This is a genomic window from Ureibacillus manganicus DSM 26584 (assembly GCF_000772945.1).
Lineage (GTDB): Bacteria > Bacillota > Bacilli > Bacillales_A > Planococcaceae > Ureibacillus > Ureibacillus manganicus.
Genome location: NZ_JPVN01000011.1, coordinates 1 through 57671 on the forward strand (window position 1 = coordinate 1; position 57671 = coordinate 57671).

General features: G+C 33.5%; 62 protein-coding genes, 1 riboswitch and 1 other annotated feature (1 of these 64 running past the window's edge). Of the genes, 17 read left to right on the top strand and 45 right to left on the bottom strand.

Annotated elements, in window-relative coordinates; translation table 11 throughout:
- Positions 1–90 precede the first annotated feature (90 nt).
- The 4 genes from efp to CD29_RS09995 form a co-directional block, all read right to left on the bottom strand.
- Positions 91–648: an elongation factor P gene (efp, locus tag CD29_RS09980; protein ID WP_036186116.1), complete on the bottom strand. Its 558-nt coding sequence runs from the start codon at positions 646–648 to the stop codon at positions 91–93.
- Positions 649–661: 13 nt separating this feature from the next.
- A complete protein-coding gene (locus CD29_RS09985; protein WP_036186118.1) occupies positions 662–1723 on the bottom strand; it encodes a M24 family metallopeptidase in 1062 nt (353 codons plus the stop codon).
- A 16-nt stretch (positions 1724–1739) separates the two neighbouring features.
- The gene (gene aroQ, locus CD29_RS09990) at positions 1740–2168 is read right to left on the bottom strand and encodes a type II 3-dehydroquinate dehydratase (RefSeq protein ID WP_036186120.1); all 429 of its coding nucleotides are present in this window, start codon (positions 2166–2168) and stop codon (positions 1740–1742) included.
- A 129-nt stretch (positions 2169–2297) separates the two neighbouring features.
- Positions 2298–2756: a hypothetical protein gene (locus tag CD29_RS09995; protein ID WP_036186123.1), complete on the bottom strand. Its 459-nt coding sequence runs from the start codon at positions 2754–2756 to the stop codon at positions 2298–2300.
- Between the two features lie 134 nt (positions 2757–2890).
- Between CD29_RS09995 and CD29_RS10000 the strand changes: the two genes are divergently transcribed.
- Together CD29_RS10000 and CD29_RS10005 are read left to right on the top strand one after the other, a co-directional pair.
- Entirely contained in the window at positions 2891–3826 is a 936-nt protein-coding gene (locus CD29_RS10000; RefSeq protein ID WP_036186125.1) for a DUF1385 domain-containing protein, read from the top strand.
- A gap of 119 nt (positions 3827–3945) precedes the next feature.
- Positions 3946–4710: a TSUP family transporter gene (locus CD29_RS10005; RefSeq protein WP_036186126.1), complete on the top strand. Its 765-nt coding sequence runs from the start codon at positions 3946–3948 to the stop codon at positions 4708–4710.
- A gap of 54 nt (positions 4711–4764) precedes the next feature.
- Here CD29_RS10005 and CD29_RS10010 read toward each other — a convergent pair whose 3' ends face one another.
- The gene (locus tag CD29_RS10010) at positions 4765–7338 is read right to left on the bottom strand and encodes a vitamin B12-dependent ribonucleotide reductase (RefSeq protein ID WP_036186128.1); all 2574 of its coding nucleotides are present in this window, start codon (positions 7336–7338) and stop codon (positions 4765–4767) included.
- A gap of 250 nt (positions 7339–7588) precedes the next feature.
- Positions 7589–8422 carry a lipoate--protein ligase family protein gene (locus CD29_RS10015; protein WP_036186130.1) on the bottom strand — a complete coding sequence of 278 codons (834 nt, stop codon included), beginning with the start codon at positions 8420–8422 and terminating at the stop codon, positions 7589–7591.
- A gap of 100 nt (positions 8423–8522) precedes the next feature.
- Between CD29_RS10015 and CD29_RS10020 the strand changes: the two genes are divergently transcribed.
- On the top strand, positions 8523–8906 hold the full coding sequence (locus CD29_RS10020) for a rhodanese-like domain-containing protein (protein WP_036186132.1): 384 nt from the start codon (positions 8523–8525) through the stop codon (positions 8904–8906).
- A 243-nt stretch (positions 8907–9149) separates the two neighbouring features.
- Here CD29_RS10020 and gcvPB read toward each other — a convergent pair whose 3' ends face one another.
- From gcvPB to comGA, 10 genes are all read right to left on the bottom strand, one after another.
- Positions 9150–10613 (bottom strand): aminomethyl-transferring glycine dehydrogenase subunit GcvPB, encoded by a 1464-nt coding sequence (gene gcvPB, locus CD29_RS10025; RefSeq protein ID WP_036186134.1) that lies wholly within the window; start codon positions 10611–10613, stop codon positions 9150–9152.
- Positions 10606–11952, bottom strand: a complete 1347-nt coding sequence (gcvPA, locus tag CD29_RS10030) for an aminomethyl-transferring glycine dehydrogenase subunit GcvPA (RefSeq protein WP_036186136.1) — start codon at positions 11950–11952, stop codon at positions 10606–10608. Before gcvPA ends, gcvPB begins: the two co-directional genes overlap by 8 nt.
- A gap of 22 nt (positions 11953–11974) precedes the next feature.
- Positions 11975–13078 carry a glycine cleavage system aminomethyltransferase GcvT gene (gene gcvT / locus CD29_RS10035; protein ID WP_036186138.1) on the bottom strand — a complete coding sequence of 368 codons (1104 nt, stop codon included), beginning with the start codon at positions 13076–13078 and terminating at the stop codon, positions 11975–11977.
- A gap of 231 nt (positions 13079–13309) precedes the next feature.
- Positions 13310–13396, bottom strand: a riboswitch (glycine riboswitch).
- Positions 13397–13626: 230 nt separating this feature from the next.
- Positions 13627–14139: a shikimate kinase gene (locus tag CD29_RS10040; protein ID WP_036186140.1), complete on the bottom strand. Its 513-nt coding sequence runs from the start codon at positions 14137–14139 to the stop codon at positions 13627–13629.
- 193 nt (positions 14140–14332) lie between these two features.
- A complete protein-coding gene (gene comGF / locus CD29_RS10050) occupies positions 14333–14788 on the bottom strand; it encodes a competence type IV pilus minor pilin ComGF (protein WP_036186146.1) in 456 nt (151 codons plus the stop codon).
- Entirely contained in the window at positions 14761–15072 is a 312-nt protein-coding gene (locus tag CD29_RS10055; protein WP_052124111.1) for a hypothetical protein, read from the bottom strand. The genes comGF and CD29_RS10055 overlap by 28 nt, the downstream gene beginning before the upstream one ends.
- Positions 15062–15508 carry a competence type IV pilus minor pilin ComGD gene (gene comGD / locus CD29_RS10060; RefSeq protein ID WP_036186148.1) on the bottom strand — a complete coding sequence of 149 codons (447 nt, stop codon included), beginning with the start codon at positions 15506–15508 and terminating at the stop codon, positions 15062–15064. Before comGD ends, CD29_RS10055 begins: the two co-directional genes overlap by 11 nt.
- Positions 15509–15556: 48 nt before the next feature.
- A complete protein-coding gene (gene comGC / locus CD29_RS10065) occupies positions 15557–15883 on the bottom strand; it encodes a competence type IV pilus major pilin ComGC (RefSeq protein WP_197061754.1) in 327 nt (108 codons plus the stop codon).
- 16 nt (positions 15884–15899) lie between these two features.
- Entirely contained in the window at positions 15900–16916 is a 1017-nt protein-coding gene (gene comGB / locus CD29_RS10070; protein ID WP_268870984.1) for a competence type IV pilus assembly protein ComGB, read from the bottom strand.
- A gap of 25 nt (positions 16917–16941) precedes the next feature.
- Entirely contained in the window at positions 16942–17955 is a 1014-nt protein-coding gene (gene comGA, locus CD29_RS10075; protein ID WP_036186150.1) for a competence type IV pilus ATPase ComGA, read from the bottom strand.
- A gap of 292 nt (positions 17956–18247) precedes the next feature.
- On the opposite strand from comGA, the gene CD29_RS10080 reads away from it, so the two are divergent.
- Together CD29_RS10080 and CD29_RS10085 are read left to right on the top strand one after the other, a co-directional pair.
- Positions 18248–18955 (top strand): helix-turn-helix transcriptional regulator, encoded by a 708-nt coding sequence (locus CD29_RS10080; protein WP_036186152.1) that lies wholly within the window; start codon positions 18248–18250, stop codon positions 18953–18955.
- Positions 18956–19071: 116 nt separating this feature from the next.
- A complete protein-coding gene (locus tag CD29_RS10085; RefSeq protein ID WP_036186155.1) occupies positions 19072–19314 on the top strand; it encodes a DUF2626 family protein in 243 nt (80 codons plus the stop codon).
- Between the two features lie 55 nt (positions 19315–19369).
- Here CD29_RS10085 and CD29_RS10090 read toward each other — a convergent pair whose 3' ends face one another.
- On the bottom strand, positions 19370–20014 hold the full coding sequence (locus tag CD29_RS10090; RefSeq protein WP_036186158.1) for an MBL fold metallo-hydrolase: 645 nt from the start codon (positions 20012–20014) through the stop codon (positions 19370–19372).
- 167 nt (positions 20015–20181) lie between these two features.
- Between CD29_RS10090 and CD29_RS10095 the strand changes: the two genes are divergently transcribed.
- Entirely contained in the window at positions 20182–20361 is a 180-nt protein-coding gene (locus CD29_RS10095; protein WP_036186160.1) for a DUF2759 domain-containing protein, read from the top strand.
- Positions 20362–20468: 107 nt separating this feature from the next.
- Here CD29_RS10095 and CD29_RS10100 read toward each other — a convergent pair whose 3' ends face one another.
- The 4 genes from CD29_RS10100 to rpmG all read right to left on the bottom strand — a co-directional run bounded on the left by CD29_RS10100 (position 20469) and on the right by rpmG (position 23779).
- Positions 20469–22364 (bottom strand): LTA synthase family protein, encoded by a 1896-nt coding sequence (locus CD29_RS10100; protein WP_036186389.1) that lies wholly within the window; start codon positions 22362–22364, stop codon positions 20469–20471.
- 399 nt (positions 22365–22763) lie between these two features.
- Positions 22764–22970 carry a YqgQ family protein gene (locus CD29_RS10105; RefSeq protein ID WP_036186162.1) on the bottom strand — a complete coding sequence of 69 codons (207 nt, stop codon included), beginning with the start codon at positions 22968–22970 and terminating at the stop codon, positions 22764–22766.
- On the bottom strand, positions 22954–23553 hold the full coding sequence (locus tag CD29_RS10110) for a 5-formyltetrahydrofolate cyclo-ligase (protein ID WP_036186164.1): 600 nt from the start codon (positions 23551–23553) through the stop codon (positions 22954–22956). The genes CD29_RS10105 and CD29_RS10110 overlap by 17 nt, the downstream gene beginning before the upstream one ends.
- A gap of 76 nt (positions 23554–23629) precedes the next feature.
- Positions 23630–23779 (bottom strand): 50S ribosomal protein L33, encoded by a 150-nt coding sequence (rpmG, locus tag CD29_RS10115; RefSeq protein WP_036173524.1) that lies wholly within the window; start codon positions 23777–23779, stop codon positions 23630–23632.
- A gap of 161 nt (positions 23780–23940) precedes the next feature.
- Here rpmG and CD29_RS10120 point away from each other — a divergent pair, with 161 nt between their 5' ends.
- Positions 23941–24384 (top strand): hypothetical protein, encoded by a 444-nt coding sequence (locus CD29_RS10120; RefSeq protein ID WP_036186166.1) that lies wholly within the window; start codon positions 23941–23943, stop codon positions 24382–24384.
- On the top strand, positions 24381–24881 hold the full coding sequence (locus tag CD29_RS10125; RefSeq protein ID WP_036186167.1) for an MltG/YceG/YrrL family protein: 501 nt from the start codon (positions 24381–24383) through the stop codon (positions 24879–24881). The genes CD29_RS10120 and CD29_RS10125 overlap by 4 nt, the downstream gene beginning before the upstream one ends.
- A gap of 22 nt (positions 24882–24903) precedes the next feature.
- Here the strand turns inward: CD29_RS10125 and CD29_RS10130 are convergent, their stop codons facing one another.
- Positions 24904–25791 (bottom strand): LysR family transcriptional regulator, encoded by an 888-nt coding sequence (locus CD29_RS10130; protein ID WP_036186168.1) that lies wholly within the window; start codon positions 25789–25791, stop codon positions 24904–24906.
- A 141-nt stretch (positions 25792–25932) separates the two neighbouring features.
- On the opposite strand from CD29_RS10130, the gene CD29_RS10135 reads away from it, so the two are divergent.
- Together CD29_RS10135 and CD29_RS10140 are read left to right on the top strand one after the other, a co-directional pair.
- On the top strand, positions 25933–27150 hold the full coding sequence (locus CD29_RS10135; protein WP_036186170.1) for an MFS transporter: 1218 nt from the start codon (positions 25933–25935) through the stop codon (positions 27148–27150).
- Between the two features lie 17 nt (positions 27151–27167).
- Complete coding sequence (locus tag CD29_RS10140; protein ID WP_036186171.1) at positions 27168–27638, top strand: glutathione peroxidase; 471 nt, start codon at positions 27168–27170, stop codon at positions 27636–27638.
- A gap of 285 nt (positions 27639–27923) precedes the next feature.
- On the opposite strand, the gene CD29_RS10145 is transcribed toward CD29_RS10140, so the two are convergent.
- The 21 genes from CD29_RS10145 to CD29_RS10245 all read right to left on the bottom strand — a co-directional run bounded on the left by CD29_RS10145 (position 27924) and on the right by CD29_RS10245 (position 50193).
- A complete protein-coding gene (locus CD29_RS10145; protein ID WP_036186172.1) occupies positions 27924–28505 on the bottom strand; it encodes an anthranilate synthase component II in 582 nt (193 codons plus the stop codon).
- Positions 28502–29890, bottom strand: a complete 1389-nt coding sequence (gene trpE, locus CD29_RS10150; protein WP_036186173.1) for an anthranilate synthase component I — start codon at positions 29888–29890, stop codon at positions 28502–28504. The genes CD29_RS10145 and trpE overlap by 4 nt, the downstream gene beginning before the upstream one ends.
- A gap of 132 nt (positions 29891–30022) precedes the next feature.
- Positions 30023–30254: a binding site (T-box leader), on the bottom strand.
- 114 nt (positions 30255–30368) lie between these two features.
- Positions 30369–31025, bottom strand: a complete 657-nt coding sequence (gene phoU / locus CD29_RS10155; protein ID WP_036186175.1) for a phosphate signaling complex protein PhoU — start codon at positions 31023–31025, stop codon at positions 30369–30371.
- A gap of 19 nt (positions 31026–31044) precedes the next feature.
- A complete protein-coding gene (pstB, locus tag CD29_RS10160) occupies positions 31045–31881 on the bottom strand; it encodes a phosphate ABC transporter ATP-binding protein PstB (RefSeq protein ID WP_036186392.1) in 837 nt (278 codons plus the stop codon).
- 24 nt (positions 31882–31905) lie between these two features.
- Positions 31906–32784, bottom strand: a complete 879-nt coding sequence (pstA, locus tag CD29_RS10165) for a phosphate ABC transporter permease PstA (protein ID WP_036186177.1) — start codon at positions 32782–32784, stop codon at positions 31906–31908.
- 1 nt (position 32785) lies between these two features.
- Entirely contained in the window at positions 32786–33733 is a 948-nt protein-coding gene (pstC, locus tag CD29_RS10170; protein WP_036186179.1) for a phosphate ABC transporter permease subunit PstC, read from the bottom strand.
- A gap of 93 nt (positions 33734–33826) precedes the next feature.
- The gene (locus CD29_RS10175) at positions 33827–34813 is read right to left on the bottom strand and encodes a PstS family phosphate ABC transporter substrate-binding protein (RefSeq protein ID WP_036186181.1); all 987 of its coding nucleotides are present in this window, start codon (positions 34811–34813) and stop codon (positions 33827–33829) included.
- A 244-nt stretch (positions 34814–35057) separates the two neighbouring features.
- Complete coding sequence (locus tag CD29_RS10180; RefSeq protein WP_036186184.1) at positions 35058–37271, bottom strand: peptidoglycan D,D-transpeptidase FtsI family protein; 2214 nt, start codon at positions 37269–37271, stop codon at positions 35058–35060.
- A gap of 198 nt (positions 37272–37469) precedes the next feature.
- Positions 37470–38576, bottom strand: coding sequence for an ABC transporter permease (locus tag CD29_RS10185; RefSeq protein WP_036186186.1), 1107 nt, complete (start codon positions 38574–38576; stop codon positions 37470–37472).
- Positions 38573–39835 carry an ABC transporter permease gene (locus tag CD29_RS10190; protein ID WP_036186188.1) on the bottom strand — a complete coding sequence of 421 codons (1263 nt, stop codon included), beginning with the start codon at positions 39833–39835 and terminating at the stop codon, positions 38573–38575. The genes CD29_RS10185 and CD29_RS10190 overlap by 4 nt, the downstream gene beginning before the upstream one ends.
- 11 nt (positions 39836–39846) lie before the next feature.
- A complete protein-coding gene (locus CD29_RS10195) occupies positions 39847–40779 on the bottom strand; it encodes an ABC transporter ATP-binding protein (RefSeq protein ID WP_036186395.1) in 933 nt (310 codons plus the stop codon).
- Between the two features lie 210 nt (positions 40780–40989).
- The gene (locus tag CD29_RS10200; RefSeq protein ID WP_036186190.1) at positions 40990–41634 is read right to left on the bottom strand and encodes a response regulator transcription factor; all 645 of its coding nucleotides are present in this window, start codon (positions 41632–41634) and stop codon (positions 40990–40992) included.
- Positions 41634–42728 carry a sensor histidine kinase gene (locus CD29_RS10205; RefSeq protein ID WP_052124113.1) on the bottom strand — a complete coding sequence of 365 codons (1095 nt, stop codon included), beginning with the start codon at positions 42726–42728 and terminating at the stop codon, positions 41634–41636. Before CD29_RS10205 ends, CD29_RS10200 begins: the two co-directional genes overlap by 1 nt.
- Before the next feature lie 90 nt (positions 42729–42818).
- The gene (locus CD29_RS10210; protein ID WP_036186192.1) at positions 42819–44078 is read right to left on the bottom strand and encodes a M48 family metallopeptidase; all 1260 of its coding nucleotides are present in this window, start codon (positions 44076–44078) and stop codon (positions 42819–42821) included.
- A 146-nt stretch (positions 44079–44224) separates the two neighbouring features.
- Entirely contained in the window at positions 44225–45571 is a 1347-nt protein-coding gene (locus CD29_RS10215; RefSeq protein WP_036186194.1) for a (Fe-S)-binding protein, read from the bottom strand.
- A complete protein-coding gene (locus tag CD29_RS10220; RefSeq protein WP_036186197.1) occupies positions 45564–46976 on the bottom strand; it encodes an FAD-binding oxidoreductase in 1413 nt (470 codons plus the stop codon). Before CD29_RS10220 ends, CD29_RS10215 begins: the two co-directional genes overlap by 8 nt.
- Positions 46977–47139: 163 nt before the next feature.
- On the bottom strand, positions 47140–47361 hold the full coding sequence (locus CD29_RS10225; RefSeq protein ID WP_036186200.1) for a hypothetical protein: 222 nt from the start codon (positions 47359–47361) through the stop codon (positions 47140–47142).
- A gap of 312 nt (positions 47362–47673) precedes the next feature.
- A complete protein-coding gene (locus CD29_RS10230; protein WP_036186202.1) occupies positions 47674–48093 on the bottom strand; it encodes a pyridoxamine 5'-phosphate oxidase family protein in 420 nt (139 codons plus the stop codon).
- Positions 48094–48144: 51 nt separating this feature from the next.
- Positions 48145–49050 (bottom strand): patatin-like phospholipase family protein, encoded by a 906-nt coding sequence (locus CD29_RS10235; protein WP_036186204.1) that lies wholly within the window; start codon positions 49048–49050, stop codon positions 48145–48147.
- A gap of 180 nt (positions 49051–49230) precedes the next feature.
- Entirely contained in the window at positions 49231–49419 is a 189-nt protein-coding gene (locus tag CD29_RS10240; protein ID WP_328286485.1) for a hypothetical protein, read from the bottom strand.
- Positions 49420–49587: 168 nt separating this feature from the next.
- Positions 49588–50193 carry a superoxide dismutase gene (locus tag CD29_RS10245; RefSeq protein ID WP_036186210.1) on the bottom strand — a complete coding sequence of 202 codons (606 nt, stop codon included), beginning with the start codon at positions 50191–50193 and terminating at the stop codon, positions 49588–49590.
- Between the two features lie 318 nt (positions 50194–50511).
- On the opposite strand from CD29_RS10245, the gene CD29_RS10250 reads away from it, so the two are divergent.
- The 4 genes from CD29_RS10250 to CD29_RS10265 all read left to right on the top strand — a co-directional run bounded on the left by CD29_RS10250 (position 50512) and on the right by CD29_RS10265 (position 53226).
- Positions 50512–51024, top strand: coding sequence for a DUF1189 family protein (locus CD29_RS10250; protein ID WP_036186212.1), 513 nt, complete (start codon positions 50512–50514; stop codon positions 51022–51024).
- Positions 51025–51076: 52 nt separating this feature from the next.
- Positions 51077–51421 carry a hypothetical protein gene (locus tag CD29_RS10255; protein ID WP_036186214.1) on the top strand — a complete coding sequence of 115 codons (345 nt, stop codon included), beginning with the start codon at positions 51077–51079 and terminating at the stop codon, positions 51419–51421.
- A 107-nt stretch (positions 51422–51528) separates the two neighbouring features.
- The gene (ispG, locus tag CD29_RS10260; RefSeq protein ID WP_036186217.1) at positions 51529–52638 is read left to right on the top strand and encodes a flavodoxin-dependent (E)-4-hydroxy-3-methylbut-2-enyl-diphosphate synthase; all 1110 of its coding nucleotides are present in this window, start codon (positions 51529–51531) and stop codon (positions 52636–52638) included.
- 21 nt (positions 52639–52659) lie between these two features.
- The gene (locus CD29_RS10265) at positions 52660–53226 is read left to right on the top strand and encodes a nucleotidase (protein WP_036186401.1); all 567 of its coding nucleotides are present in this window, start codon (positions 52660–52662) and stop codon (positions 53224–53226) included.
- 64 nt (positions 53227–53290) lie between these two features.
- On the opposite strand, the gene CD29_RS20795 is transcribed toward CD29_RS10265, so the two are convergent.
- Complete coding sequence (locus CD29_RS20795; protein WP_268870983.1) at positions 53291–53419, bottom strand: hypothetical protein; 129 nt, start codon at positions 53417–53419, stop codon at positions 53291–53293.
- 196 nt (positions 53420–53615) lie between these two features.
- Here CD29_RS20795 and CD29_RS10270 point away from each other — a divergent pair, with 196 nt between their 5' ends.
- Complete coding sequence (locus tag CD29_RS10270; RefSeq protein WP_036186220.1) at positions 53616–54104, top strand: hypothetical protein; 489 nt, start codon at positions 53616–53618, stop codon at positions 54102–54104.
- A gap of 126 nt (positions 54105–54230) precedes the next feature.
- The gene (locus CD29_RS10275; protein ID WP_036186222.1) at positions 54231–56405 is read left to right on the top strand and encodes a sensor domain-containing phosphodiesterase; all 2175 of its coding nucleotides are present in this window, start codon (positions 54231–54233) and stop codon (positions 56403–56405) included.
- A 47-nt stretch (positions 56406–56452) separates the two neighbouring features.
- Here CD29_RS10275 and CD29_RS10280 read toward each other — a convergent pair whose 3' ends face one another.
- Positions 56453–57094, bottom strand: coding sequence for an alpha/beta hydrolase (locus CD29_RS10280; RefSeq protein WP_036186224.1), 642 nt, complete (start codon positions 57092–57094; stop codon positions 56453–56455).
- Between the two features lie 219 nt (positions 57095–57313).
- On the opposite strand from CD29_RS10280, the gene CD29_RS10285 reads away from it, so the two are divergent.
- Positions 57314–57671, top strand: the 5' portion of a protein-coding gene (locus tag CD29_RS10285) for a hypothetical protein (protein ID WP_036186226.1). The gene runs 227 nt beyond the window's last position; the window shows 358 of its 585 coding nt (coding positions 1–358); it begins with the start codon at positions 57314–57316; the stop codon falls past the right edge of the window.

Here is a 57671-nt window from a genome sequence, read left to right on the forward strand (position 1 = left end):
AAAAAGACTGTAGGCAAACTCGAAATTTTCGAGTTTGTCTACAGTCTGACCAGAAGAAATGAATTTCTTCTGGTTTTTTCTTATTTATTATTAAGCACGTGATACGTAGGAACCGTCAGTTGTGTTGATGATTAGTTTATCGCCTTCATTCACAAAGAATGGTACGTTAACAACTAAACCTGTTTGTAATGTAGCAGGTTTAGATCCGCCTGTTGCAGTATCACCTTTAATACCAGGTTCAGTTGCTGTTACTTCTAGAACTACTGTATTTGGTAATTCAATACCTAACATTTCACCTTGGTACGTTTGAATGTGAACTTCCATATTTTCAAGAAGATACATTAATTCATCTTCAATTTGGTTTGCAGCAAGCTCAGTTTGTTCATATGATTCCATATCCATGAAAACATGTGAATCACCTTGTGCATATAAATATTGCATTTTACGGTTTTCAACCATTGCTTTTTCTACTTTTTCACCAGCACGGAAAGTTTTTTCTTGTACGTTTCCGTTACGTAAATTACGTAATTTCGAACGAACGAATGCTGCACCTTTACCTGGTTTAACGTGTTGGAAATCTAATACACGATATAGGTTACCGTCTACAATGATAGTAAGACCAGTACGAAATTCGTTTACTGAAATCATTAATATTCCTCCATTACAAAATAATTAGTTCTTTTTTCGAATGAGTTAATACTTCATTACCTGTTTCTGTAATTAGTATGTCATCTTCAATTCGAACGCCACCAATTCCAGGCAAATAAACTCCAGGTTCAATTGTTACAATCATATTTGGTTCTAATACTGTATTTGAGCGGAATGATAGTCCCGGTCCTTCATGAACTTCTAATCCAATTCCATGACCTGTTGAATGACCAAATGCTTCACCCAAACCTTTAGACTTTAAAAAATCGCGTGCAATTGCATCTGCTTCGATTCCAGTCATGTTAGGTCCAACGTTTTTAAGTGCTAACAGTTGTGCTTCTAACACTGCATCATACATATCAACTAATTGCTGTGAAGGCGTTCCAACCGCAATTGTACGAGTAATGTCTGAAACATAGCCATTATAGTATGCACCAAAATCTAATGTTACAAAATCACCCTTTTCTATCACCTTATCTGTTGCGACACCATGTGGTAGTGCACTGCGTAATCCACTAGCAACAATCGTATCAAAAGATGAAGAATCGGCACCTTGTTTTCTCATGAAAAATTCTAATTCATTCGATACCTCAAGCTCAGTCATTCCTGGCTTGATGACATTAAGAATATGTGTAAATGCATTATCTGCAATTTCACATGCAACCTTAATAATATTAATCTCTTCATTTGTCTTTATCAAGCGAATTTTTTCAATTAACCCAGAAAGAGGTATTAAATCCGCTTTAATTTTTGATTTATATTCTTCGTAAGAAGCAAATGTTACCGTATCTTTTTCAAATCCTAAAGATTTTATACCCATTTGTTCTACTTGAGATGCTATTTCATCACCAATAAGTTTTTCGTGTTTCACTATACGGAAATCTTTAATTTGTTTTTTTGCCTGTTCCGTATATCGGAAATCAGTAATAAAAACCGCATCATTTTGAGATACGATTGCTACACCTGCAGTTCCAGTAAATCCTGTAATATAACGACGGTTAAATTCACTAGTGATTAATAATGCATCAACGTTTTGATCTACTAAAGCACTTCTTAGTTTTTCTAATTTCGTCATAGTAAGTTTCCCCCATTTAGTTCTCTAAAAATTTTCTTAAAGCTAAATCGTATCCCAGTGTCCCTAATCCACATATCTGACCAACACATTCTGGTGCTAATAACGATGTGTGACGGAAAGTTTCTCGTTTATGTATATTGGATATGTGTACTTCAATGACAGGAACTTCAATTCCTGCAATAGCATCACGAAGTCCAATACTGGTATGTGTGTATGCACCAGGGTTGAATACAATACCATCAACACCAGTATCTTCTGCTTCATGAATCCAATCAATTAGAACACCTTCATGATTCGATTGTCTGAAATCTAGTGAGGCATTAAATTCATTAGAAAGTTTTAATAATCTTGCTTCAATATCTTCTAATGTCTCTTTTCCATATATTTCAGGCTCTCTTTTACCTAATCGATTTAGATTCGGTCCATTCAAAACTAAGATTTTCATCTCATTTCCCCCAATCAAACCATTAACCGCGGCGTATTGCACCCGCGAATATAGCGATAAATGGCACTTTTTGCGTAAATTCATTATTAAACATTGAAAAATCTGTGGCATTCACCATAAATTACTACTTTATTTTATCACAGTGTCTTCATACGGCAACTCATTTTGTTTTTCATTTGAATTCGCTTGAAAATGAAAACTTGCTGTCTCAAAAACAAATCTAGCTGTTACGATGACTGTGATCATAAATGGTACTGATAATTTTGTAAATGAATTCAATTCTGCAGGCAACTCAAAAATAAACCACTCTACAATTAATGCGATCAAACCACCAATCAGTAGTGATGATACAAAAGCAGGCACTAATACAACGTATTGCATAATCCAATAGAAAATAAAAATAATAATAAAAAGAATGATCCCTAAAAACAACCATTGGAAAAACCCGTGACTATTTTGAAGAATGTGAAATCTCTCAGTATAATCTAAAGGTTTCCATTGAATGAATTTAAATAGGGATAACCCACTCAATGCTAAAGTAAGAAAGATTGCCGCTGCAAGACTTGTGTATAATGCTGTTCTAAACATAGAAACACCTCATTTTTTTCTTATAGTTTCACCAAAACCTTAATTTCATATGCTTAGACGTAGTGCTTTTTATGAAAATTTAGTACAATGTAATAGTTACTATTTTTAGATTCTTGTAGAGAGTGGTGTACATATTGAGCAATAAAACACCTGTATATGGGGGACAAGCACTTTTAGAAGGTGTTATGTTCGGTGGAAAAGATCATACCGTTACAGCAATTCGTCGTAACGATGATTCAATTGAGTATTATTATGCAAAAAAAGAAAAGAAACCTTTACTTCAAAAGTTAAAGAAAATACCCTTCTTAAGAGGAAACATAGCTTTAATTGAATCTGCTGGGATTGGTGCAAAACATATGCAATTTTCAGGAGATCGTTACGATGTAAGTCCTGGAGAAGAAGAAGAAAATGTTCAAGAAATGTCAAAGCTGCAAATGATATTAGGTGTTGCGGTTGTTGGAGTTCTATCTTTTTTATTTGGAAAATTTGTGTTTACTTTGGTTCCAGTATTTATCGCTGAATTATTTAAAACTTGGATTCCAGATAAAACAGGACAGATACTACTTGAAACAGTTATTAAACTAATTTTACTTTTTGCTTACCTGTACTTCATTTCAATGATGCCAATTATTAAGCGGGTTTTCCAATACCACGGCGCAGAACATAAGGTCATCAATTGTTACGAAAACGGCTTAGATCTAACAGTCGAAAATGTACAAAAACAATCTCGCCTACATTATCGATGCGGGTCAAGTTTCATCTTATTTACAGTTATTGTCGGGATGTTTGTATATTTCTTTTTCCCAACAGATCCCCTTTGGTTACGTGTTGTGATTCGAGTATTATTAATTCCTGTCGTAATCGGAATCTCATTTGAAGTATTACAAGCGACGAATGCTGTAAGAGAAGTTCCTGTACTAAAGTATTTAGGCTATCCTGGTTTGTGGCTTCAATTATTAACAACAAAAGAACCAAAGGATGACATGGTTGAAGTATCAATCGCATCATTTAAGAAACTTCATGAAGTAGAAAAAAATCCTGAAATTGCAAAAGTTTTACATCACGATTAAGTTCAAAGAGAGTTTGGAAAGTTACCAAACTCTCTTTTTTATTTTTTTGTAATGGTATATTTACATTTTCCGGCAAATTAGATAAGATTTCGATATTACTTTTTATAGGGGATAGCATCATGGAATTAGATTTTTTCACTTGTATTATTCTTGTATTTTTTGGCTTTGTCGGCGCATTTATTAATGCTACTGTCGGGGGTGGTGGGTTAATAACATTGCCAGCATTGCTATCAGTAGGATTACCCCCTTCAGCAGCGATTGCAACCAATAAATTAGCAGCGACTATGGGGAATTTAACAAGCACTATCACTTTTTTTAAAGCAGGAAAAGTAGATTTAAAACTAATGGGGCCAATTGTTCCTTTTGTGTTTATCTTTTCCATGTTAGGGGCTTATACAGTACATTTAATAGATTCAAGTATTTTAACCCCCTTAATTATTGTCATGCTAATCGTAGTGCTAATTTTTACAGTTTTAAAGAAAAATTGGGGTTCTACTGATGCTCATAAACCATTCACATGGAAAACCGGTACTCTTTTTGTCGGGAGTTTATTGTTGTTAGGATTTTATGATGGATTTTTTGGACCAGGAACAGGGTCTTTTATCATTTTTGTGTTTCTCTTGATGGGGTTTGATTTTTTACAAGCTGCAGGAAATGCAAAATTATTAAACTTTGCTAGCAATATCGCAGCCCTCATTATGTTTTTAATATTAGGGGAAGTAGTATTCCTATATGGCTTAATTATGGGCGTTTCAATGATTGTTGGAGCGTTTATAGGGACGAAGTTTGCACTAAAAAAAGGGACTTCTTTTGTACGCATTTTGTTTATATTGATGACAATTGTATTGATTGTGAAAAATACATACGATTATTTTTGGGGTTAAAAAAGGGAGATGCTCTGTAAGTAATACTTTCAGAGCATCTCCCTATTATTTATTTTATAGACCGCATTTTAGTTGCGCACCACAGCTTGTACAAGTGTTACAACCACCTAATTCTTCGACTGTACCTTGACGACAAACTGGACACGTATTCCCTACTTCAGATCCAATTGTTACATTTGTAGTTTGAAGCGGAGCAATTGTATCAACTAATACAACTGGTTGCTTTTCTTTTATTTCTTCTTCTTTTAGCTCATCAAATGATAATTGCTCATCATGAGAAGATTCTGCTTTTAATGTAAGTACTTGTGTATCACGACTTCCATCGACATAAACAGTACCACCTTTTGCGCCACCTTTGTACAAACGTTCGTAAACTTTTTGTACTTGTTCTACAGTGTAGCCTTTCGGTGCATTAACAGTTTTAGAAATCGATGAATCTACCCAACGTTGGATGACACATTGCACATCAGCATGCGCTTCTGCAGATAATTCCATAGAAGATATGAACCAATTTGGTAGATTGTTTTCATCTGCTTCAGGATGACGATCTAAATATTCCCTTACAATTTCAGCCTTTACCTCAATAAACTTACCTAGGCGGCCTGAACGGTAATAAACGAACGAGAAATAAGGTTCAAGCCCTGTGGCAACTCCAACCATCGTCCCAGTCGATCCTGTGGGAGCAACTGTTAAAAGATGAGAGTTGCGAATGCCATTTTCAAGTACGCCTTGACGCACGTGTTCTGGCATTTTACTCATATAACCTGTGTTAATGAAAGCTTGTCTTAAACGATTTGTTTCTTCCTCCGTTTGACCTTGTAAGAATGGGAAGCTACCACGTTCTTTACCAAGTTCAATAGATGTTTCATAGGCAGTTACTGCAATCGTTTCAAAGATTTTATCTACAAGTTTGTTACCTTCTTCAGAACCATACTCTTTTTCACAGTAGATTAATAAGTCTGCCAGACCCATAACTCCAAGACCAACACGACGTTCCCCTAAAGCTTGTTTACGGTTTTCTTCTAAGAAGTAAGGTGTTGCTTCGATAACATTATCTTGCATACGTACGCCCGTACGTACTGTTTCTTTAAGGGCTTCGTAATCAACTGTTTGTTGATCTTTAATCGCGAATTGTGCTAAGTTTACAGCTGCTAAGTTACATACTGAAAACGGAGCGAGAGGTTGTTCACCACATGGATTTGTAGCAACCACTTTTTGCCCGTATGCACGAGCATTTGTCATGTCATTAGCATTATCAATGAAGAAAATACCTGGTTCCGCAGCATATGTGGCACAAACATTGATCAAATTCCAAAGTTCACGTGCACGAATTGTTCTATATGTGCGAACAGGATACCCAAGTTTTTCCCATTCTCTAACGTCCCCTACTTCGTGCCATTTTTCATTATATATAGCCATTTCCTCAGGTGTGTAGTTTGCTACATCAGGGAAACGAAGTTCATATTCTTCATCATTTTCTACTGCAGCCATAAACTCTTTTGTTAAAGTAACTGAGATATTAGCTCCAGTTAAGAACTCAGAGTTATGAACGCTGTAAGTTCCACCATCACGAAGTTTTTGTTCAGCTTCTTTTATGATAGCTTCGTTAAAGCCACCCAAGCCAGGAAAGTTCTTATAGTTTACAATACCTTGATACATTGCTTCTTCTTGAGCAGTAAAAGGTTTAAATTTTAATTTTTCTTGTGCTAGACGAGTGATTAGCTCTTCATTTGTATTTTCGATTAAATAACGCAAAATACGTGGATTTTGCATTTTCGAAATTATAAATTCAACAATATCAGGGTGCCAATCTGCCAGCATAATCATTTGAGCTCCGCGTCTAGACCCACCCTGTTCTACAAGATGTGTCAATTTAGCTATGTCATCTAGCCAAGATACAGAACCGCTTGATTTACCATTTACACCGCGCGCTAACGTGTTACGTGGACGAAGTGTTGAACCGTTCGTACCAACTCCGCCACCACGGCTCATGATTTCCATTACTTGCTTACGGTGATCACTAATACCTTCACGACTGTCAGGTACAAATGGCATAACATAACAGTTAAAGAATGTTACATCTGTTTGTGAACCAGCACCATATAGGACACGACCAGCTGGTACAAATTTCAATGAAACTAATTGTTCATAAAACTTATTGAACCATTTTTCTCGATCTTCTTCGTTTTTTTCAACAGAAGCAAGTCCTGTGGCATTACGTTTAGCAATTTGTTCATAGTATATTTCTAAAGGTTTTTCAATTACGTCTAGTGAACGTAGAATAACTCCCGTCTCTTGTTCATTAGGATGATCTAAAACGTGACGATATTCTTCTTCAATTAAAATTTCTGCTTTTTTTGTCTCAATATCAATCGATTGAATATATCCTAAACCACGTGCTGGAAACTTAGGATCTTCTTTAATCGTTAAAACTACAAAATCTCCAGCTTTTAACGTTTTCTTTTCCGTATCCTTAAAAGAATAACGGTCAATCATGACTAGTCTTGATACACCTTTGTGTGTAATATGCATATCTGGTGTAATTGGATGGACTTGAGGAAAGTTCTCAATATCTTTGTTTAGTTGATCTACGAGGATGGTTGCTTCTTTTGCATCTACCAATACCATCAGGCAGCCTCCCTTTTCTAAATTCTACATCTAGTATACTATCATCTCTCTACCAAACACAATATATTGTGTTATAGCATTTTATAGCAACACTAGATGTAGTAAAAATATTCACTTAGAAAAGATTACCTCATAAAATATTTCAATGCAAGGGGTTGATTTTTTTGAAAATGTTAAAAACCAATAAAATACAAGGATTGGAACTATTAAAAAATTTTTGTAAATATTTTATAACAAAAAGTAATATAATTTATTTTCTATAATTCCATTCATCTGACATATATTTTGATTCCTCTAAATGGTTTACATATATCTTTTGGTCATCGGTTAATTCATAAGGTATAAGCTCAATATCCAAAGAATCCTCAAAACCTTTTTTAAACGCTTCTATACATTGAGGAATGGTAATGTTTCGATCTGTTAATCGATTAATTGCTACAGCCTTTTCTGGTAACTGCAATCGCATCTTTTCTTTTGCTTCATCTGAAGAAAAATTAAATACTGAAAGCAATTTATCTTCGTCAAGGTCTAATAAAATCGCACCGTGTTGTAATATTACACCTTTTTGTCGAGTTTGCGCACTTCCTGCTACCTTCTTACCTTCGACAACTAGTTCGTACCAGCTTGGCGCATCGAAACAAACTTCACTTTTCGGTTTCTTTAAATCCATTAGTTTTTCCTCAGAATCAGGTATACTAAAATAAGCATTTAATCCTAAATTTTGAAATCCTAGTAGTAAACCTTCACTTAGTACACGATATGCTTCAGTAACAGTTGCAGGCATATTAGGGTAATCTTCCGTTACGATTATACTATAAGTAAGTTCGCTATCATGTAAAACTGCACGTCCTCCAGTTGGACGACGGACAAACCCTAAATTTTGCGACTTTACGGCATTCAAATTTATTGCTTTTTCTGCACTTTGAAAATAACCGATTGATAGAGTAGCTGGATTCCACTCATAAAATCGAATGACAGGTGGGATTTCACCTTTACTGTGAAATTCTAATAATGCTTCATCTAAAGCCATGTTATAAGATGGACGACTAGGACCAGAATTAATAAAATACCACTTCGTTTTCATATCTTCATCTCCTCACAATGTAATCTATTTTATCAAACTGATTGAACTATCGCTACTTTCTCTTTTATAATGGAGTAGAGATAGAAAGGAGAAATAATCTGTGCAAGTACTTTATACGATTGCGATTATACTTGTTGTAATAATTGTGTATGTAGTAGTAAATTCTTTACGCTTGAAAAAGGCGGTTTCGAACCTAACACAAGATCAGTTTATACAAGGATATCGAAAAGCCCAATTAATTGACGTTCGTGAAACGAAAGAGTTTGATGCTGGACATGTTCTTGGTGCCAGAAACATTCCTTCCACACAGCTTCGCCAACGTTACAAAGAAATCCGTCCTGATTTACCAGTATACTTATACTGCCAAAATTCTGGACGTAGTGCGAGAGCTGCACTATTCCTTAAGAAAAAAGGATACAATCAACTTTACCAGTTACAAGGTGGTTTCAAAACTTGGACAGGAAAGATTAAAACAAAAGCGTAGAATTGTTCAACGCTTAAATGGCTTGTATTAATGTTTATTAATACAAGTCTTTTTTTAATAAAAATAACACGTAATTAATAGAATCAAAATTCTACTATATAATAGAGGAAACTCTCGAAATTTAATTACTGCGATTAGTACTAAACTCTCAATTTCCAACTAAATTGCTCGCAAAATTTCAGTTAAAAAGTAAAAGGGCTGTTTTGAAAGTATAACTTTCAAGACGAGCCCTTTGTCATTTTACTATAATTTTTGATAACGTAAAACTGGAGTTCTCGCTGCTCGTGTCTCATCTAAACGACTTACAACCGTTGTATGAGGTGCTTCTTGAACGATTGAAGGGTTTTCTTCTGTTTCCTTTGCAATTTGAATCATTGCATCACAGAATGCATCTAACGTTTCTTTAGATTCAGTTTCCGTTGGTTCTATCATCATACCTTCTTCAACATTCAATGGGAAATAGATTGTTGGTGGATGATAGCCAAAGTCAAGCAAACGTTTTGCCATGTCTAATGTACGTACTCCCAATTTCTTTTGGCGACGACCAGATAATACAAATTCATGTTTACAATGACGGTTGTATGGAAGATCAAAATAAGGTTCTAAACGACGCATCATATAGTTTGCATTTAAAACGGCATATTCAGTTACTTCTTTTAGTCCTTCTGGCCCCATTGTACGGATGTAGGTATATGCACGAACATTAATACCGAAGTTACCGTAATATGGTTTTACACGTCCAATTGCTTGCGGACGGTCATAATCAAAGTGGAACGTACCATCTTCTTTTTTCACTAAAACAGGTTTTGGTAAGAATGGAATTAAATCCGCTTTAACCCCAACTGGACCTGAACCAGGGCCTCCTCCACCGTGTGGACCAGTGAATGTTTTGTGTAAGTTTAAGTGAACGCAGTCAAAGCCCATGTCACCAGGACGAGCCTTAGACATTACTGCATTTAAGTTCGCTCCGTCATAATACACTTTTCCACCAACACTATGAATAATGTCTGCCATCTCAATAATGTTTTCTTCAAATAAACCTAATGTATTTGGGTTTGTTAGCATAAGAGCAGCAGTATCTTCTCCAACAACTCGACGTAAATCATCAAGATCCACTAAACCATCTTCATTAGATTTTACTGTAATTGTTTCAAATCCAGCTACAGCAGCTGAAGCAGGATTCGTTCCGTGAGCAGAGTCAGGTACGATTACTTTATTACGGTGACCTTCACCATTTGCTTCATGGAATGCACGAATCATCATAAGAGCCGTCCATTCACCATGAGCACCTGCTGCTGGTTGTAAAGTTACTTCATCCATACCTGTGATCTCAACAAGAGATGTTTGTAGATTGTAAAGTAATTCCATTGCGCCTTGTACTGTAGACTCATCTTGTAAAGGATGGATATTAGCAAATCCAGAGATACGAGCTACATTTTCATTAATTTTCGGATTATATTTCATCGTACAAGAACCTAGTGGATAGAATCCAGAATCAACACCGTGGTTACGACGAGATAACGCTGTATAGTGACGCATAATATCAAGCTCTGCAACTTCTGGAAGTTCTGCAGCTTCTTCGCGAATTGATCCTTCAGGCAATAGTTCAGATAAGTCAATATCTTCAACATCTAACTCAGGTAAACTATAACCAACACGGCCTTCTTTTGTTAGTTCAAAAATTAGTGATTGGTTTTCGTTATGCATTGTAAGCCCCCATTTCCGCTACTAAGCTTTCAATTTCCTCTTTTGTACGTAATTCAGTTACTGCGATTAATACGTGGTTTTCTAGATCTGGATAAACACGACCTAAATCGAATCCACCAATAATACCTTTTTCCAATAAATTTTTATTTATTTCTTGAACAGATTTTTTCGTTTTCACAACAATTTCGTTAAAATGTGCACCTTGGAATGGAACTTCAAAACCAGCAGCTTCAAAAGCATTTTTTGCGAAACGAGTCTTTACAATATTTTGTTTAGCCATTTCTTGAACACCTTTTTTACCTAATGCAGTCATAGCAACAGATGAAGCAAGAGCTAGTAATGCTTGGTTTGAACAAATATTAGAAGTTGCTTTTTCACGACGAATGTGTTGCTCACGTGCCTGCAATGTTAATACAAATCCACGGCGCCCTTCTTGGTCTACCGTTTCACCTACTAAACGGCCAGGTACTTTACGCATTAATTGTTTTGTTGTTGCAAAATAACCACAGTAAGGTCCACCAAAGCTTTCAGGTATACCAAATGGCTGCGCATCTCCAACTGTAATATCCGCTCCAAGTTTTCCAGGTGGTGTTAAAATTCCTAAAGCTAGAGGGTTAGAAGATACAACAAATAGACCTTTTGCATCATGAGCTAGTTCACCAATTGTTTTAATATCTTCAATTTGACCAAAGAAGTTTGGATATTGTACCATCACTGCCGCAGTATCACTATCGAGTAATCCTTTTAACGATTCGATATCTGTTACTCCATCTTTTGTTGGAATAGTAACGACTTCAATTGATTGACCTTTTGCATAAGTTGCTACGACATCACGATATTCTGGGTGAATTGCTTCAGAAACTAAAAGCTTTTTACGTCTTGTATGAGCTGCTGCTAACATTCCAGCTTCAGCAAGAGACGTTCCTCCATCGTACATCGATGAATTGGCTAAATCCATACCAGTAAGTTCAGCAATCATTGTTTGGAACTCGAAAATAGCTTGTAATTCACCTTGTGAAATTTCTGGTTGATAAGGTGTATAAGCCGTATAAAATTCAGAACGTGAAATGACATGGTCCACAATGATTGGTTTATAGTGGTTATAAATACCAGCCCCTAAAAACGATACATTTGCATCTGTATCACTATTTTTAGCAGCAAGTTGTTTTAATTCTTTTAATAAAGCAGACTCTGATTTTGCTTTAGGAATGTTATATAAACCGTTGAAACGAACTTTTTCTGGAATATCTGAAAATAGTTCATCAATGCTATTAATGCCAATTGTCTCCAGCATTTCTTTTTTATCAATTTCCGTCATTGGAAGATAACGATGTGTCATATTTTTTAGACCCTCTTTCCTTTTATTTTGAGCGTTTATAAAAAGGTGTTGCCACAACTTTTGATTTTAGTTTTTTGTTACGAATTTCAATTTCTAGTTCAGTTTCTAGTTCTGTGAAATTAGAGTTTACTAGAGCATAACCGACATTTCTTTTTGTTGATGGCAATTGAGTACCTGTAGTAATTTCCCCTATTTCGACACCATCTTTAAATACTTTGTATCCATGACGAGGAATTCCTTTATCGATCATTTCGACACCAACAATTTTACGTGGTAATCCAGATTCCTTTTGTTCTGTTAGCGCTTCTTTTCCGATAAAATCACTTTCTTTTTGTAACTTCACAGCAAAACCTATGCCTGCTTCAAGAGGAGTGATATCTTTTGATAACTCCTGACCATATAATGGTAGACCAGCTTCAAATCTAAGGGTATCACGTGCTCCTAATCCAGCAGGTACAACCCCTTGTTCTTTACCCGCATCCAAAATCTTGTTCCATAAATCAACAATAGCTTCAGGAGCACCATAAAGTTCAAAGCCATCCTCACCAGTATACCCACTACGAGAAACAAGAACTTTATTACCCGATACATCCACTTGATCACGGAATTTGAAAGGTTTAATTTCTGAAAGATTTTCATTTGTCAACGTTTGTAAAACTTCTTCAGCTAATGGACCTTGTAGTGCTATTTGTGCAAATTCACTTGATTTATTTGTAATTGTTACTTCACCTTCACTGTGACTTAACATCCAATCAAAATCTTTTTCAATATTTGCAGCATTCACACATAATAAGTAACGGTTATCTTCAAGTTTGTAAACGATTAAATCATCTACCACTCCACCATTTTCATAGCACATTGCATTGTACTGAGCAGCACCAATTTGAATTTTTGAGATATCATTTGATAATAGTTTTTGTAGATAGTTTAGTGAATCATTGCCTTCCACAAATATTTCACCCATATGTGACACATCAAAAAGTCCCGCGCGATGACGTACTGCATCATGTTCTTCCTTTATTGATGAAAACTGAACAGGTAATTCCCAACCACCAAAATCAATCGTTTTCCCACCATATTTTGCATATTCATCAAATAATGGCGTTCGCTTTAAATTGGTTTCCATATTATCTCCCCTTACAAAATAATTTTAAATTCCTATAAAACTAATTGAGGGACCATAAAAAAAGACAGAAGAATCCCTCAGTTACTGAGAAATCCCCTGTCCTTGCACCTGAAAGTTACACCTATTCCTATGAGATAAATTAGGTTTATATAGGCTTTCCTCGTTGGTGGCTGTTATGTTGATTGATAACAATAATCAATAATATTATAATAACAGCGCTCTCCAGAGACGCGTCCTGTACGAGTCTTTTTGCCTGAGAGATTCATAGCTAAACTACTTGCTCCTTCGGCGACGTTTTTTTATCTTCACTACAAATATGTACCCATTAATTACTAAGAACATTCTCTTAACATTAAGGGATTCGTAGGATGCATTATGCTTAGCATAACTTGTTCACGTTCTCTCCACGTACATTCATCCGCACAGTATTTAAAATTCAATGTTCAAAATACTATTTACAGCTATATCCTAACATTACATTAGGTAAAAAGACAATCCTTTTATAAAAATAAAGCAAAAGACGAATATTACTTAGAATTTTATCGATTTCATTCGCCTTTAAGTCTATTAACCTGGAATGCAATATATTCAACAATTTGCCTAATACTTCTATTTTCGGTTAATACTCTAATGTGCCCTGCGGATCTATAAAATTTTCTTCTATAGAAGAATAATTGCTCCAATTCATTTTTTGTGGATTTTTGAACAATTGGTCGATTTTTATCATTTTTTATTCTTAGGTATATATCGTCAAAAATAGCGTCAAGAAAAAATACTAACCCAGTTTTCCGCATAATTTTCCGATTTTCTTCATTGAGTGCAACACCACCACCAGTTGAAATGATACATGCCTCGTCTCGGAAATTACGCAAAAAATCGGTTTCAATCTTTCTAAAGTATTCCTCGCCGTATTTTTCAAATATTTCAGGAATTGACATCCCTTGCTGTTTAACGATTTCTCGATCCATATCGTAATAAGGTAGCTTTAGGAAAAAGCTTAATCTTCGCCCAATTACACTTTTTCCACTACCCATGAATCCAACTAAATAAATTTTTCGCATGTTTCCACCTACTTTGCTACAAAAGACTTAATTTCTATTTATTTCTGCTAGTAAGTTTATCGTAGCACGAACATTGACGAATTCCAATTGATTATAAATATTTATTTGGGATTGATATGATTGAATATAGTAACTAAAAAAAGTAAGGGAAACAAATAGCAAAAGTATTCCTAACAAAAAACTACTACCCTTTTCATTTTGAATGTATTTGAACAAAAAATGTTCTCTCCTTTACTTTGCCGTCTGGAAATCTAACGATCATCTTTAAGTCATTCCCTTGTATTTCAAACTTTAAATTTTGTATACCTATCAACATTGGTACGTTTCCTAAATGTCTAACTTGTTTTCTAATAACATCAGTTAGTTGACCGATTTGAATGCTGGCACTGTCATCGATATAAGTTAGTTCAATTTTATCTTGATGTCCTGTAACTTTTATTTCTTTAATATTAACTAGATAATTTTGAAAGTCGTTTATAAATATCTCCCACATTGTATGTTCAGCTGTTAAATAAATATCATTTTGTTTTTGAATCCATAGAAAAATAATTATAATTAATTGTGAAAAAAGTAGAAAAACAACCAATTGATATAACGCTTCAAGTATTGTATATCCACGTTCTAAATGAGCCCATTTTGAGTGAAACATTTCATTTCAACCTCTTTAAATAATTGATAATTCACACAAAGCTTTTGTCCATCGAATGACCACTGAAAATTATTATCGTCAATTTTAACAGAACCAGCGTTTATACCTTTGTCTTTAATTTGTTTTGCTGCATTATAGGCAACTTCTGATACATGTAAATCTAGTTTTTTTATAAATAGTGATTCATAAAGTTTTGAGCTTAATGGTATTAGGAAACCTGTTAAAACAAGGATAATTGCAACGGTTAGTAAAGTTTCAACAAATGAAATTCCTTTATTGTTCAATTATTCTTAACCTTCCTTTTTCAATATTCAAAATTATTTCATGACGTCCATTAGGCGAGAAGAACACTAATTTTCCAAAATGTGCGATATCCCCATACTTATTAAAACTAATTCTTCTAATAGTGCTATTTTCAAAGAAAGTAATTCCTTCTGGAAGCCACTTCTCAAATGTGGGATTTAAATATTCGTTTTGTAAAAAACCCTTATAGGAGTTATCATCATAAAATTCAATAACAGTATAGATGTGTTCTTTCATGGCTAACGTTTGCATTTGTTGAATATCAAGTGAAACCTGAGCAATAAATTGATCGATAGCAATCTTTTCAAAAGTCCTTAGAGTTAATTGTGATATTATGGCGCAAACTATGAGAAGGATGAACAAAACAATTAACATCTCAATGAACGTAAAACCACGCTGATTATTTAAACTATTCAATTGTCTACATTCACACCTTACATTTACAAACTATTATGATATTTATCTTCAATCCTGATTCGGCTCATCATTTTTTTCAACAACGTCAACCTTACCATCAACAATAATAATTGAACGACCATCTGGACACTTTGCATCTTTATCTTTTATAAACCCACCTGTTGCTAATTCCTCTAAGGTTGGATAATTATGAAAATCTATTTTATATGCCTCAACTTGTCCTTGAACCATATTTACAAAAGCTTCACAACCTTTTGAATCAATTGAGGCGAAATGTTTAGTTACATTGGGAATGGTAACAATTATTAAAACTGAAATAATCAATAACACTATTAACATTTCTACTAAAGTAAAACCCTTTTGATTTTTCACCATTGTTTATGCTCCTTTATTATATAATTTCAATTATGTTATACATTGGAAGTAGAATACTAAGATAAGCGGCAATAATCGCTAACGCAATTAAGATAAAGAATAGTGGTTGTACAAATGATAGTCCGGTCTTTAATGTGGAGTGCAATTTTTCTTCTAATAAATCACTATAAATAATCATTTCTTTTCCTAAATAACCGCTTTTTTCCCCATGTTTAATGAAGTCCTGGAATTTAGGGAAAAAGTATCCTGATAATTGAACCGCACTTGAAAAGGAATCACCGTAAATAATCTTATTTTCAATACTTGTTGCTAAAAAATTTAAATATTTATTTAGCTGCTGTTCTTTTAATATTTCTAATGTTTGTTGCAAGGAAAAACCTCCGATTAACAAACTTCCTATCATTCTTGAAAACTGCCTCGTTATATGCATTTTAAAAAAGTAACCTATTATCGGAATAGTAGTGAGAATTTCTAATTGGAGATGAATAGGTTGTTTTTTAATTTTCAAAATAATAAAGGCACTAAGAACTGTAATAAGTATCAGACAACCGATCAGTATTTCAGGGAAATATAAAAATACTTTAGAAATAGTAAAATTTGAATTATCATTTGGTGTTCGCGAATTTACAATTTGTTCAATGTTTGGCATAAAGTAAGTTCTAAATCCAACAAAAATGGCAGCTAAAAATAGAAGTAAAAAAATTGGATAAACAAGTAACTTTGTCAATTTCTTTTTGAGTTTTTCATGAAAATCCATTTGTTGAGCAATTAAATTTAAAGTTTTTGCCAAATCACCATTTGCTTCAGCTATTTGAATTGAAATTAAATATTGCTCTGGAATAGAGAAACTTTTAAAAATTGAAATGATGTTATCACCATTCCTCAATTTATCTTCAATCATTTTGTACCAATAATCGTTATGATCAACATGATATGGCAAAAGTATATGAATCGAATCGGAAAGAGTATATCCTTCATCTAATAGAGTGCTCATCCTCTGTAAGAATGAAGGAAGATCTCTCAGCCTTTCCATTCTTCTTTTTATTTGTTTGCTAATACTAAATACTTTTTGAAACAAGTTGTTTTTTCACCATCCTAATTGACTCCATTTGATATATGAGTGTATCAAAATTTGGTAGATTATAGGGTTGACCGCGCATTGTTGCTAAAATAGCCTCATAAAGAAAACTATCACTTAAAATTTCATATACTGCTTTTCTTTTATCCTGTTCAACTTCAACTAAGCACTGGGCAACTATTCCCACTAGTGCTTGTCTAATTTCTTCAATAGTGATGCCTAAATCCATTAATCGATAAATACAATTCACCGAATCCTTAGCATGAATCGTTGATAGTACTAGATGACCAGTAAGGCTTGCTTCAATGGCAATCTTAGCTGTTTCATGATCCCTAATTTCACCAATCATAATCACGTCCGGCGAATGTCTTAAAATTGCTCTTAGTCCAGCTGCATATGTAACTCCTGCACGCTCGTTCACTTGAATTTGAAGTAAATTTTCCTGACTGTTTTCTACTGGATCTTCTAAAGAAATAACATGACGAGATAATACTTGACTACTGTAATTTATTAATGAATACATCGACGTTGTCTTGCCAGACCCAGTCGCACCACAAAACAATAGTAACCCTTGTCTATTTGATATAAGACTTATTAATTTTTCAGCTGATTTCTGGTGATAGCAAAGTGAGGAAATTGGATGTGTAGCATTTTGCAACATAAGACGAATGACGAGGCTTTCCCTTTGGAAGACTGATGGCAATGTAGATACTCGAAAAGCGTATTGCTTCTGTTGCATTTCCTTTTGAAAGGAACCACTTTGAGGCTTTCTTTTTTCACTTATATCTAACAAGGATAAAAATTTAAAATAGGATATCATTCTAGTTCCTAAATCTAAAGAAATTTCCCCAGCATTAAATAATTTTCCATATTTTCGAAAATGGATTGAATAATTGTTACTTGTCGGCACTATATGAATATCCGATGCACCAAACATTATTGCTTTCAATAATAGTTGTTCACTTCTATTTTCTACTACAATTTCTACATTCACACTTCAACACCTCAATAATGATAGATTTTTCGACCGCGATTATTTAGCAATAGTATAATTTGAAATATTTAAATATTAAATCCTTTTTCCCAACATATTTGTTTGACTAAAATAATATAGTTCAAACTAGATTTTTAAGCCGTAAGTACACATCATTTTGATATTTACCCGTTAAATCTACTTTTTGAAGATATTTCTATAATTGAAATTTATTATTTAATTCCCTATCATTTCATATTTAGAACATATAAAATGGAAGGTAGATGCGGGGCTAATGAAATGAGGTGAATTAATGAATAATTTAAAAGTAATGAATATTTTAGCTGATGAAACTCGCTATCAAATTTATCAATATGTACTACGAAACCAGAAACCATTCACTGTACAAGAAATTGCTGAACAATTCAACATACACCCAAATGTTGCAAGATTACACTTAACAAAATTATGTGAAATAGGAATCGTTCAAGCAGAATTTGTGAAGTCAGGAAAAGGTGGTCGCCCTGGAAGAGTTTATAATGCAACTGAACAAGGAATAAATATTAGCTTTCCTAAAAGAGATCCCGAAAAATTGTTAAGTTGGACGCTTTCATATATTTCACAAATTGGCGATTCTGCAATTGAAAGTATAAAATCAATCAGTTATGAAGATGGTTATAATGAGATGTCGTCATTATTAAATAAAACGAAGTTAAAAAACTCATTAACTTTTGAGGAAAAAATCGACTTATTATCCGAGGCAGCTAACCAAGTCGGATACATACCATCAATCATTGAAAAAGATGGTGTAAAACAAATTATTTTATCAATTTATAATTGTCCATTTATGAATCAATTACATGGAAATGCACATGTTATTTGTGCATGTCATGAATCTTTTCTAAAAGGACAAATCGATGTATTGTTTCCAGACAGCAATATAATTCAAATTGATAGTATGTTAAATAGTTGTGATAGCTGTAAATATAAAATAAATATAAAAGTTTCGCATAAATATTAATAATTTCCACTTGATTGTCACAAACTATTGAAAGTATGAGTTTACATTATTGTTCAAAATCATTTATAATAAAACGTGAGATAATTGTGTCGCATGGCAAAAGGAGGGGATTCTTCATGGCTAACATGTATAAAGTTATGGCTTGGTTTACAGGTATATTTGCCGTTTTCTTCTATCTCGGAGATATGAATGAGATTTCGCTATTATTTATAGGTAATACTGGATTATTTTTATTATTAGGCTTCTTAAACCTTTCTGAAAGAATGTACATGTATATTTTCGGAGCATATTTAACAGTCTTCTGGGCAGGATTTACGTACTATACAACGTTCATTCACATGCCTGGTGGAGGTCACTAAATCTCATAACTAAAACACCGTTTGCTTAAATGCAAACGGTGTTTTTCCTTTTCATCTAAAATCCATTTAAAAAAGGATTCATCTCCATTTCAGCTTCAGGTGTAGTATAAGAGCCATGACCTGGATAAATAATGGTATTTTCTGGAAGTGTTAAAAGTTTTTCATGAATCGATTTTAATAACACTTCGTGAGAGCCTCCAATTAAATCTGTTCTTCCTATACTTCTCTCAAATAAAGTATCACCTACAACCGCAAAACCGTCATTCGGAAAAATATAAGAAATGCTACCTGGAGAATGTCCCGGAGTAAATACTGCATTAAACTCAAATCCACCTATTTCAATCTTTTGTTCTTTACGAATAATATGCTGTTCATCGGGTAAATTAACTATATAATTTGGAAGCTCAGCATATTTTCCAGAACCATTTTTCATTGGATCATTTAGCCATTTAACTTCTTTCTCGTGGACATAGAGTGGCAAATTATACTTATCTCTTATAGAATCCACCGCACCTATATGATCGAAATGTGTATGAGTTAAAAAAATTGCTAATGGTTTATACTGATTTGTATCGATTACCTTTATTATTTTTGCTGCTTCTTCCCCTGGGTCAAAAATAATACATTCTTTTTCTTTGTTACTGACAATATAACAATTCGTTTGAACAGGACCTAATGAATATACTTTTACATTTAACATTTATATCACCTCTTCAAATAGTATACTGTTGTCTGGGAAAAATTACAGCAACTGTTCATATAAACGTCAAGATTAGTTCTCGACAAAACTATTTTGTTGCTTTACAATAAGAATGAATATTGTCTACCGACATTCATTTTCTGATGTCGAAAGGAGTGTCTAGTTTAATGAACTTATTAATGGTTATTTTTGCTTTAATCGCAGTTTTATCTCTAGTAAGCGCATTTAAGTCAATTCGTAACAAGAATGTACTTGCGCTAATTTTCGGTATCGCTTCATTTGCGATTTTTGGATGGTTTACAGTAATGACTGTTTTAAACCAAGGCTATCCACCAACATTACACTAATTATAGAAAAAAAGGACGTCTCAATCTAATTGAGTCGTCCTTTTTTCTTTTCCATCATTTTCATAAAATAAACTGCGACTTGTTATCAAAACAAGTCGCAGTCTATATTATTGCACAGCATCTTTCTGTAAATTACCTGTCATTTCGTCATAAAAACGGAGCAAATCTCCATTAATAATTTTATCTGAGTAACTTAATTCAACTTGCGCACGATCTATATAAGGTTGACACGCTGCAATGTCTACTTCCTCACCTGATGGACGCTCAAAACACGTTTCACCAGCAAAGATAAGTTCATCTGTTACAAATCGACCATCGCGGAATATAACAAATTCTTCGTGCTCCTCAGAGAATAGATCTGCACCTAATTGCATGTCATTCGAAGTATCAATTCCTAGTAAATGGAGAACTGTAGGTCGAATATCAATTTGTCCTGCAGTTTCATCAACTACTTTCCCATCTCCTGAACCAGGAATATGGATAAATAATGGAACTGATTGTAATAATGCACTATCGTAAGCTGTAATTTCCTCTTTATCTAAGTACATTGCCATTGCTTTATTATGGTTTTCAGAGATACCGTAATGGTCTCCATACATAACAATGATTGAGTTTTCATATAACCCTTTTTCTTTTAATTGTTCGAATAGTACTTTAATCGATTCATCTAAGTAACGAACTGTTTGGAAGTAACGATTTAATGTACCGGAATTAGATGTATATTCAGGTATCATCTTATCATCTTCATTTAAATAGAACGGGTAGTGGTTCGTTAACGTAATCAGACGAGAATAAAAAGGCTGTGGCATTTCTGTCATCAGTTCTACGGATTGCTCAGCAAATGGAATATCTTTTAGTCCCCAGTTCACTGAATTTTCATCTGTTACTGAATAAGAATTTACATCATAGAATTTATCTATATTAAGAGCTTTGTACATCATATCTCGATTCCAGAATGAATCGTTGTTAGAGTGCATTACATTTGTAAAATACCCGTTGTTTCCAAGGCGTTCAGCCATGGAATTATAAGTATTACCACCATGGGTAAAGAATACTGCCCCACGACCTAATCCGAATAATGAATTCTCAACGATGAATTCGGAATCACTCGTTTTTCCTAAGCTTGTTTGGTGATAGAAATCATTGAAATAGTAAGTATCTTTGTCATTTGTTAGGGAATTTAAAAATGGAGTTACAACTTCACCATTCATTTCATTATTAATAACAAAATTTTGCAATGACTCTAACTGAACTAAAATCACATTACGACCTGCGTACTTCCCAAACATTTCTTCGTTTGGTGAAGCTTGATTTGCCTGAACATAGTTGTCTATTTCAACAAGCTCACTACCGTTTGCAAGTGCACGTTGAGCTGACGATTTCGACTGAATATAAAAATCATATAAGTGATAATTATATGTCCCAATGTTTTTCACAAGTATTTCACGATCAAAACTACGAGTTAAAAGCTGAGGTCTTTCAGTTTCAGCTAATCCTAAGTTTAAGAACGCTATTGCCAATGCGATTACAAAATATGCACGTCGAACATTTTTTCGAATTGCAATTTTGTTATCCAATTGAGGAATAAAAATCATAGCAATAATTAATACTAAAACATCAATGAAGAATAAAAAGTCATACCAATTTACAATTTCTGTAATCGAAGATCCTAATTGACCAACATTATCTGTTTGGAATAATACCGGCAAAGTAATAAAGTCGTTATAAAAACGGTAAAAAGCTACGTTTGCATAAAGTACAATCGAAAGTAAAGTACTTACAATTATTAAATAACTATTTTTAACCTTTGGCGAGTTGAAGAACAATGATATTCCATAAACAAATAGTAAAAAGCTTAAAGGATTTATAATTAAAATAAATTCTTGCATTGCATTTTCAATGTCAATTTCAAAACTTGTATGGTAGGTGATTGCTGTTTTAACCCAAGTAGCAATTATCGCTATTAGCAAAATGGAATGTTTTGGCCATTTTGTTGACTTCATCATTCCTAATCATCCTTTCTAGTATTTAAGATAAAAATTTCACAGATTTCAAAAAAATTTTACATTAATTTAACATTCATCCCGAGAGACAAAGATTATCATAATATTTTTTTCGCTATATTGCAATAGGTTTAGGATTACACGCAATATGCTGAAAATTAGAATATTCAAGATGTTTTTTACAATTCCCACATATAATATTTACGTTCTTTTAATAAAAAGGTTCCCTTCGAAAGACACAGTTCAATCAAAATACGTTGAACTGATGTTCTTCCCTAAGTGGAATTCAAAAACACATTATAATTTTTTATCTACCAAAAAGAAAACAGTGATTTCATATCACTGTTTTCTAATATACTAACCAAAAAGAATCACTTCTAATTTGAATGGTCACATTATTTAATTATTATTTTTTGTCTCAAGTTTTGTTACTTCGTGACGAATAATTAACAGTGCCGTTTGAAAATCCTTCACATCTAATACTTGCGCTTTATAAAGTTCTCGAATTTCATCTTCCATTAACATTAAATCACCAATTCGATCCCCCGTATAAATAAACGTTCCATATTGTTTTAGTAAATCATATATATCAATCATTGATTTCATTTGAGAGCTCCTTTCGATTGGACGAACAAGCAATCCTGCTTTTTTCAGAAATGATAATATCAACAGGAACATCATGTGATTCTCGTGGTACTTCTTTTCTAATTTGTAAATCAAATGCTAAAGAAATAAGTGTCCCTGTATAATTTACAAGATAGCGATCATAATATCCACCACCAAAACCGACACGATATCCGTTTAGATCATATACAACACCTGGGACAATAATTACATCTATTTCATCGGAATTTCTTAGGATGGTTTTCTCTGGAATAGGCTCTCGTAAATTCATATAAACAGTTTCAAGTTGGTCAAAATTTTGTATTTCATAGAACTGCATTGAACGGTCAATTGGTGAACATTTTGGTACAACAACTTTTTTCTTTCTTTCCCATAGCTTTTCTATTAACGAGTATGTATCTACTTCAGGTCTGTTAGATAAAGTAATTGCAATTGTTTGAGCGTTTTGTATAGCAGTTTCCAACAAGAGCTTCTCTATAATAATCTTTGATAACTCAAAATATTGCACGTCTGTTAGTTGTGTTAAATTTGACATAACAAGTTTACGCAGTTCTTTCTTGTCCATTTGAAAACTACCCCTTTTTTATGTATATAAAACAAAAAGCCAAAACCTTGAGTGGTTTTGGCAATGACGCAAAAACTTATTTTGTTTCGCGGTGAAGAGTAACTTTCTTCTCGCGTGAGCAGTATTTTTTAAGTTCAAGACGTTCTGGATTATTACGTTTGTTCTTTTTAGAAATGTAATTACGTTCACCGCAATCAGTGCAAGCTAATGTAATGTTTACGCGCATCATTAACCCTCCCACTCTATATGAAAAGTTGTATTTATTTTGAGCATGATTTATACGACTTACCCATTATAACATAATCTAAAGAAAAATCTACTATGATTTATTATTAACTTTTCTTATGTTAAAATTATTTAAAACACATAATTAGTGGAGGAAGCAAAGTGGATTTTTCAATCATATTGTTGATAATAGGTATACTTTTAATGATTATATCATTTTTCATAAAAGATACTTCAAAAAAAATCGAAAAAGATGTAGAAGAACTTTCTATTAGTATATACCAAGAAACAAATGCATTAAAAAGACGTTTAAAGGTTGTCGAAGAAGAATTACTGCTAGATTCTAGTTTTCATGTTAAGTCACCGACTAGTCCAAAAAAAGGCGCTTTAAATAGGAATAAACCCAATTTAACAGAACAAATCATTTCTTCACAAGACCATAGTAAAAGTACGGTAAAAAAGTCCAAGCCTATTAATGAAATTCTTGTACGCCAAGTGATTGAACTTGATAAGCAAGGTTATACCTTTACTGAAATTAGTAAGTTGTCTACTTTATCTGAAGAACAGATTAGAGACATACTAAAAAATAGTGGAGGTAATAAATGAACAGGTCCTCTATCCGAGCTTTTGGAATAGCTTGTTTTCTAATAGGTGCAAGTTTAGTTTTATTTGATAAATTTGGGAGTACAAAATCAGATAATAACGAAATAAAATATAAAGAACAGATTTCAGTTTTACAACAACAATTAGAGAAGGCTAATGAACAAATTGCTTTACTAGAAAATTCGCAGCAAACTGACGGAACAGCGATTAAACCTTCCAATGAGGTACAAGATGAAACAACAAATACTTCAAATGGCAAACCAGAAGCTACAAAAACATCTAATAACGCAGTTGAAGCAACACTACATATCTATTCAGGTTTAACCGCCTATGATATAGGTAAAAAACTCGAAGATTTAGGTATTGTAAAAAACGGCTTAGAATTGGAGCTATTTTTAGCGAAACCCGAATATGCAAAATATATTCAAATTGGCCAATTTGAATTGAATTCATCCATGACAATTGAAGAAATTGCAAAAATTCTTACTGGTAAAAAATAGGTTAACACTTGCAAGTGTTAACTTATTTTTTCTTAGCCTTGAAGTAGGTACGTATAAATTCTAAAAATTGTAATGTTACATCACTTAAATATCGACCATTAACGTAAGCAAGACCAATTTCTCTTTTACAATCTTTCGAATTAACACGAATAATCTTCAAATTATACTGGTCAAGCCCTTTAATTTTAGGAATTAATGAAACCCCTAACCCACTTTCAACTAATCCTGCTACTGTATGTATTTCTTCCCCTTCAAAAGCTACATTCAATTTATAACCATTATTGTTAAATAACTCATCGACTGATTGTCTTAATGAATTTCCTTTTTTAATTGAAATAAACGGATATTCGGCGAATTCTTCAACACTAACTATTTTTTTAGCGATTAGCGGATGATTTTGTGGAACAATTAAGAAAAGTTCCTCATCCCAAAGCTTTTCCCAAACGACGTCCCTATTTGTATCTAAAGAAGATATTAAACAAAGATCTAATTCTCCATTCTCAAGCTTCTTCATTAGCACACTTGAATTGCTTTGCGTTAACTGGAACTTCATATGTGGAAAAGGCTTCTTCACATGCGTCATTAACGAAGGTATCACTTGTAAACCAAGCGTATGCATAAAACCTAAAGATACTTCCCCGAGTCCTGGGGCTACCATATTTTGAAGGTCTTCTTTTGCACGTTCATATTCTCTTAAAATGAATTCAGTTCGTTCTAAGAAAAACTTTCCGTATCGATTTAACTTAATGGAACGGCCATTACGATCAAACAATATGACCCCTAAATTTTCTTCCAAAAGTGAAATGGATTTACTTAATGCCGGTTGAGAGATGTGCAAAATTGCAGCTGCACGAGACATATTTTCATATTTTGCTACAGTTTGAAAATAAACAAGCGAAGTAAAATCCATCTTCAGTCTCCTTATAACTTATTTTTATAAGATGTATAAAAACAATCAATTTTCATTATATGATTTATCTTATTATAATAAACTCAGGCTCCATGTTCAAAAAAATGTCATAAACTGACGATTAAAATGAGGCGAATCATCATGACTTATCTTAAAAAAGGTACGAAAGAATTTAAAATGGCAAATCTAGCTTTATTTGCTGCTGCATTTATTGTTTTTGCAAACTTATATATTACACAACCATTATTTCCGCAATTTTCGTTGGAGTATGGTGTATCACCAACAATAGCTAGTTTATCACTCTCTTTAGCTACCATTGTTCTTTCAATAAGTTTAATTCTATTCGGCTCACTTTCTGAAAGCTGGGGACGAAAACGATTGATGACTTTTTCCATCTTTGCCGCATCATTATTGACAATTGCCCTTGCATTCGCACCAACCTTTGAAATATTACTTTTTTTACGCGTCATACAAGGATTTGTATTTGCAGGTATTCCAGCAATAGCAATGGCCTATTTAGGTGAGGAAGTAGATCCGTCAAGTTTAGGTATTGCCATGGGGTTATATATAAGCGGAAACTCAATTGGGGGCCTTTCTGGTCGTGTAATTATGGGAACGATGACCGATCTATTTAGTTGGCAAACTGGAATGATCATATTAGGAATTATTAGTTTACTAGTATCAATATATTTTGTTTGGGCGTTACCAGAATCTAAAAACTTTGTTCCTAGAAAACTTGAATTAAATGGCCTATCAAAATCTTTAGTAACCCATCTAAAAGACCCCGGTTTAATATGTTTATTTGGTATTGCATTTACATTAATGGGTGGCTTTGTAACACTTTATAATTACATAAGCTACCAGTTAGTTGGGTCGCCTTATAACCTAAGTGCTGGAATTGTTGGTTGGATATTTATCGTCTATTTGGTTGGTACTTTTAGCTCTGCTTGGTTTGGTAGCCTTTCAGATAAGTTTGGCAGACATAAGGTTTTATTCATCGGAATTATCATTATGTTTACAGGGGCTCTTATAACTCTTAATGTGAACCTACTCTTAAAAATAGTAGGGATTGTTGTTTTTACTTTTGGATTTTTTGGATCACATTCCATCGCAAGCGGTTGGGTAAGCTTTCGTGCGAAAAAAGACAAAGCTCAGGCATCCTCCCTGTATTTATTTGCTTATTATTTCGGTTCTAGTGTAGGTGGAACAATTGGTGGAATCTTTTGGTCAATGTGGGGATGGAATGGAGTAATTGCATTTATCAGTGCTTTTTTAATTACTTCCTTCTTATTTGCTGTTATACTCTTCGTATTGAGTAAGAAAGCACATACAAAACTGGAAGACCATCTGCAATACTAAGGGAAGAAAGGGATTACATGAACATTTATGACTTTAAAGTCACTACTGAAAATGGTGAACAATACTTACTTGAACGGTACAAGGGAAAAGTTTTACTTGTTGTAAATACAGCTACAAAATGCGGTCTTGCTGGGCAATTTGATGATTTAGAAGATTTGTATAAAAAGTATCGCGAACAAGGATTTGAAGTTTTAGGGTTCCCTTCGGATCAATTCAAACAAGAACTTTCATCAGGTAGTGAGGCCGCAGAGGCATGTCGATTATCTTATGGGGTTACGTTTCCAATGCATGATTTAGTAAAGGTTAATGGAGAAGCAGCACATCCATTATTTAAGTATTTAACCGAAAACACAAAAGGTCTACTCGGTAAAAATGTAAAATGGAATTTCACAAAGTTTTTAATAGATCGTGATGGAAACGTCGTAAAAAGATTTTCTCCGACAGATAAACCTTCGAAATTTGTAAAAGAAATTGAACAATATTTATAACAGGCTGGAACATAAGTGAAAAAGTACAATCCATCATTCAATTTGGATTGTACCTTTTTGATATAGCGACGTTCGTTTCCGATGCATGCTTCGCTTTCCGCAGGGAAGCCATGAGCCTCCGGGAGCTAAAGCTCCGGGGTCTCATGACTGCTTCTACATCCTGCAGGAGTCTTCGCATGCCTCTCCAACGAACGACTTTCTAATATAGCGTTAGCGGATTTTTATTATACGTAATACTGACTTTTGGTTGAAAGTTATCTTTTGTCCATGCCTCTTATTTGAACATTAACTTGAAACTACAGCGGTATTTAAAAAAGTTTCAACCATTTTCGTACCTGTTTCTGTACCTATTGATTCGGGATGGAATTGCAATCCGTAAATTGGATAGTGTTTATGCTGTATAGCCATAATTTCTTGATCATCCAATGATATGGCAATAACCTCTAAATCTTCATGTAGGGTAGACGGTTCAATGATTAGAGAATGATATCTCATAACACTGATTTCACCATCAAGATAACTGAACAGCCCTTTTTTCTCATATGACAACTTAGAAAGTTTTCCGTGCATTATATTTTTTGCACGAACAATTTGTCCTCCAAATGCTTCACCAATTGATTGATGTCCCAAGCAGATCCCTAGAATCGGAAATTCTTTATATAATGCTTTTACCACATCTACTGTAATACCTGCCTCTTTTGGCGTACCTGGCCCTGGGGAAAGTATTATTGCTTCAGGTTTTAGTTCACGAATATCTTCAATTGTTAAAGCATCATTTCGAACTACTTTCACTTCTTTACCGAGATTTGAAATTTGTTGATATAAATTGTAGGTAAACGAATCATAATTATCGATTAATAAAATCATCTTTGGACCTCCAATAACGCTTTTGCTTTGTTCAGCGTTTCCTCATATTCCGATTCTGCGATTGAATCATACACAATTCCTGCACCTGCTTGAACATACGCTTTTTCATCTTTTACAATCATTGTACGGATTGCCAACGCAAGATCCATATTCCCATTAACTGAAATATAACCTATAGCACCTGCATAAACTCCGCGTTTTTTTTCTTCTAAATTATTTATAATTTGCATTGCACGTATCTTAGGAGCACCTGATACTGTTCCGGCTGGTAAAGATGATGTTAATACGTCTAATACATGTATCTCATCTTTTAGTTCGCCAACTACTTCAGAAACGATATGCATGACATATTTATAACGTTCAATGTTCATATATTTACTTACCTTTACTGAACCTATTTTACTCACACGCCCAATATCATTCCTGCCTAAATCCACAAGCATTCTATGTTCTGCTATTTCCTTTTCATCTTGAAGCAAAAGTTTTTCTAATTCTAAATCTTCCTCAGAAGTTTTACCTCGAGGTTTTGTTCCGGCAATGGGATTTGTTGTTACCATTCGATTATTTACTTTTACTAAACTTTCTGGCGAAGTACCTAAAATCGTATATTCATCATACTCTTGATAAAACATATATGGTGAAGGGTTCGATGTTCTTAATTTTCTATATAAACTAAAGGGATCCCCATTATATGAAGCATGGAACCTTTGAGATAACACAACTTGGAAAATGTCTCCACAAGCGATATGCTCTTTTGCCTTTTCAACCATTTGAATAAACTGCTCTTTACGAACCGTTGGATGAAATTGAACAGAAGCTAGTTCATCTTGTTGAAATGTTTGGCCGCTTTTAATTTCTTCTTCAATTTTTTCAATCGATTGATTCATATTTTCAGTAGTACGATTTTGTTGAAACAAATCAATCGAAGCAATTGTAACTGTTTGTAATAAATGATCAAAAACAATAAATGTATCATAAAAATAAAGATGCACATCTGGCATATTTAGCTCATCTGGTAATACTTCACCAATTTTTTCACTATAAAAGGCAGTATCATAGCCAAAATAACCAATTGCTCCACCAAAAAATGAAAATGGATAACTATTATTTTGAATCGGCATGATTTCACGTAATTTTTCGAGTACAGAACCTTCTTCAATAGCTACTTCTTCATTTTCAAAACAATACGAGTAAGTATAATTGTTGCCTCTTAATTCTGCAATAGGGTCAACCGCTATAAATGAATATCTACCACTTTCCTCATGTTTTGCAGATGATTCAAATAATACCTTTCGTTTACCCTTCAAACTTCGAAAAACAGAAATGGGTGTCATCATATCCCCTTGTAACTCACGGATAACAAAATGCTGATCTGTACTAATCATTCTCAACTAACTCCTCTCGGCTCATGTTCTATTACTAAATTTGGATAGAAAAGACGCAACATGGTCCATTCTATTACGGATTCTAACATTTTAGGTTGAATAATCCGCAAATAAAAAAAGGCTTTCCATCACAAAAAGGACGGATAAGCCGTGGTGCCACCTTTATTGACTAAAACAAAATTATCTGTACGTAACTGTCTTAGTCCACTCTACTTGTTATAACGTAACTATACGCTAGTACCTACTATAATTTCAGTACCAGTAGCTAGAAAGCCCATTCATATTATGTCATGTACTAGCTCCCACCTTATGCTAGCTCTCTGAAACACTTCATAATATTACTTTTTTTCATCATCGCTTTTTAAATATACAATTATAAATATTTTAAACGATATAGATTAACTATTCAAATAAATTTGAAAGTTAAGCCGGAAATTACGAAAAAGGACTCCTCTTTTAAAAAAGGAGTCCTCAAAAATTAATTGTTTAGGTCAAATCGTTGACCTTTTTTCAAATACAGTAAATATTCAGCGATATTTGTTGCAAGATCTGCACAACGCTCTATATAACGGCAAATGAAAGCTAGATTAGTAATTTGTGGAACACTTTCTGGTTTCAAACTTGAAAGTTGCATTAATTGTTTAATCATATTTCCATACATTTCATCAACTTGGTCATCCAGTTCAGCAATTTCTTTAGCCTTTGTCGTATTTTCTTCAACAAAAGCATCCACAATTTGTCTTAACATTTGAGTTGCTTTTAAGCACATATCTTCTAGTAACTCAACCGAAGTAATAAATGGCTCATTACCAATACGGATAGTTTCTTTAGCAATATTTACAGCATAATCACCAACGCGTTCCATATCGGAAGCGGCTTTCAACAGAACAACCATTCTACGCAAATCAGTAGCAACGGGTTGTTGTCTCGTTAAAAGTAAAATTACTCTGTCATTAATACCCTCTTCAAAACGATTAATTTCAGCATCACGTTTTACAATATCCTGTGCTGTATCAATATCCTTTTTGATAAGAGCAGAGAATGATTCTTCAAGGCGATCAATACTTTGATCACATAATTTTAAAAAGTCTTTTTGTACTGATTGCATTTCTGCCTGAAAACGTTCACGACTCATAACGACACTCCTCCTAAAATTAACCGAAGCGACCTGAAATATAATCTTCTGTACGTTGATCTCTAGGCGTAGAGAAAATTTTATCTGTATTATCGAATTCCACGACTTCACCATTTAAGAAAAATGCAGTTTTATCGGAAATACGGGCAGCTTGTTGCATATTGTGCGTCACGATAACAATTGAATAGTTCCCTTTCAATTCTTGGACAAGTTCTTCTACTTTTAATGTAGAGATAGGGTCAAGAGCCGATGTAGGCTCATCCATCAGAATAACATCAGGTTCAATTGCAAGACAACGAGCAATACAAATACGTTGTTGCTGTCCACCAGATAAACCATACGCATTTTGGTTTAAACGGTCTTTTACTTCGTCCCAGATTGCCGCTCCTCTTAATGATTTTTCAACAATTTCATCAAGAACTTTTTTGTTTTTAATACCATGGATTCGTGGACCATATGCAATATTATCGTAAATTGATTTTGGGAATGGATTTGGTTTTTGGAAAACCATTCCCACATGTGTACGTAACTCTTCAACTTGATAATTTGCATCAAAAATATTTCGTCCACGATAGTTAATTTCACCATTGGTTTTAACTATTGGTACTAATTCTACCATACGGTTTAATGCTTTGATATAGGTAGATTTTCCGCAACCCGAAGGACCAATAATGGCTGTAACATCATTTTCTTTAATATCTAAATTAATTTCTTTTAGTGCATGGTGTTCACCATACCATAAATTGAAATTGTTAGTTCCGAAAACCGTATTTTTTTCATTTGTAGCAGTTATTTCTTCACCGACATTTTGTGACGATTGAACATTTATTTTAATATTATTTTCATTTTTCATCATAGTCTGTACCACTATTCCACTTCCTTAATATCTTTTTGAGAACTTATTGCGAATGAAAATTGCAATAGAGTTCATAATCACTAGGAACAGCATAAGAATAATAATCCCTGCTGAAGCGACATATAAGAATTCTTCTTGTGGACGTTTTGCCCAGTCATAAATTTGCATTGGTAGAGCAGTAAATTCACTTAGTAGACTATCTGGTAAGAAACGCAAAATAACTGGAATACCAATAACAACTAATGGTGCTGTTTCACCAATTGCACGTGATAACGCCAAGATACTACCTGTTAAAATACCAGGAATAGCGGCTGGTAGTACAACACGTGTGATAGTTTGCCATTTTGTTGCACCCATACCATAAGATGCTTCCCTTTGTTCTTTCGGTACTGCACGAATCGCTTCTTGTGCAGCAACGATAATAACAGGAAGAATCAATAAACTCATCGTAAATCCAGCAGCCAATAAACTTTTCCCTAAAGCTAGAGCACGAACAAAGATCGTTAAACCAAGTAACCCGAATACGATTGATGGTACCCCAGCTAGGTTTGAGATATTCATTCTTATAAAATCATTAATTTTATTTTTCTTTGCATATTCTTCTAAATATATTGCTGTTGATACACCTAGAATCATGGAAACTGGCGCTATAATACACATCATGTAAATTGAACCAATTAGAGCTGCTTTAATACCAGCTCTTTCTGGAGAGCGCGATGCAAAACTTGTGATAAAATCCCAATCTAAATAACCAATTCCTTGAGTAACAATGCGAACTAATAATATAACTAAGCATAATAAAGCAAATAAAGTACCTGTTAGAAAAAGTGCTTTCCAACTTTTGTTTTTATTTAATCGGGTTTTCATACGCTTCATTACGACAGAATCATCGATGTATCTCATATTAATACTCCTCTCTGAAGCGTTTTGAAATGTAATGTGCAAGTAAATTCATGATTAATGTAAAGATAAACAGCGTAAAACCTACTGCGTAAATAGAATAGTAAATTGTCGTACCATAACCAGCATCACCTGATGATACTTGAACGATGTAAGCTGTCATTGTTTGAATAGAACCAGTAACGCTAAAGTCAAATGACGGTGAAGCCCCACCTGCAAGTGATACAATCATCGTTTCACCAAGAGCACGGGAAACTGCTAATACGATGGATGAAATGATCCCTGACAATGCGGCTGGTAGTACAACTTTAATAGCGACTTCGAATTTGGTTGCACCTAGAGCGAGTGCACCTTCTCGAATTGAATTTGGAACGGAACTCATCGCATCTTCTGATAATGATGCAATCATAGGGATAATCATAATCCCTACCACAATTCCTGGGCTAAGCGCGTTGAATATTTTCAGTGACGGTATCAATTGTTGTAAGATCGGTGTTACAAATGTTAAAGCGAAGAATCCATAAACAATTGTTGGTACGCCAGCTAAAACTTCTAATACCGGTTTAATAGAACGGCGTGCTCTATCCGAAGCGTATTCACTTAAATAAATAGCAGCCGCTAATCCTATTGGAACCGCAACAATTACTGCGATTACAGTTACTTTTAATGTACCCATAATTAGAGCTAATACACCGAACGTCGGATTATTCCCTGAAAATGGATACCATTGAGTACCGAATAGGTAATCTGTAATTGATACTCTCTGAAAAAATTCAAAGGTCTCGAAAATTAATGTGAAGACGATTCCTATTGTTGTTAATACAGAAATAAATGCAGCTATAAATAATAATATTGGCATTGTTTTTTCTGTAATTTTTTTACCTTTTCTATTTCGAGACTTTGCGATCAAATCTTGTATCGATTGACCGTTCCTTAAGTCTTGCGAAGCCATAATATAAACTCCCTTCATATACACGTGAGAAAATGTGTGGGCGCTAGATTTACCCACACATTTTAAAAAATCTAGTTTATCAAGTTAAGAATATTATTTTAAACCTTCTAAAGTTTTTAATCCTTCTTCATACATTGCATCTGGTAAACGTACATAGCCTACTTCGCCAGCCATGTCACCAGCGTTTTTCAATGTAAATTCCATGAAATTATAGAATGCTTCATTGTCTTTAAGTGCACTGTTTTTTGCGTAAACGAATAATGGACGAGAAAGTGGAGAATATTCGCCTTTTTCAATTGTTTCACTGTTTGGTTCTACACCATTAACTTTAACTGCAGTTAATTTGTCAGTGTTTTCTAAGTAGTAAGCATATCCGAAGAATCCAATTGCATTTTTATCTCCAGCAACACCAGTTACTAGAACGTTATCGTCTTCTGATAATTCAGCCGATTTCACTAAATCAGCACCATCTAAAATTACTTCATCGAAGTAGTCATAAGTACCTGAGTCAGTACCCGGTGAGTAGAATAAGATTTCTTCAGCTGGCCAAGATGGATCGATGTCAGACCATTTTTTAGTTGTTCCATCTTCAACCCAAATTTGTTGTAATTGTTCTACAGTTAATTCAGTAGCCCAAGTATTTTCTGGGTTAATTACTACTGTTAAACCATCATAAGCAAGTAGGAATTCTGTATAGTCAATACCAGCTTCTGCTAACTTAGCTTTTTCTTCATCTTTGATTGGACGAGAAGCGTTTGAGAAGTCAGTTTCACCAGCGATGAATTTTTCAAAACCTCCACCAGTACCTGAAACACCTGAAGATACTCGAACTTCTGGTTGTTCTTCTTCATATATTTCTACTAATGCTTCTGTAATTGGAGCAACTGTAGATGAACCGTCACCTGAAACTGAACCAGTAAGTTGTGCTACTTCATTATTTGTAGTTTCAGAACCTGTATTAGTTTCTGTTCCTTTGTTAGTATCAGTTTCTTTTTCTCCAGCTTCGTTAGATCCACAAGCTGCTAAGAATAAAGCTGAACCAACTACAGCTGTCATCGTTAAGTACTTCCATTTTTTCATGTTTTATTTCCTCCATCAAATTCATAGTAAGTTGTCTTACAAGGAATACTATAAAATTTTTTTGTTGATGTCATATAAACGTAATGTTAAGAGATTGTGCGAAATGTTAAGAGATTGTAAACCTACTAGTTTTTTTCTTTGAGCTTAGTGATTATTTTTTGCTTTGAATCATATATTAATATTTTGTTTAAAAAATAAAAAAAGACTCAAAAGGAAAAAATCCCTTTTGAGTCTAACTGAATATTTATTCTTCAACGATTTGTTCTTCTGTTTCTTCATCAATTTTTTCATCAGTTGTTGGTGGTAAAATTTGCTGTTCTACAGTGCTTGATGAAAGTCCATTTTCTGTGTATTTCTTTTTAAGTTCGAAATAATAATCTAAAATTTCTCTTGCAATTTCATTATTATGTGGCAAGTAAATATTAAAATTAGTTGACGCCCACGGAATCATTACCGCATATGCAACTTCTGGATTATCATAAGGTGCAAATCCAGCATGAGATAAAGTAACCGTATCTGTTCCCCATTCTTCTCTAATTGGACCAAAATAAACTACCTCGGCTGTTCCTGTTTTACCAGCAGCTGTGTAAGGAGCGTTTGCGAAATTACCACGAGCAGAACCTTGCGATCCTATATACACTTGTCTTAGACCTTTTTTAACTTGTTCTATTTCTTCTTCTGTATTAGAAATCCGATTTAATACAGTAGGAGTGACTTCCTCTACTAATAAACCTAATTTTTGACCATCTTCTGAAGGTTCTCGAACTTCTTTCAACATTCTCGGCTGAATGCGATAGCCCCCATTTGCAATTGTCGACATATATTGTGCAAGTTGTAAGGTTGTATAAGTATCATATTGTCCAATAGCTTGGTTTAAGATGACACCTGCATTATCTGGAATCCCTTTAAAACCAGATGCTTCACCTGGCAAATCTACTCCAGTATTTACCCCAAGACCAAATTCAGCATAACCATTACGCATTTTACTTAAAGTATTGTCTCTAATGATAAGCGGCATGTTATAAGTATAGTTCGTACCGCCCATGAACATAGCTATTTGGAACATATATGAGTTGGAAGATCTCTCCAATGCTTTAATATCATCCATAGGTATTGCACCAGAACGGTTAAATATTGAGCTTTTTGGATCTGTATTTAAAAGTTTAATTGGTTGATCTATTAATCGAGTTCCAGGGTTAATAACGCCTTCTTTATACCCCATTAATATTGTTGCAGCTTTTATGGTAGATCCAGCTTCATAAGCTGATGTAAATGTACCGTAGGAAAAGTCAATAACATAATTTTCACCTGTTGTAGGATCTGTTTCAATTTTTTTTCCTACCATCGCTAACAATTCACCCGTATTAGGGTTCATCATAACAAAAAATGCCCGATCCAATAATTTAGAGCCACCCATAGATTTTAATTCTAATAACTTTTCTTCAACGATACGCTCTGCTTCTAATTGAAGCTCAATATCAATTGTTGAAACTAAATCATTCCCTGGCTCACCTTCATAGGTAGTGACAGTATCGACAACTTGACCTTGTTTGTTTGTAATATTTTTTACTACTGATTTTTTACCTTGTAGTAATTCTTCATATTGAGCCTCAAAATAACTTTCCCCAACTCGATCGTTTCGTGAATAGTCTCTAGCTAAGTAATAATCAAGTTTTGTTAATGGAATACCTTTGCTAGGTACCGTAGTTCTTCCTAATACAGAAAGAGGTGCTAGCTTTACTCGTTTCCAATCAGTCGTTGTGTTTACACCAGGTAAATCTGAAAGACGCTCTGAAACACGAGCAAATTCCTCTGGTGTAACATCTTCATTTTTAATAATTTGTGGAGAAAGATAATATCCAGACGTCATTTCACGGTAAATTGCTAATACTTCTAAATCATATTCCGTCAATTCTGCTAATTCTTCATCTGTTATACGTTCACGTACTAATCGGTCGATTTCTACCTGTACTTCTTTTGCCTCTAGTTCTTCATTTGCTTTAAGTTCTGCTTCTTCTTCTTTTGAAACTTTTGCGTATGCTTCATCTTTATTACGTAATATCCAAAAATCCAGTTTATCACGGTATGTAATTCGCTTCGTTGGTTGTTCGATAAGCATTGCTAATTGTTCAGCAATGGAAAGCATCTCACTAGAAGTTGTACTAGGCATTTTTGTATAAGTAATGGCATTTTCAGGTTCATTATCAACAAGAATTCTGCCAAAACGGTCATAAATTCTACCTCTAGCAACACTTGTGTTTACTGAAATTTCTTCTGTTCTCTCTATTGCACGAACATAGTCTTCTCCTTTAACAATTTGCAGGTAGCCTAATCGAAAAATCAAAAGAGAAAATAAAACAAAAATAGAAAAGAACAGGACATTCATACGAAAAGATAAATTCGCACGATATTTTGCCTTCACACTTGTCGCTCGGTTATTTTTTGGCAATTTCCTCATTTGCAACCTCCTTTTCACTTAATAAACTGAATCAGTTAATCTGTATTCATGCATTACATTTTAGTATATCATTTAATTAAAAAGAAGTACTAGCTATCATTTAAGACGGATTATTCCTTACTTGGTTTCTCAATTTCAAACTAATTTTTGAAGTAAAGTAAATGTAAAAAGAAGAGAGTAAATACCCTCTTCCAACAGCTATCTTTGTTCTTTTTTCTCTAAAAAGTTTATACCTAATCCCATGAGCAGAACAGTCATAAACAACAAGACACTAATAGGTTCTATCATGGCAGTTAGTGGCTCACCAAATAAAGTGACTCCATATAATAAATCCATTCCGTATTTAATAGGCGAAATATAAGAAATAGCTTGCATGATTTCTGATGTAACGATCTCTAACGGCCAAAATCCTCCACCAATCATTGCAATGGGAACTGCAACTACAGATATATATGCGTTAAATTTACCTGGCGTATTCGAAATAGATGCTATAAATATTGACAAAGCCACGATACATAGTAAATATGGTATGACAGCAATTAGCGCATTGATATAACCACCGTAGAAATTAACTCCAACACCAAAGTTAAATATTGATAGAACTAATGCCACTTGAATATACCCAAGTAAAAAACTATATGTTAGATTCGCTAAATATATTTTCGTTTTACTCATAGAAGATATTGTCAAGCGATCCCATATATTATTCCTACGTTCTATTACAATATGGAATACACCGTTTGCTACTGTATAGATCACCATATACAAAGTAAATCCAAATAGGCTTTGAAGTTTAGCATCCCATATAAAACCCTCATCATTTGAAAAGTTGGAATAATGAACTTGGAAACTAGGGTGTTGTTCAGCTTCATTAAGTACAGTTTCAACCTGAGATTGCATTCCTAAAGGAAACGAATTTAAGATAGCATCCTTCTGCATAATTTCCCCATATAATGTTGTCAATTGATTTTGTAAGACTGGTGCTTCCATATAATCCGGAGCAATTATTAAGTCAAATCCTTCATTTTGTAAATGAATTGTGACATCTACTTCACCATCTTCAACCTTTCTCAACGCTTCTTCTTCCTCGTAAATAGTAAATTTAGAAAGAGGGAATTCATTTAACTTTTCTACTATATCATTTGTAAGATCTTCTTTTAAATCAGAATATACCGCGATTGGTACCTTGGCTTGTTGTCCTAATCCTAATACAAAGGCAAAAACACAAATTACAATTGTAATAATGATAAAGCTAGCGGGTTGTCGTGCTAACAGTAAAAACTTAGATTTTAATATATTCATCATGCAAGACCACCTCTTTTCGGGAACAACAGAAATGCAAGTAAAATAAAGACAAACGCTAATATTCCAAGGTTCAGTAAGATCTGCTGAATACTGCTAATCGTACCGTCTTGAATAAGTCTTAAATATCCTTCCAACGCTGCACCATTTGGCGTCCATAAACCGATTTCCGCTAATACAGGTGATAATCCACTTATATTAAAGAAGCTGCCTCCTAGTAATGCTAGAATCGCCACGAATGCATTTGAAAAAAGATTAGATGCCGTAGCAGAATTACTTCTATAATTCAGTGAAGAAAGTAGTGCACTGATTCCACCTATTACGAGTGAAACCATAAATGTAATTAGTAAGTATAAAAGTAAATTTGTAAATGGAATTTTAAAAACGTAATAGCTAAATAGGAATAATATACCGATTTGTAGCATCGTTAAAATAATAGTAGAAACGACAATACTTGCTAAATAGACTAAAGGATGAACTTGAGCAAGTAGGATCCGGTCAAAGATATGTGAATCCTTCTCTAAATAAGCTTGGCTAGCAATAGTACTAGCTAGAAATAATATAAACATCACGCTCATACTAAAGGTATAATAAGTGCTCGATGTAATGTGCTCTTTTGATGCAACCGTGCGAATCTCAGAAGTTAAATCTAGTGTTGGAACCGATATTTCTTCAGTAAATAATTGATTTTTTCCGAGCTGTGAAAATAACGAGTACTGGTATTGATAGTAATCTAATATATTTTGAAGAATTACCGAAGTCGTCTGTTCAGATTCATTTAAATAGACTTGGAACGACGGTATATCTTCTTCATCTTCTAAAAATAAAGAACTTAGGTAATCAACCGTGAATCCTTCCGGAATTTCAATTATTGCATTGTATTTTCCGTTATTTCTAGCCAATTCTAGTTCATTTACTTCGAGTTGTGTAACTGTTATAAATTCTTGGGCTTCAGGGTTACCAAGTACTTGATTTAGCAGTGTAGATACGGGTAACATTTCTTCTATATTTTGAACCATCAAATCATTTACAGGAATCCTTTTACTTAGAGTATTTAAAAATTCTTCCATTTGCCCTACTTCATCATTATGTTGAACTACTGCAACTTCTATTTTTTTAAATTCTGAATTACCATCCCAAATTGAACCAAGAGCAAAGCTTAATATTAGGATTAATCCGACGGGCATTGCAAGAAGTAATAATAATTCTGAAGGGCTACGTAAAAACAGTTTAACTTGTTTTTTTATTAATGATAAAAACATCCATTCTCCTCCTAATTACGCAATGCGCGCCCAGTTAAATGAAGAAATACATCTTCTAATGTTGGTTCTTCAACTTGGAAACTGTTTAGGACAACTTTATATTGATCACATAGATTCATTAACAAAGGTAAGAAATTCGTATCTTTTGCAACCGTAAAACTAACCTCCGATTCTTTCACGCTCACATTTGAAAGTAAAGGTTGATCCATCAATTCTTTTATTAATGAATTTGAATGTCTATTAAACTTTACAACAATAATTTTTTCAGAAGAAAGTATGGATTTTATTTCCTCTTTTGTACCCGAAGCAATTATACGACCTTTATCCATAATGTAAATTCGGTTACATAAATATTCGACTTCTTCCATGTAATGACTTGTATAAATAATGGCTGTTTTCATCTCTTGGTTCAGCTGTTTAACCGTTTCTAATATATGATTACGAGATTGTGGATCAATTCCAACTGTTGGTTCATCCATTATTAAATATTGTGGCTCGTGTAAAAGGGCTACACCAATATTCAACCTTCTTTTCATTCCACCTGAATAATGTTTAACTAGCTTTTTATGTTCATGTTCTAATCCAATTTGCTTTAAAACGACTTCAATTCTTTCCTTCAATAATTTCTTAGGCATTTTATGCACACTTCCAAAAAACTCTAAGTTTTCCCGGGCAGTAAAATCTCCGTACAACGCAATTTCTTGTGGTACTACACCTAAAATTTCTCGTAGTTTCGTTGGATCCTTAATCACGTTATGATTTTGTAATAACACATCACCTGCACTTGGAGAAATCAGTGTAGAAATCATCGCAATTGTCGTTGATTTCCCCGCACCATTCGGCCCAAGTAAACCAACAATTTCACCAGGTTCAATATAAAAGTTCACTTGATCGACAGCCTTGTTCTTTTTATAGACTTTTGATAAATTTACAACTTCAAGCATACTTTTCGCCATCCTTTCCTCTCTATGTAGAACGATATCAATATTTTCTTTTTATCAGAAGTCACTTGCGTCATCCATTGACATGACCTGAGTCACAAAAAAATAAAAAAGTAGCCTCAAATCATAAGACTACTCCTTGTTTTTAATATGAATTCCCATTGCTCACAGCCTATACTAGACTAAACTTTATTAGTCCTCATCCTTATTAAGTTAAACGAGACCATTTTTAATAGCATAAATGGCGATCTGTGTTCGATCTCGTAACTCCAACTCTTGTAAAATATGTGTAATGTGATTTTTTACAGTTCCAACAGATAAAAATAGTAAAGTAGCAATTTCTTTATTTGTTTTACCTTCCCCAACCAATTTTACAATCTCTAATTCACGTTCAGATAAGTTGATAAGTTGTTCATCTATTTGTGGCTTGAGTTGGTGCTGTAGGAGTTTCGGCATTAGTTTCGCTGCAACATCTTCTTGTATGACTAATCCACCTTCTCGAACACTTCGAATAGATTGAAGTAGTTTTTTGGGATCAGATGATTTTAATATAAAACCCATAGCACCATCTTTTAACGTTTGGTAAGCATATTCTTCATCATCAAACGTTGTTAAAATAAGTATCTTCATCGAAGGAAACCGTGCTTTTATTTTTTTTGTTGCTTCTATGCCGTTCATTTTGGGCATTCTTACGTCCATTAATATCAAATCGATATGTACTTTTTCTAAAATTTCTAATGCTTCGAATCCATTACTTGCTTCTGCAACAATTTGGTATTCTTTATCTTGTTCTATAATCATTTTCAAACCATTCCGAACAATTGCTTGGTCTTCAACTAGTAGAATATGAATTGCCATTAATCTTCTCTCCTTAATGGAAATGTCCCTTCAACTATAAACTGTTGATTGGTATTATTTATTCGTAAATCACCGCCAATCTCTTGGAGACGCTCCTTCATATTTGTTAAGCCAAATCCAAGAATTATTGGGTAGTGAGAAAATACTTTATTTTTCACAAAAAACTGTACTTGTTGCAAAGAGTTCATCGCTAGGATTACTTCAACTTCTTTCGATTCACTATGTTTCATAGCGTTTGTTAATGACTCTTGTAAAACCCTATATAAAACTATGGATTGGGCATTCGATAATGGAATAGAGAGAATTCCTTTTTCTAATGTGAACTTAATCATTAGATGACTCTCCATCTCTAGTTTTCGAATTAATTGAATGACAGATTGAATACCAGTTGTTTCACTTGATTTTAATTGATGTACTGCAAATCGAGTTTCTTCCAAACTTTCTCTAGCTAAACTTTTTACATTTTGTAAGATTGAACGACTTTCATTTTGAAGGTCCATCACTTCTAATTGCATCAGTAAAGCTGTGAGTTTATGGCCAACTGAGTCATGCATATCCCTTGCTATTTTAGTTCTTTCTTCTGCACGGACAAGTTCTTCCTGTTCTACAGATAACCTTTTTAATTTTCTATATTGCAATAAAAGCTGTTCATATAATTCCTTTTTCTCCTTATTTTCAATCACTGCATGATGTAAGAAACTAGCACAGATAACAAAAAGGATGATGAGTAGAAGACTGTTTATTGGAAGATAAGAAAAGAATGCAATAACAATGAAAACGATCATTGAGTAGGAACTAAAAATATAAAAATTGCGAGTTGTTAAGTTTAAAGACCCTTCAATTAAAAAGAAAGAGAGTAAAAGTAATAAATACTCCATATTGTGATTTAAAACAGCTGAAACTGGTATAACAGAACTAATTATTATGTAATTGATGAGTGGTTTTTTAAGTACTGGAATTAAAAAATAAGAGAGTAATAGAATTGTTAAAATAATAATTAAACTAACAATTGAACCATTAACAGCATAAGATTGAAACAAAACAATAAAGGTTAATACAGTTAAACTACCGTATCTAAACAACAGTTCCAGCATAAAATTACCTCAATTTTAAAAATTTCTAAAATTATTATAACATGAATAAAGGAAGCGTTAGGATATCTTTCCAAATCGCCTCCTTTAATTTTATTTATTCTTTATTGTATCTTCGATAGTTTTTATTCTTTCAATCATCGGTGGATGGGTATATCTAAACCATTTCACTAAGGCAGGTGGATTCACTTCACTTAAACCTGCTTTTGCTAGCTTTTGGAACCCTGTAATTGCAGCTTCAGGTTCTTGAACAATTTCTAGGGCAAACTGATCTGCTCTTGCTTCTTGATATCTTGAAACCGTGTTAAAAATAGGATTCGAGAAAAAAAGTAAAAAGGAAGATAGTAACAGTAACAACGGCAATGAATGAATCTGGTGAATGTTTGTAATCTTAAACACTTTTCCATATTTTTTAATGAACCATGGCATAATTTTTGAAATCAACCAAAGACCAACGAACATCATAAGTATATACCCGAAGATTCCTATATAAATATGTTTCTCGACATAATGGCCCATTTCATGACCCATGATAAAAAGAATTTCTTCATCTGTTAAACGTTCTAAAGTAGTATCCCATAGAACAATTCGCGAATTATCCCCTACTCCAGTTACGTAAGCATTTAAGGCATTTGTTTTATCTGCCATGTTCACTTCGAATACATGTTCAGCAGGAATATTTGCTTGCTCTGCTAAATGTAATATCTTTTCTTCAAGTTCTTTATTTTTTAAAGGATAAAACTCATTATACAGTGGGTCAATGATTACAGGCTGTAAATACATTAAAAAAATTGAAAATGGTATTGTTAGTAGCCATGCATATAACCACCATCTCTTTGTACTTTTCTTAATGATCCAATAAAGAACAGAAATAACAATAACAGTAATCACAAAATTTACCCAAAAATCAATTACATTATCTCTCATCCAAGATGAAAAGTCTTGTGTACTAATTCCATATCCTTTACTTAATGTATAACGTAAATAGTTAATTGGAAAAAAGACTGCAAATGTTAACAGTGATAATAAAAACAAATAGATTGAATTATGAATTACTTTCCATTTAGAAACCATCGACCATTTTTCGAAAAGATACGATAACCCAGAGATTAAAATAAAGAAATACATTAACCATTCAAATGGTGTCAAAATGAAAAATAAAAAGTTTCTAATTTTTGAATATTCTTCACTTAAGATTAGTTCTTGTCCAGTCATGAAGGTTTTAGGATCACTTGTTGAACCTAAAAGTGACACTGGAATTCCCCCATCGTTTAGGTGAAAAATATACACATACATAATTAGTAGATAAATCAAAAAGGCCAATACCGCCCGGATTCCCCATTTTTTTGCCATAGTCACCCACCTAAATTTATCGCTTACTTCACTAATATAAGCAAATTGTTAAATTTATAGAACTTCTATACTTTATTAAAACTTGTGAACCCGTGAGTATTGAAACCTTATACAAATTTTCATTTTTTAAATCAAATCAATATTGTTTAATGAAGTATTGGCTCATACTTTTTTATATTTTTAGATTCTTGTTTAAGTTGTTCATAAATAAGTTCGACGATGTGAACCGCTTGAATAGTACTAGTCAAACCTTCTTTACTAATTCCTGCTTTCATTTGCATTAAACAACCAGGATTAGAGGTTACAATGTAAGTAGGGTTCACTTCCTTAACATAGCCCATTTTTGTAGCTAATATTTTACCAGCCATTTCAGGTTGTAATAGATTATAAATACCTGCTGAGCCACAGCAACTATCTGCCTTTGTCATTTCTTCATATTGTAATCCTGGTAGATTTCTAAGTATCAATCTAGGTTGTTCAAAGACTTTATTCACATTGCGTAAATGGCAAGAATCTTGATATGTTGCAACAACTGACGATTCAGAAGAAGGGAATGTTTTTAAATAGTCGATTATGCCTAACTTAACAAGTAATGAAGAAATATCAATTAATTTACTTGAGAAACGTTTTGCTTTTTCTGCATACAAAGGATTATTGTTTAGGTGTTTTTCATATTCACTCAAAAATGCTCCACATCCACCCGCATTGTTAACAATATAATCGTACTCATCGCTATCAAATGCTTCAACGTTTAATTTTGCGTTTCCAATACCTTTCTGTAATTCTCCACTATGAGCATGCAATGCCCCACAACATTGTTGGTTAGCAGGCACTTCTACTTCTGCTCCTAGTAGTTTAATCAGTTCTACTGTCTTGTCATTGATTTCTTTAAACAAAGAATCCATCAAACATCCAGTAAAAAATGCCACTTTAGTTGTTGATGTTTTTATCGGTTTTAAATGTTCAACCTTTTTCGGTACGTCAGGAAGAGCCTTTTCCATGTCTTTCATAAAAGGGGGAAACAAATTTAAAAAGCCTATTTTTCTTGTTACCTTTTGAAGTCCAGACTTTTGATAAAAGCGAACTAATTTAACCGCTCGATTTAACTCTTTTTTATTTGCAAAAAGGTGGTTAAAAGTAACGTTACGAACGGTTTTCACTAATCTTCTCTGTGGCTTAACTTCCTGAATGGCCTCTCTAGTTTGTTCAATTAAAGCGCCATACTGTACACCTGCTGGACAGGCTGGTTCACATGCACGACAACCTAAACACAAATTAAATGATTCCTCAACAGATGAATCCCATTGTACTTTTCCATCTCTTATCGCTTTCATGAGAGCAATTCTTCCACGTGGCGATTGTGTTTCGTCTTGTTCCGAATGGATATATGTTGGACAGGATGATAGACAAAAACCACAACGCATACAATCTAGTAGCAATTCTTCATCGATATGCTTTTGAAAAGATTGTTTCATTACTAGATTACTAGACATGTTGCAGCACCACCCTCTTTTTAGTTTCCTTCGCAAATATTTTTCCAGGATTCATGATGTTATTTGGGTCAAAGGCTGCTTTTAAACCTTTCATCAGTTGAATCCCTGCTTCTCCAACTTTCCATTCTAAATAAGGAGCTTTCATTTCACCAACACCATGTTCCCCTGTAATAGTCCCCCCCAAAGATAGTGCTACTTCAAATATTTCTTCTAGAGCTAATTCAACCCGTTTTATTTCTTCTTGATCTCGTACATCTGTAAGGCAAGTTGGATGTAGATTACCATCCCCAGCATGACCAAATGTCGCAATTGTAAGTTGATATTTTTCAGCAATTTCATCGATTCTTCTAACCATTTCAGCTATGGCAGAACGAGGTACTGTCGCATCTTCTAATATAGTTGTAGGTCTAAGTCTTGATAATGCGGATAAAGCTACACGACGTGCAGTTTTAAGTTGTTCAGCTTCGCTTTCATCATTTGCAATTTTACTAAAGGTTGCACCATGTTTTACTGCTATTTCCGTCATCAGCTTTATATCTTGTTCCACCTGCTTTAAGTCTCCGTCCTGTTCAAAAATAAGCATCGCCTCTACGTCTGTTGATAACCCTATGTTCATGAATTGCTCAACGGCATCGATTGTCTTTTTATCAAGAAATTCAAGTGTTACTGGTATGATTTTATGTGCAATGATTGCTGAAACTGTTTTTGCTGCTTCCTCAAGTGATTGAAAATAAGCAATACTTGTCATTTTGTACTTAGGTAGAGGAATGAGTTTTAACGTTATCTCGGTTATAACTGCGAGGGTCCCTTCAGAACCGACTAATAACGATGTAAGGTCATAGCCCGCAACGTCTTTCGCAAGTTTTCCACCAGTTTTAATAATTTCACCATTTGGGAGAACTGCTGTGAGTCCTTTTACATAATCCTTTGTTACACCATACTTAAGTCCGCGCAATCCACCTGAATTTTCGCTTACATTTCCACCAATTGTAGAAATCTTCATAGAGCTTGGGTCAGGAGGGTAAAAAAGGTTTTCTTTTTCTACAAAGTTACAAATATCCGCAGTAATCATCCCTGGTTGAACTGTAATGGTTAAATTCTCTTTATCAAAATCTATTATTTGATTCATATGGTTAAATAGCAAAATGATTCCGCCTTGATTTGGAACTGTTCCTGCAGCCAAATTTGAGCCAGATCCTCTTGGCACTATAGGAATCTTGTATTCATTACATATTTTTAGAATTTCTGAAATTTCTTCAGTATTTCGCGGAGACAAAACTAAATCCGGCAAAGCCTGAAAATTCGCTGTTGCATCGTATGAATATGCAAGTAATTGTGCAGTTGATTGTTTAACATTTTTTTCACCAACAATATTTATAAAAAGTTGGATAATTTGTTGATCCATATACTCACCCCTAGACTTTCTAGTATATTGATTTCTTAATTCAGAATATTTAAATATTATACACTAATTATAATATATTGGTATTAAAACTGCTCTTTTGATATGTGCTTCAAACAAAAAAAATAGAGCTAGTAATCCATTCTAGCTCTAAAACTTTTCCTATTTAACTCTTTATTTTAAATGCAGCCACAAACGGAATTATTGATAGGAGGGCAAAAGCGATAAAATATAGCTCATAGATTGAGAAATATAACATTGGTAATAGATAACCAAAAACGCTAAAGAAAATAGTTGTAGGTGATTTTTCTTGAAAACCCCTTACCATAAAAATTAATGATACGATCACAATGAGCCAAAGCGTTATTCCTAGTAGAAGAAACTCCATTTGCTTCACCACCTAACTGTTGGTATGTACAAAGATGAAAAGTTAGGTAGTACATTAAATTTGTTCGGATATGTATTTTTAATATATTATATTCCTAGATTTTATTTACGTTCGTGTTTTTATTAGATCACACGATATTAATTCACATCATTTCCTTCCAAAAAAAATCAAACCTGATAGTTGACATACTTGCACAGTGATTTTGTACGTGTTTTTTTGATATCAATGCAAAAAAAGCTAGTTTTGATTAATTTCAAAACTAGCTTTTCATAGTGAAGTTTTATTCGAATATTAAATAGGAAAAAATAGTAATTACAGGTCTACAATTTTTGGGTCTTCCCCTTTTGTATTCATTAAACGGATTTGTGAAGGTGTCACTTTTAAAACAACCATTTTCGGATCTTCTGGGCCATCGAACCAAGACTCTAAAGCTTTATTCCAAACTTTTTCCTTCATTGAATCATCCGATGAAATTTCTACCTTTCCTTCAATTTCTAAAAATTCATCACCGAGTCCTTTTCCATCATAGCCAATAAGTATATGTGTATATGGGTTTTTCGATAATTCTTCGACCTTGTGGGTATCTTTACTTGTTACAGTATATAAAGTTAAGTTGTTATTAAAAAACGTCATGTATCTTGTATGAGGTTTGTTACCTTCAATTGTTGCCATTGTTCCAACCATATTGTCTTCTAAAATTTTTTCTGCAATTTCTCGTGCTGTTTTTGCCATCCTATTTGTCTCCTTTATGAAATACTACATTTTAGTATTGCTAAGAAAGAGTTACTTTATCCGATATAATACGTCCTCCATTGGAATCCAAGTTTTTAAAAACTTCTCTGTTCTCTCTCTTCCAATTTTAAGTAATGCTTCTTTAGAATTTATATCTAAATCAAAATTTGTAGCGCTATATTCATCAACAGGAATAAATATTATATTTTTTTCATGCTTCCTAGAAATGTATCGTTCATCATGGGCATCTTTCATTGTTGCAAACAGGGCTTCAAATAAGTTTAATCCATTTTTGATTGTATGGGGTTTTGTTTCTTCGCTAGGATGACTAAGTTTCATACCGAGTAATGGACGTTGTTTATCTTGGTCAAAAATCCAAAGTGGGAAGTTACTTAAAACACCACCATCTACAAAAATACATTCTTCTTTCTTTTGATCTCTTAATTTTACTGGTTCAAAGAAGAAAGGTATTCCACAGCTCATCCTCAGTGCTTTTGCAACGGAAAAGGATTTCCAATTAAATCCATACGACGGTAAATCATCAGGAAGTATAACCATTTTGCCATTTGTTAAATCTGAAGCGACCAATTTTAGTGATCCTCTTGGCAAGTCATCAAATGTCCGTATATCTTTTGCTGCAAGTTTTTTATAAAACCACTTTTCTAACGCTTTTCCTTGGTATAATCCCATGCGAAAATATAAATTTAACCATTTTAAGAAAGGCAATGTACGAGAAAGTTTGGGAGGGTCTAGTAGTGATTTAAGATCAAGTTCATCTAACAAATCTTCAATTTCCGAAGCATTGTATCCAGCTGCGATAAAACAGGCTAAAATAGCGCCTGCGCTAGTTCCAGCAACACGTTTGAATTCAATTCCCTTTTTCTCTAACACTTGCATGGCACCGACATAGGCAAATCCTTTTATACCACCACCTGAAAAAACTCCATCGATGATCACAGCAAACTCCCCATTCTTAGTCTTTTTACACTTTAAGAAAAATGAGGAAATATTAGAACTTATGTAGTGAAACTTTAATTTAAAAAACATAATTTGACCAAAAATTGGGTTATTTTTTTTAAAATGAAAAAGTATTTGGCAAAACAAAATGATTTTGTCATGGCCAAATACTTTTATCAACTATTCGTTTAGTCTTGATGGATTATGTCTATTATCAGGTTTGTCCTTATTTTCATTTTTGTTCTTTCTTTTTGCTTCGTCATTTTGACCGATTACATCAAAATCATCTGGACTTAGGTCAAAACCATATCCATATTCTTCGCGATCTAATCCTTTTTTACTTTTCTTCTCTTTTGACAAAATGGTCACCTCCACAAAAACAATATGCACTAAATTTGATTGTTTTATGCTAGACCTTTCAAACCAAAAAGAAGTGCAAACTCCCTAATATGGAAGTTTGCCCTTCTATTTTACGTTCATTATTTTGCGACTGACGCTAAGCTTTCGTCGCAGAAATAATGAAGTGCAAGCATTTTTTTATTTTGCAGCAGCGAATTTCTCAGCTACTACATCCCAGTTTACTACGTTCCAGAATGCAGAGATATAGTCAGGACGACGGTTTTGGTAGTTTAAGTAGTAAGCATGCTCCCAAACGTCTAAGCCTAATACTGGAGTTTTCCCTTCCATTACTGGAGAGTCTTGGTTTGGTGTAGAAGTGATTGCGATTTCGCCGCCATCAACTACTAACCATGCCCAACCTGAACCGAAACGGCCAGTTGCTGCTTTTGCAAATTCTTCTTTGAAAGCATCGAAGCTACCGAATTTAGCATCAATTGCAGAAGCTAATTCGCCAGTTGGTGCTGTAGCGCCACCTGGAGCTAAAATTTCCCAGAATAATGTATGGTTAGCATGTCCACCACCATTGTTACGTACTGCAGTTTGTTTGTCAGCTGGAAGTGCATCAATATTTGAGATTAACTCTAATAAGTCTTTACCTGCAAATTCTGTACCTTCAACAGCAGCGTTTAAGTTTGTCACGTAAGTGTTGTGGTGTTTTGAGTGGTGGATCTCCATCGTTCTTGCATCAATGTTTGGTTCTAATGCATCATATGCATAAGTTAATTTTGGTAATTCATAAGCCATTTTGTATTTCCTCCCTGATTTAGAAATAATGTTAATTACACTAGTAGGTTATCAAATTAATCTGATACGTTCAAATAATTGACACTTTGGTTGCCCAAATTTCAGTCTTTTGACTGAAATAGAGAAAAAAACTATTTTTATAACCTAATAGAGATGATTCCACATCCCCCCTATAGACTATCCATCCCCTCTTTATTTATTCAGCATATAAAAATCAATTCATTAAAACTTTTTTAAATATCTTTAAGCGAAGTAGTTGTCAATTCAATTCATTTTTCGTTTATTTCATGGTAAAATTCCAAAGGTGGAGGTGAAACAATGGTAAAACATTCACAACTTTTTCTTGATGGTTTATTTCACCCGAAAAAATTAGCTGGTTATAGAATGCTTTCGATTGGAAAAGTAATTCAATATGTTTTTATTTTGACTACTTTAGTGACAATTTTTTACTATATCCAATACATTACCGGGGTATCCAATGAAAATTCGTTCGATATAGAAGGATTCACACAATATGTGAAAGAAATTCAATGGTTATTATATCCATTTGCGCTTTTCATATTATTCTTAACCACTACAACTATATTTTTAATTCAAATTAGTATTTTTGCACTTGTTGGAACTGGATTACTCAAAGTTATGAAAAAGCGTGGAGAATATCGTCATATGTGGAGATCTTCTGCGTTAGCGATCACATGGCCAGCCCTACTATCTATTCTATTTCCATTTCTACCAATACATAATTTAATAGGCACTTTGCTAGGAATTCTTGTTACAATTCTTCTATTAATCATTGCAGCTACAAAATATCCTAAATTGCCAGTAAAATAGTATGCATGAATCCCTCTTGTCTTCATATAGTGGAGAAAGGAGGGATATTTTTATGCGATATATTATCATAACTGCTATTATTTTTATCATTGCTTTTGCTGTAAAAGTAGATTTAACTGAAGGAACTCTACCAATTGCAGCATTTGAAAATCCTAAAGTTATCCAAAAATGTGAGAAGGAATATACGATTAAAACTATACCTGTGATAACTGAATTAGGTGATTCACCGCAATCGCTTTTTGCTACATACCCTTCCGAGTTAAACATACCTTTACCAGAACGATTATCGAAGTTTTATCAACTAAATCCACATTTACAGAAACAGTCAATGGTACCTGGTGAACTCATTAAAATACCTATTTATGTTAATGAATATAATAATTGCACAAAACTATAGCTTCTATATCCTTGTCATTTCCTTTAGAAGACTGATAAAATAGATTGGCGATGGTACAATTAAATATGCGTCTTATCCACGTACCTTTATAAAGGAGAGAATTTTTCATGAATGAAATGACACACCGTACAAAAACTAGACCAGTCCGTGTCGGTAATTTAACAATCGGTGGAAGTAACGAGCTATTTATTCAAAGTATGTGTACAACAAAAACTCATGATGTTGAAGCAACAGTTGCAGAAATTTTACGATTAGAAGAAGCTGGATGTCAAATTGTCCGTGTAGCTGTTCCTGATGAGCGTGCTGCAAATGCAATCGCTGATATTAAAAAACGTATTAATATCCCATTAGTAGCGGATATTCATTTTGACTATAAGCTTGCATTAAAAGCAATTGAAAACGGGATCGATAAAGTTCGTATTAACCCAGGTAATATTGGTCGCCGTGAAAAAGTTGAAGCTGTAGTAAATGCTGCAAAAGCAAAAGGCATTCCAATTCGTATTGGTGTAAATGCTGGATCATTAGAACGTCATATTCTAGAAAAATATGGTTATCCTACTGCTGACGGTATGGTAGAATCCGCTTTACATCATATTAAAATATTAGAAGACTTAGATTTCCACGATATTATCGTGTCAATGAAAGCATCAGACGTAAATCTAGCGATTGAAGCATATGAAAAAGCTTCTAGAGCCTTTGATTATCCACTACACCTTGGAATTACAGAATCCGGTACGTTATTTGCAGGTACAGTTAAATCTGCGGCAGGACTTGGAGCTATTCTTTCAAGAGGTCTTGGTAATACTCTACGTATTTCATTATCAGCAGATCCTGTTGAAGAAGTTAAAGTAGCACGTGAGCTATTAAAATCTTTTGGCTTAGCTTCAAATATGGCAACGTTAATTTCTTGTCCAACATGTGGTCGTATTGAAATCGACTTAATCTCTATTGCAAATGAAGTTGAAGAATATATTTCTAAATTGAATGTTCCTTTAAAAGTGGCTGTTTTAGGATGTGCGGTTAATGGTCCTGGTGAAGCACGTGAAGCGGACATTGGTATTGCAGGTGCACGTGGCGAAGGGCTTCTATTTATGAAGGGTAAAACTGTACGTAAAGTTCCAGAAGAAACAATGGTTGAAGAATTGAAAAAAGAGATTGATAAACTTGCTGTAGAAATGGCGGAAGAAAGAGCAAAAGCTGAGTCCGCTCAAAACTAATCGGGAGTTTTTTATATGCAAATGAAACCTCGTTTTGGAATAGATATTGATGGTACAGTAACAACTCCAGATACGTTAATTCCACATATTAATAAGCAATATAAAACGAATATTGTTTTAGATGATGTGGTTGAATACGATTTCCTTAGTGCTTTTAGAGAACCTGTGGACCGTTCCGAGTTTTCACGATGGTTTAAAGAAAACGAAGCCTATATGTACTCTGTTAGTGAAATTGCAAAAAATGCTAAAAGCATTTTAAGTGAATGGCATTCATTGTATGAATTATTTTATATTTCTGCTAGGGATCAGAGTGTATACCCTATTACAAAGAAATGGTTTGAGGAAAACAATGTACCTTTTCACCAAATCGAGTTAATCGGGAGTCATGACAAGTTAGAAGTAGCTAAAAAACATCAAGTACAAGTCTTTTTTGAGGATAAACATGATAATGCAGTATGTTTAGCTGAGGAATTGAAAATTCCAGTAATTTTATTTGATACCCCATATAATCGAAAAGCTGTGCCCAATAATGTGATACGAGTACATGACTGGTTAGAAGCTAAGAGCTGGATCCAACGCCTTTTTTAAAAGAAATCAAGAGCCGTCTAGAGATTAACATACTCTAGACGGCCTTTTTATTTACATCATCTTGTTATACATCCAAAATTCCTCTTAACCAACGATCGACAAATGTTTCAAACGTAATTCCATAGCGATTATAAATATCGTGATAAACAAAGTAGACCCCTAATTTATCAAGAATCACATCATCAATCTTCACTTTTTCTTCCTTTCGTTAGATAGAGTAAAATATTTAACCTTTTCAATACTAGTTTCTAGCCATTCCGAAAGATTATAAGTTAACAATCAAATATAAATTCATACTTTTGTCTTAAATCAATTGAAATTTAGTGACCGTTCTCTATTTAAATTAGGGTAAGATTAGATTGGAAAATATTATATATGGAGGAATTATTATGCGAAATATAAAACTACTATTAGTAACTTTCTTTCTAACAAGTATATTAGCAGGTTGTTCCGATATTACAAATGCACTTTCGGGAATAGACGATCAAGCACAAAAAGCTGCAAACGCACTTACACCAGAAGCCAAAAAAGCAAAATCCATTCAACTAGAATATAAAGGTGAAGGTTATTCAATAGATGAATTATTTACAACTATATTACGTGATACCCAATGGGAATATGAAAAAAATAATCATTTGGAATTTTTAACAGTAAAAGGGAGTTGGAAGGAAGGTTTATTTGAAGAAAATAATTTCTCAGGTGATATGAAGGAAGACTTAAAAATAGATGGAAAAATTACAATTAACTTGGAGATTGAAAACGGCCAATTAATAACAAACAAAACATATGTACAAATGACTTTAAACGGAAAAAAAATAATTGATGAAAATGGTGACCAAGCACTAAATAAATTGCATGAAGCATATTTAATGCGTTAAATTACTACAAAAAACTACTTAAAAAAACAAATTTCAATAGATTAAAAGAATCTTCTCGGCAAGTTAACATAGATTTGATATAATACACTAAAAATAAGATTATTTTCCAATTTAGGGGGAACAATAATGTACATACCAAATAAGATGCCCCATACAAAAGAACAATTAATATCTTTTCTTATGTTTTTATCCGAGCAAGCAACAATTGGTATAGCAATCGTTGATCAATCTGATTGTCAACAATCTTTTTTATATTGCAATGAATCATTAGTACATTTAACAGGGTTTTCCCGACAAGAACTAATTGGGAGTAATCTGAAACAATTTAGAGGAACGAAAACAGATTCTGAAATTGAATCAGAAATACAGATCAATATTAAATCAGAAACACCATTCGAATTGAATGTAATCCACTATCATAAAGATGGCTCACCATTTTGGAATTGTATTAATTCTTTTCCTATCAAAGATTATACAAATAAAGTCCAGTATACACTTTTATACTTTAAAAATATTACCGATAATTCATTAGATAAGATGCTTTCTAAATTAGAAAGAGAGGTTTATGCTGGGCTTGAACAAGGTTCAGATTCCACCAATATTTTACAGTTAATAACTGAAAAAATTGAACAATATTATGTTCGTGATATCTATTGTGCTATAAGAGTATTAAAACCAACAAATGATTTAAAAGTTGTAGCTACCGGCTCTTTACCCATCAAGGTAGTTGAAGATATTAATGAGCAATTACTAGAACCAAATATAGGATTTAATGAAAATGCAATTTATATTGATAACTATTCATCAAAGTCTGAAAAGCAACTTGTTTCTGACCAACTACATACTTATGCTGTTATTTCTAGCTGGTCAAAACCAATAGTCAATCAAGATAAGCAAATTTTAGGTAGTATTACAATCTATTTAAAAAATGAATCTTCCTTAAAACAAACAGATATAGAATTTCTAAATAAACTGACACCCATTATTTCACTATCGTTAAAATATGCTGAGCACAAAAAAGAGTTAAAAAAACTAGCATTCACGGATTTAAACTCTGGTTTACCTAATCAAAATTATTTTTATACAAACCTATCGAATTGGCTAGAACAAAAATCTTCCGGTGCATTACTGATTATTCAACCTGTTGAATATGCTGGAATTGTTGATTTATATGGTAGAAAAAGCGGAGATGAATTATTAAAACAAATTGGTTTACGACTTAATTCGATACAAGAAGTTCAGAGTGACTTAATTTACGGTCGTTTCTCGAATTCCTCTATTGTATTGGCACAAAAGATGATCAAAGATGAAGTTGAACAATTTGTAAATAACTTGAGACAATTACTTACACAAACTCCATATAAATTTATCGAAAGAGAAATGTTTATCGATTTTAATATTGGCGTTTCGTATTTTTGTAATCACGTAGCTTTAGAAGAAAGTATTCGCCGAGCAGATATTGCCCTCACAAGCTCAAGGAAAAAGCACGGTACGGTTGTGACTTTCTTTGAAGAAGAAACAAATAATATTATGCAAAAGGAAATGGATACTTTAAACCAGTTGATTTACGGATTGAAAAACAATGAGTTCACTGCTTTTCTACAACCAAAGGTAAATTTATTAACTGAGGAAATCGTAGGATTTGAGGCTTTAGCTAGGTGGAATTCACCTGTTCTAGGCTTTGTATCTCCGGCGGCTTTCATTCCTATTGCAGAGTCAAGCGGTAAAATTCGAGAAGTTGATAATGCAATATTGAAACAAGTATTAGAATGGCAACACAAAAGGAAAGTAAAAGGGTTAAAACTGTTTCCTGTATCGGTAAATATCTCGCCTGTTCATTTTTATCACGAATCATTTGTTGATGATTTTATTCAACTAGTAAGCCAATATGATATTAGTCCAGATTTGATCAATATTGAGGTTACAGAAAACTTTGAGCTTGTTGATTTTGAAAAAGCGAAGGAAATTTTACTAAAGTTAAAATCCTATGGTTATCAAAGTTCTATTGATGATTTCGGTGTTGGATTTTCTTCATTAAGCTACTTACAACAACTACCATTCTCTGAAATAAAAATTGACCGTTCTTTTGTTAATAATATGAATAATGAAGAAATGTATTATGTTGTACAAACCATTGTCCAACTCGCTGCGAATTTAAAGATGCATGCTGTCGCAGAAGGAATTGAAACGTTAGATCAATATAACTTCTTAAAAAGTATTGGCTGTCTTATTGGTCAAGGGTTCTATTTCCACAAACCAATGCCACTTGATGATGTTGAAAAGCTATTAAGTTCAATTTAAAATATTGAAAAATCCACGTAACCATTAATATTGTTACGTGGATTTTTTTAATTTATTTTATTAATTTCAATAAATGATAGAAGGTCTTGCAAATTTTCCGGTGATACACCATGTCCAACAGGATATGTTTTAAAGGTCACATGTGCTGAGTATTCTTCGAAAAATTGCTTACTTCCCTCTCCCCAAGTTATTGGGTAGTCATAATCATACTCGCCATGTGAGATGAAGATTCTTGCATTTTCAAGGTTAGTTTTTCTGTATTCATTCTTTACAAACTCGGGAACAAAACCACTTAATGCAACAGTTCCAGCTATTTCATTTCCTAGGAAAAGTGCTAAAGTTTGTGCAACTACAGCCCCTTGATTGAAACCGATAATATAAACTTTATTTCTATCTAGTTTGTATTCATCAATTGCTTCCTTTACAAAGTCCAGTGTAAATGAAATCATTCGATCTAATACTTCTCTGGTCGGTTTTCCCTCTTCTTCAAATGTATAAAATGCAAAACCAGGATGATGGGTGATTGGGCCCCTTAAGCTAAAAATATGACACTTTCCCTTTAATGGCTCGATTAATTGAAGTAAATCTTCTTCATTACTACCTAGTCCATGTAACAAAAAAATAGCTGTCTCGTTATGATTAATGCTATTAGATGGAGCGATGTGTTTAAACGTAAAAGGTGATTTCATTTTCTCTATATTTCCTTCCTAGATCTTTACAAGTTTAATTTTATCAAAAAATTTACTTTTTCGAAATAAATCGTACTTAAAGGATGAATAAGTTTGAAGTAACATGAATGGTTATTTAAATATTGCGAAAATTAAACTAGTAATTATACAACAATAGTTATAAAATTAAAGTATTCTATTTTTCCATAATTGCTAATTACTAGTTAAGAGGTGCACTAAGTGCAAGATATAATATCGGTTGAGAGAAGCTTACTTTATATACAACAACATCATGTAGAGCTGTTTAATTGCACTGCACATGAAATGAAAGAGTTTGAATATCTTATTAAAAATGGTGGCTTAAATGAAAATGATGCATGGATAATCGCTTTTAACATTTGGTTACTTTTAATACCAGATAAAAATGATATCATCTATTCAGCTGAAAAAACACTTTATTATCCAGCAAACTTTTTAATTATGAACGAACTTGTTCTTAATTATTCTTTCAAACAATTTAAACGCAATCATCATCAAAAAAGAACCATTTTTATCGTTGCATTGTCTATTGCTAATGGCATTAACCAATGGATTTATT

What these genes read in the sequence shown, in the direction of transcription:
- CD29_RS10280 (WP_036186224.1), bottom strand. Translation starts at nt 57,094, where the DNA reads ATGAAATCACCTTTTACGTTTAAACACATCGCTCCATCTAATAGCATT.
- pstB (WP_036186392.1), bottom strand. Translation starts at nt 31,881, where the DNA reads ATGATGAAAAATGAAAATAATATTAAAATAAATGTTCAATCGTCACAA.
- CD29_RS10205 (WP_052124113.1), bottom strand. Translation starts at nt 42,728, where the DNA reads ATGCTGGAACTGTTGTTTAGATACGGTAGTTTAACTGTATTAACCTTT.
- CD29_RS10085 (WP_036186155.1), top strand. Translation starts at nt 19,072, where the DNA reads ATGGCTAACATGTATAAAGTTATGGCTTGGTTTACAGGTATATTTGCC.
- CD29_RS10200 (WP_036186190.1), bottom strand. Translation starts at nt 41,634, where the DNA reads ATGGCAATTCATATTCTACTAGTTGAAGACCAAGCAATTGTTCGGAAT.
- CD29_RS10210 (WP_036186192.1), bottom strand. Translation starts at nt 44,078, where the DNA reads ATGGCAAAAAAATGGGGAATCCGGGCGGTATTGGCCTTTTTGATTTAT.
- CD29_RS10185 (WP_036186186.1), bottom strand. Translation starts at nt 38,576, where the DNA reads ATGATGAATATATTAAAATCTAAGTTTTTACTGTTAGCACGACAACCC.
- CD29_RS10005 (WP_036186126.1), top strand. Translation starts at nt 3,946, where the DNA reads ATGGAATTAGATTTTTTCACTTGTATTATTCTTGTATTTTTTGGCTTT.
- CD29_RS09995 (WP_036186123.1), bottom strand. Translation starts at nt 2,756, where the DNA reads ATGTTTAGAACAGCATTATACACAAGTCTTGCAGCGGCAATCTTTCTT.
- CD29_RS10100 (WP_036186389.1), bottom strand. Translation starts at nt 22,364, where the DNA reads ATGAAGTCAACAAAATGGCCAAAACATTCCATTTTGCTAATAGCGATA.
- CD29_RS10195 (WP_036186395.1), bottom strand. Translation starts at nt 40,779, where the DNA reads ATGCTTGAAGTTGTAAATTTATCAAAAGTCTATAAAAAGAACAAGGCT.
- CD29_RS10130 (WP_036186168.1), bottom strand. Translation starts at nt 25,791, where the DNA reads ATGGATTTTACTTCGCTTGTTTATTTTCAAACTGTAGCAAAATATGAA.
- CD29_RS10265 (WP_036186401.1), top strand. Translation starts at nt 52,660, where the DNA reads ATGAAACCTCGTTTTGGAATAGATATTGATGGTACAGTAACAACTCCA.
- comGB (WP_268870984.1), bottom strand. Translation starts at nt 16,916, where the DNA reads ATGGAAAGGCTGAGAGATCTTCCTTCATTCTTACAGAGGATGAGCACT.
- gcvPB (WP_036186134.1), bottom strand. Translation starts at nt 10,613, where the DNA reads ATGCATAACGAAAACCAATCACTAATTTTTGAACTAACAAAAGAAGGC.
- CD29_RS10015 (WP_036186130.1), bottom strand. Translation starts at nt 8,422, where the DNA reads ATGAAAACGAAGTGGTATTTTATTAATTCTGGTCCTAGTCGTCCATCT.
- gcvT (WP_036186138.1), bottom strand. Translation starts at nt 13,078, where the DNA reads ATGGAAACCAATTTAAAGCGAACGCCATTATTTGATGAATATGCAAAA.
- CD29_RS10040 (WP_036186140.1), bottom strand. Translation starts at nt 14,139, where the DNA reads ATGCGAAAAATTTATTTAGTTGGATTCATGGGTAGTGGAAAAAGTGTA.
- CD29_RS10140 (WP_036186171.1), top strand. Translation starts at nt 27,168, where the DNA reads ATGAACATTTATGACTTTAAAGTCACTACTGAAAATGGTGAACAATAC.
- CD29_RS10135 (WP_036186170.1), top strand. Translation starts at nt 25,933, where the DNA reads ATGACTTATCTTAAAAAAGGTACGAAAGAATTTAAAATGGCAAATCTA.
- pstC (WP_036186179.1), bottom strand. Translation starts at nt 33,733, where the DNA reads ATGGCTTCGCAAGACTTAAGGAACGGTCAATCGATACAAGATTTGATC.
- CD29_RS10145 (WP_036186172.1), bottom strand. Translation starts at nt 28,505, where the DNA reads ATGATTTTATTAATCGATAATTATGATTCGTTTACCTACAATTTATAT.
- CD29_RS10180 (WP_036186184.1), bottom strand. Translation starts at nt 37,271, where the DNA reads ATGAGGAAATTGCCAAAAAATAACCGAGCGACAAGTGTGAAGGCAAAA.
- aroQ (WP_036186120.1), bottom strand. Translation starts at nt 2,168, where the DNA reads ATGAAAATCTTAGTTTTGAATGGACCGAATCTAAATCGATTAGGTAAA.
- CD29_RS10080 (WP_036186152.1), top strand. Translation starts at nt 18,248, where the DNA reads ATGAATAATTTAAAAGTAATGAATATTTTAGCTGATGAAACTCGCTAT.
- CD29_RS10215 (WP_036186194.1), bottom strand. Translation starts at nt 45,571, where the DNA reads ATGTCTAGTAATCTAGTAATGAAACAATCTTTTCAAAAGCATATCGAT.
- pstA (WP_036186177.1), bottom strand. Translation starts at nt 32,784, where the DNA reads ATGAGATACATCGATGATTCTGTCGTAATGAAGCGTATGAAAACCCGA.
- CD29_RS10110 (WP_036186164.1), bottom strand. Translation starts at nt 23,553, where the DNA reads ATGGACAAGAAAGAACTGCGTAAACTTGTTATGTCAAATTTAACACAA.
- CD29_RS10010 (WP_036186128.1), bottom strand. Translation starts at nt 7,338, where the DNA reads ATGGTATTGGTAGATGCAAAAGAAGCAACCATCCTCGTAGATCAACTA.
- rpmG (WP_036173524.1), bottom strand. Translation starts at nt 23,779, where the DNA reads ATGCGCGTAAACATTACATTAGCTTGCACTGATTGCGGTGAACGTAAT.
- phoU (WP_036186175.1), bottom strand. Translation starts at nt 31,025, where the DNA reads ATGAGTCGTGAACGTTTTCAGGCAGAAATGCAATCAGTACAAAAAGAC.
- CD29_RS10225 (WP_036186200.1), bottom strand. Translation starts at nt 47,361, where the DNA reads ATGGAGTTTCTTCTACTAGGAATAACGCTTTGGCTCATTGTGATCGTA.
- CD29_RS10270 (WP_036186220.1), top strand. Translation starts at nt 53,616, where the DNA reads ATGCGAAATATAAAACTACTATTAGTAACTTTCTTTCTAACAAGTATA.
- gcvPA (WP_036186136.1), bottom strand. Translation starts at nt 11,952, where the DNA reads ATGACACATCGTTATCTTCCAATGACGGAAATTGATAAAAAAGAAATG.
- comGC (WP_197061754.1), bottom strand. Translation starts at nt 15,883, where the DNA reads ATGGTGAAAAATCAAAAGGGTTTTACTTTAGTAGAAATGTTAATAGTG.
- CD29_RS10175 (WP_036186181.1), bottom strand. Translation starts at nt 34,813, where the DNA reads ATGAAAAAATGGAAGTACTTAACGATGACAGCTGTAGTTGGTTCAGCT.
- comGF (WP_036186146.1), bottom strand. Translation starts at nt 14,788, where the DNA reads ATGTTTCACTCAAAATGGGCTCATTTAGAACGTGGATATACAATACTT.
- efp (WP_036186116.1), bottom strand. Translation starts at nt 648, where the DNA reads ATGATTTCAGTAAACGAATTTCGTACTGGTCTTACTATCATTGTAGAC.
- trpE (WP_036186173.1), bottom strand. Translation starts at nt 29,890, where the DNA reads ATGATTAGTACAGATCAGCATTTTGTTATCCGTGAGTTACAAGGGGAT.
- CD29_RS10125 (WP_036186167.1), top strand. Translation starts at nt 24,381, where the DNA reads ATGAACAGGTCCTCTATCCGAGCTTTTGGAATAGCTTGTTTTCTAATA.
- CD29_RS10105 (WP_036186162.1), bottom strand. Translation starts at nt 22,970, where the DNA reads ATGAAATCAATGATTGATATATATGATTTACTAAAACAATATGGAACG.
- CD29_RS10190 (WP_036186188.1), bottom strand. Translation starts at nt 39,835, where the DNA reads ATGTTTTTATCATTAATAAAAAAACAAGTTAAACTGTTTTTACGTAGC.
- CD29_RS10090 (WP_036186158.1), bottom strand. Translation starts at nt 20,014, where the DNA reads ATGTTAAATGTAAAAGTATATTCATTAGGTCCTGTTCAAACGAATTGT.
- CD29_RS10250 (WP_036186212.1), top strand. Translation starts at nt 50,512, where the DNA reads ATGGTAAAACATTCACAACTTTTTCTTGATGGTTTATTTCACCCGAAA.
- CD29_RS10245 (WP_036186210.1), bottom strand. Translation starts at nt 50,193, where the DNA reads ATGGCTTATGAATTACCAAAATTAACTTATGCATATGATGCATTAGAA.
- CD29_RS10275 (WP_036186222.1), top strand. Translation starts at nt 54,231, where the DNA reads ATGTACATACCAAATAAGATGCCCCATACAAAAGAACAATTAATATCT.
- CD29_RS10255 (WP_036186214.1), top strand. Translation starts at nt 51,077, where the DNA reads ATGCGATATATTATCATAACTGCTATTATTTTTATCATTGCTTTTGCT.
- CD29_RS10220 (WP_036186197.1), bottom strand. Translation starts at nt 46,976, where the DNA reads ATGGATCAACAAATTATCCAACTTTTTATAAATATTGTTGGTGAAAAA.
- ispG (WP_036186217.1), top strand. Translation starts at nt 51,529, where the DNA reads ATGAATGAAATGACACACCGTACAAAAACTAGACCAGTCCGTGTCGGT.
- CD29_RS10230 (WP_036186202.1), bottom strand. Translation starts at nt 48,093, where the DNA reads ATGGCAAAAACAGCACGAGAAATTGCAGAAAAAATTTTAGAAGACAAT.
- CD29_RS10095 (WP_036186160.1), top strand. Translation starts at nt 20,182, where the DNA reads ATGAACTTATTAATGGTTATTTTTGCTTTAATCGCAGTTTTATCTCTA.
- CD29_RS09985 (WP_036186118.1), bottom strand. Translation starts at nt 1,723, where the DNA reads ATGACGAAATTAGAAAAACTAAGAAGTGCTTTAGTAGATCAAAACGTT.